Origin of the sequence: Idiomarina sp. 017G (genome assembly GCF_004362265.1) — a bacterium.
Lineage (GTDB): Bacteria > Pseudomonadota > Gammaproteobacteria > Enterobacterales > Alteromonadaceae > Idiomarina > Idiomarina loihiensis.
The window spans coordinates 113,779-167,301 of the sequence record NZ_SNWT01000005.1 but is presented as its reverse complement, the minus strand read 5'-3'; the positions used below and the strand labels follow the sequence as shown (position 1 = coordinate 167,301).

The 53,523-nt window shown below is 47.1% G+C and carries 53 protein-coding genes, 1 tRNA gene and 1 other RNA gene (1 of these 55 only partly in view); 37 read left to right on the top strand and 18 right to left on the bottom strand.

The window, feature by feature from the left end:
• Nucleotides 1-273: 273 nt before the first annotated feature.
• Complete coding sequence (locus tag DEU30_RS08760; RefSeq protein WP_114982023.1) at nt 274-3,654, bottom strand: translocation/assembly module TamB domain-containing protein; 3,381 nt, start codon at nt 3,652-3,654, stop codon at nt 274-276.
• Nucleotides 3,651-5,378, bottom strand: coding sequence for an autotransporter assembly complex family protein (locus tag DEU30_RS08755; protein ID WP_114982022.1), 1,728 nt, complete (start codon nt 5,376-5,378; stop codon nt 3,651-3,653). The genes DEU30_RS08760 and DEU30_RS08755 overlap by 4 nt, the downstream gene beginning before the upstream one ends.
• An 85-nt stretch (nt 5,379-5,463) precedes the next feature.
• Between DEU30_RS08755 and DEU30_RS08750 the strand changes: the two genes are divergently transcribed.
• The 7 genes from DEU30_RS08750 to DEU30_RS08720 all read left to right on the top strand — a co-directional run bounded on the left by DEU30_RS08750 (nt 5,464) and on the right by DEU30_RS08720 (nt 10,611).
• On the top strand, nt 5,464-6,321 hold the full coding sequence (locus DEU30_RS08750) for an HDOD domain-containing protein (protein WP_114982021.1): 858 nt from the start codon (nt 5,464-5,466) through the stop codon (nt 6,319-6,321).
• 95 nt (nt 6,322-6,416) lie between these two features.
• Nucleotides 6,417-6,493: transfer RNA gene (locus tag DEU30_RS08745), tRNA-Trp, on the top strand.
• A gap of 67 nt (nt 6,494-6,560) precedes the next feature.
• Nucleotides 6,561-6,881, top strand: coding sequence for a hypothetical protein (locus DEU30_RS08740; protein ID WP_114982020.1), 321 nt, complete (start codon nt 6,561-6,563; stop codon nt 6,879-6,881).
• Nucleotides 6,868-7,305 (top strand): ribosomal protein S18-alanine N-acetyltransferase, encoded by a 438-nt coding sequence (gene rimI / locus DEU30_RS08735; protein WP_011235116.1) that lies wholly within the window; start codon nt 6,868-6,870, stop codon nt 7,303-7,305. The genes DEU30_RS08740 and rimI overlap by 14 nt, the downstream gene beginning before the upstream one ends.
• 18 nt (nt 7,306-7,323) lie before the next feature.
• Nucleotides 7,324-8,070 (top strand): deoxyribose-phosphate aldolase, encoded by a 747-nt coding sequence (gene deoC, locus DEU30_RS08730; protein ID WP_114982019.1) that lies wholly within the window; start codon nt 7,324-7,326, stop codon nt 8,068-8,070.
• A gap of 4 nt (nt 8,071-8,074) precedes the next feature.
• Nucleotides 8,075-9,415: a thymidine phosphorylase gene (deoA, locus tag DEU30_RS08725; RefSeq protein WP_110014240.1), complete on the top strand. Its 1,341-nt coding sequence runs from the start codon at nt 8,075-8,077 to the stop codon at nt 9,413-9,415.
• Nucleotides 9,412-10,611 carry a phosphopentomutase gene (locus DEU30_RS08720; protein ID WP_114982018.1) on the top strand — a complete coding sequence of 400 codons (1,200 nt, stop codon included), beginning with the start codon at nt 9,412-9,414 and terminating at the stop codon, nt 10,609-10,611. The genes deoA and DEU30_RS08720 overlap by 4 nt, the downstream gene beginning before the upstream one ends.
• Here the strand turns inward: DEU30_RS08720 and DEU30_RS08715 are convergent.
• The gene (locus DEU30_RS08715) at nt 10,604-12,295 is read right to left on the bottom strand and encodes a methyl-accepting chemotaxis protein (protein ID WP_110014290.1); all 1,692 of its coding nucleotides are present in this window, start codon (nt 12,293-12,295) and stop codon (nt 10,604-10,606) included. The two genes, DEU30_RS08720 and DEU30_RS08715, sit on opposite strands and share 8 nt — an antisense overlap.
• A gap of 178 nt (nt 12,296-12,473) precedes the next feature.
• Between DEU30_RS08715 and prfC the strand changes: the two genes are divergently transcribed.
• Both prfC and DEU30_RS08705 read left to right on the top strand, forming a co-directional pair.
• Nucleotides 12,474-14,063, top strand: coding sequence for a peptide chain release factor 3 (gene prfC / locus DEU30_RS08710; RefSeq protein ID WP_110014242.1), 1,590 nt, complete (start codon nt 12,474-12,476; stop codon nt 14,061-14,063).
• 11 nt (nt 14,064-14,074) lie between these two features.
• Entirely contained in the window at nt 14,075-14,866 is a 792-nt protein-coding gene (locus DEU30_RS08705; protein WP_227016352.1) for a TatD family hydrolase, read from the top strand.
• Here the strand turns inward: DEU30_RS08705 and DEU30_RS08700 are convergent.
• A complete protein-coding gene (locus DEU30_RS08700) occupies nt 14,823-15,455 on the bottom strand; it encodes an AhpA/YtjB family protein (RefSeq protein ID WP_227016351.1) in 633 nt (210 codons plus the stop codon). The two genes, DEU30_RS08705 and DEU30_RS08700, sit on opposite strands and share 44 nt — an antisense overlap.
• A gap of 27 nt (nt 15,456-15,482) precedes the next feature.
• On the opposite strand from DEU30_RS08700, the gene serB reads away from it, so the two are divergent.
• Nucleotides 15,483-16,145, top strand: coding sequence for a phosphoserine phosphatase SerB (serB, locus tag DEU30_RS08695; RefSeq protein ID WP_114982015.1), 663 nt, complete (start codon nt 15,483-15,485; stop codon nt 16,143-16,145).
• On the opposite strand, the gene DEU30_RS08690 is transcribed toward serB, so the two are convergent.
• Nucleotides 16,119-18,623 (bottom strand): PilZ domain-containing protein, encoded by a 2,505-nt coding sequence (locus DEU30_RS08690; protein ID WP_114982014.1) that lies wholly within the window; start codon nt 18,621-18,623, stop codon nt 16,119-16,121. The two genes, serB and DEU30_RS08690, sit on opposite strands and share 27 nt — an antisense overlap.
• Before the next feature lie 65 nt (nt 18,624-18,688).
• Here DEU30_RS08690 and radA point away from each other — a divergent pair, with 65 nt between their 5' ends.
• Nucleotides 18,689-20,053, top strand: coding sequence for a DNA repair protein RadA (radA, locus tag DEU30_RS08685; RefSeq protein ID WP_114982013.1), 1,365 nt, complete (start codon nt 18,689-18,691; stop codon nt 20,051-20,053).
• Between the two features lie 52 nt (nt 20,054-20,105).
• On the opposite strand, the gene ettA is transcribed toward radA, so the two are convergent.
• Nucleotides 20,106-21,770, bottom strand: a complete 1,665-nt coding sequence (gene ettA / locus DEU30_RS08680) for an energy-dependent translational throttle protein EttA (protein WP_114982012.1) — start codon at nt 21,768-21,770, stop codon at nt 20,106-20,108.
• A 159-nt stretch (nt 21,771-21,929) separates the two neighbouring features.
• On the opposite strand from ettA, the gene glyA reads away from it, so the two are divergent.
• From glyA to ribBA, 4 genes are read left to right on the top strand one after another with little or no spacing between them, the layout of a single operon-like run.
• Nucleotides 21,930-23,186, top strand: coding sequence for a serine hydroxymethyltransferase (glyA, locus tag DEU30_RS08675; protein WP_110014248.1), 1,257 nt, complete (start codon nt 21,930-21,932; stop codon nt 23,184-23,186).
• 39 nt (nt 23,187-23,225) lie between these two features.
• Nucleotides 23,226-23,675 carry a transcriptional regulator NrdR gene (nrdR, locus tag DEU30_RS08670; protein ID WP_011235103.1) on the top strand — a complete coding sequence of 150 codons (450 nt, stop codon included), beginning with the start codon at nt 23,226-23,228 and terminating at the stop codon, nt 23,673-23,675.
• Nucleotides 23,668-24,795 carry a bifunctional diaminohydroxyphosphoribosylaminopyrimidine deaminase/5-amino-6-(5-phosphoribosylamino)uracil reductase RibD gene (gene ribD / locus DEU30_RS08665; protein ID WP_114982011.1) on the top strand — a complete coding sequence of 376 codons (1,128 nt, stop codon included), beginning with the start codon at nt 23,668-23,670 and terminating at the stop codon, nt 24,793-24,795. Before nrdR ends, ribD begins: the two co-directional genes overlap by 8 nt.
• Nucleotides 24,796-24,808: 13 nt before the next feature.
• Nucleotides 24,809-25,924: a bifunctional 3,4-dihydroxy-2-butanone-4-phosphate synthase/GTP cyclohydrolase II gene (gene ribBA, locus DEU30_RS08660; protein ID WP_011235101.1), complete on the top strand. Its 1,116-nt coding sequence runs from the start codon at nt 24,809-24,811 to the stop codon at nt 25,922-25,924.
• Here ribBA and DEU30_RS08655 read toward each other — a convergent pair.
• From DEU30_RS08655 to DEU30_RS08640, 4 genes are read right to left on the bottom strand one after another with little or no spacing between them, the layout of a single operon-like run.
• Nucleotides 25,921-26,838, bottom strand: coding sequence for a 2-dehydropantoate 2-reductase (locus DEU30_RS08655; protein ID WP_110014250.1), 918 nt, complete (start codon nt 26,836-26,838; stop codon nt 25,921-25,923). The genes ribBA and DEU30_RS08655 overlap by 4 nt on opposite strands.
• Nucleotides 26,825-28,168 carry an MFS transporter gene (locus tag DEU30_RS08650; protein WP_110014251.1) on the bottom strand — a complete coding sequence of 448 codons (1,344 nt, stop codon included), beginning with the start codon at nt 28,166-28,168 and terminating at the stop codon, nt 26,825-26,827. The genes DEU30_RS08655 and DEU30_RS08650 overlap by 14 nt, the downstream gene beginning before the upstream one ends.
• A complete protein-coding gene (locus DEU30_RS08645; RefSeq protein WP_114982010.1) occupies nt 28,168-28,758 on the bottom strand; it encodes a peptidylprolyl isomerase in 591 nt (196 codons plus the stop codon). The genes DEU30_RS08650 and DEU30_RS08645 overlap by 1 nt, the downstream gene beginning before the upstream one ends.
• A 2-nt stretch (nt 28,759-28,760) precedes the next feature.
• A complete protein-coding gene (locus tag DEU30_RS08640) occupies nt 28,761-29,306 on the bottom strand; it encodes a YajG family lipoprotein (protein ID WP_114982009.1) in 546 nt (181 codons plus the stop codon).
• Nucleotides 29,307-29,435: 129 nt separating this feature from the next.
• Between DEU30_RS08640 and DEU30_RS08635 the strand changes: the two genes are divergently transcribed.
• The 3 genes from DEU30_RS08635 (at nt 29,436) to ffs (ending at nt 31,474) form a co-directional block, all read left to right on the top strand.
• Nucleotides 29,436-30,524, top strand: coding sequence for a ketoacyl-ACP synthase III (locus DEU30_RS08635; protein ID WP_011235096.1), 1,089 nt, complete (start codon nt 29,436-29,438; stop codon nt 30,522-30,524).
• A gap of 20 nt (nt 30,525-30,544) precedes the next feature.
• Entirely contained in the window at nt 30,545-31,294 is a 750-nt protein-coding gene (locus DEU30_RS08630) for an enoyl-CoA hydratase (protein WP_011235095.1), read from the top strand.
• Nucleotides 31,295-31,377: 83 nt separating this feature from the next.
• Nucleotides 31,378-31,474, top strand: an RNA gene (gene ffs / locus DEU30_RS08625) — signal recognition particle sRNA small type.
• Between the two features lie 17 nt (nt 31,475-31,491).
• Here ffs and DEU30_RS08620 read toward each other — a convergent pair.
• From DEU30_RS08620 to priC, 3 genes are read right to left on the bottom strand one after another with little or no spacing between them, the layout of a single operon-like run.
• Complete coding sequence (locus DEU30_RS08620) at nt 31,492-31,767, bottom strand: late competence development ComFB family protein (RefSeq protein ID WP_011235094.1); 276 nt, start codon at nt 31,765-31,767, stop codon at nt 31,492-31,494.
• Between the two features lie 4 nt (nt 31,768-31,771).
• Entirely contained in the window at nt 31,772-32,707 is a 936-nt protein-coding gene (locus tag DEU30_RS08615; RefSeq protein ID WP_114982008.1) for a histone deacetylase, read from the bottom strand.
• Nucleotides 32,694-33,224: a primosomal replication protein PriC gene (gene priC, locus DEU30_RS08610; RefSeq protein WP_011235092.1), complete on the bottom strand. Its 531-nt coding sequence runs from the start codon at nt 33,222-33,224 to the stop codon at nt 32,694-32,696. Before priC ends, DEU30_RS08615 begins: the two co-directional genes overlap by 14 nt.
• Before the next feature lie 467 nt (nt 33,225-33,691).
• Between priC and DEU30_RS08605 the strand changes: the two genes are divergently transcribed.
• The 19 genes from DEU30_RS08605 (at nt 33,692) to DEU30_RS08520 (ending at nt 49,966) form a co-directional block, all read left to right on the top strand.
• Nucleotides 33,692-34,480, top strand: coding sequence for a DUF3450 domain-containing protein (locus tag DEU30_RS08605; protein WP_041291783.1), 789 nt, complete (start codon nt 33,692-33,694; stop codon nt 34,478-34,480).
• Nucleotides 34,477-35,844: a MotA/TolQ/ExbB proton channel family protein gene (locus DEU30_RS08600; RefSeq protein WP_011235090.1), complete on the top strand. Its 1,368-nt coding sequence runs from the start codon at nt 34,477-34,479 to the stop codon at nt 35,842-35,844. The genes DEU30_RS08605 and DEU30_RS08600 overlap by 4 nt, the downstream gene beginning before the upstream one ends.
• Nucleotides 35,845-35,847: 3 nt before the next feature.
• On the top strand, nt 35,848-36,372 hold the full coding sequence (locus DEU30_RS08595; RefSeq protein ID WP_011235089.1) for a MotA/TolQ/ExbB proton channel family protein: 525 nt from the start codon (nt 35,848-35,850) through the stop codon (nt 36,370-36,372).
• A 12-nt stretch (nt 36,373-36,384) separates the two neighbouring features.
• Entirely contained in the window at nt 36,385-36,786 is a 402-nt protein-coding gene (locus tag DEU30_RS08590) for a biopolymer transporter ExbD (protein WP_011235088.1), read from the top strand.
• Between the two features lies 1 nt (nt 36,787).
• Nucleotides 36,788-37,399 (top strand): energy transducer TonB, encoded by a 612-nt coding sequence (locus tag DEU30_RS08585; protein WP_114982007.1) that lies wholly within the window; start codon nt 36,788-36,790, stop codon nt 37,397-37,399.
• A gap of 3 nt (nt 37,400-37,402) precedes the next feature.
• Complete coding sequence (locus DEU30_RS08580; protein WP_114982006.1) at nt 37,403-38,701, top strand: hypothetical protein; 1,299 nt, start codon at nt 37,403-37,405, stop codon at nt 38,699-38,701.
• A 74-nt stretch (nt 38,702-38,775) separates the two neighbouring features.
• Nucleotides 38,776-39,585 carry a DUF692 domain-containing protein gene (locus DEU30_RS08575; RefSeq protein WP_114982005.1) on the top strand — a complete coding sequence of 270 codons (810 nt, stop codon included), beginning with the start codon at nt 38,776-38,778 and terminating at the stop codon, nt 39,583-39,585.
• Between the two features lies 1 nt (nt 39,586).
• A complete protein-coding gene (locus tag DEU30_RS08570) occupies nt 39,587-40,333 on the top strand; it encodes a putative DNA-binding domain-containing protein (RefSeq protein ID WP_227016350.1) in 747 nt (248 codons plus the stop codon).
• A 66-nt stretch (nt 40,334-40,399) separates the two neighbouring features.
• Entirely contained in the window at nt 40,400-40,522 is a 123-nt protein-coding gene (locus DEU30_RS13730; RefSeq protein ID WP_255801606.1) for a hypothetical protein, read from the top strand.
• Between the two features lie 35 nt (nt 40,523-40,557).
• Complete coding sequence (locus DEU30_RS08565) at nt 40,558-40,935, top strand: response regulator (RefSeq protein ID WP_114982003.1); 378 nt, start codon at nt 40,558-40,560, stop codon at nt 40,933-40,935.
• A 16-nt stretch (nt 40,936-40,951) separates the two neighbouring features.
• Nucleotides 40,952-41,485, top strand: coding sequence for an adenine phosphoribosyltransferase (locus DEU30_RS08560; RefSeq protein WP_011235082.1), 534 nt, complete (start codon nt 40,952-40,954; stop codon nt 41,483-41,485).
• Between the two features lie 25 nt (nt 41,486-41,510).
• Entirely contained in the window at nt 41,511-43,556 is a 2,046-nt protein-coding gene (dnaX, locus tag DEU30_RS08555; RefSeq protein ID WP_114982002.1) for a DNA polymerase III subunit gamma/tau, read from the top strand.
• A 31-nt stretch (nt 43,557-43,587) separates the two neighbouring features.
• Nucleotides 43,588-43,914, top strand: a complete 327-nt coding sequence (locus DEU30_RS08550) for a YbaB/EbfC family nucleoid-associated protein (RefSeq protein ID WP_034823014.1) — start codon at nt 43,588-43,590, stop codon at nt 43,912-43,914.
• Between the two features lie 16 nt (nt 43,915-43,930).
• Nucleotides 43,931-44,536 carry a recombination mediator RecR gene (gene recR / locus DEU30_RS08545; RefSeq protein ID WP_011235079.1) on the top strand — a complete coding sequence of 202 codons (606 nt, stop codon included), beginning with the start codon at nt 43,931-43,933 and terminating at the stop codon, nt 44,534-44,536.
• Nucleotides 44,537-44,601: 65 nt separating this feature from the next.
• Nucleotides 44,602-46,515: a molecular chaperone HtpG gene (gene htpG, locus DEU30_RS08540; RefSeq protein WP_114982001.1), complete on the top strand. Its 1,914-nt coding sequence runs from the start codon at nt 44,602-44,604 to the stop codon at nt 46,513-46,515.
• A gap of 117 nt (nt 46,516-46,632) precedes the next feature.
• A complete protein-coding gene (gene adk / locus DEU30_RS08535; protein ID WP_011235077.1) occupies nt 46,633-47,280 on the top strand; it encodes an adenylate kinase in 648 nt (215 codons plus the stop codon).
• Between the two features lie 75 nt (nt 47,281-47,355).
• Nucleotides 47,356-47,763, top strand: a complete 408-nt coding sequence (locus tag DEU30_RS08530; protein ID WP_034823011.1) for an MAPEG family protein — start codon at nt 47,356-47,358, stop codon at nt 47,761-47,763.
• Nucleotides 47,764-47,772: 9 nt separating this feature from the next.
• Nucleotides 47,773-48,561, top strand: a complete 789-nt coding sequence (locus DEU30_RS08525) for an alpha/beta hydrolase (protein WP_114982000.1) — start codon at nt 47,773-47,775, stop codon at nt 48,559-48,561.
• Nucleotides 48,562-48,577: 16 nt separating this feature from the next.
• Nucleotides 48,578-49,966: an MATE family efflux transporter gene (locus DEU30_RS08520; protein ID WP_114981999.1), complete on the top strand. Its 1,389-nt coding sequence runs from the start codon at nt 48,578-48,580 to the stop codon at nt 49,964-49,966.
• Here DEU30_RS08520 and hisIE read toward each other — a convergent pair.
• The 5 genes in view from hisIE to hisB are tightly spaced (each overlapping or abutting the next) and all read right to left on the bottom strand, a layout consistent with a single transcriptional unit that may run on beyond the window.
• Entirely contained in the window at nt 49,963-50,571 is a 609-nt protein-coding gene (gene hisIE, locus DEU30_RS08515) for a bifunctional phosphoribosyl-AMP cyclohydrolase/phosphoribosyl-ATP diphosphatase HisIE (RefSeq protein WP_114981998.1), read from the bottom strand. The genes DEU30_RS08520 and hisIE overlap by 4 nt on opposite strands.
• The gene (hisF, locus tag DEU30_RS08510; protein WP_114981997.1) at nt 50,568-51,365 is read right to left on the bottom strand and encodes an imidazole glycerol phosphate synthase subunit HisF; all 798 of its coding nucleotides are present in this window, start codon (nt 51,363-51,365) and stop codon (nt 50,568-50,570) included. Before hisF ends, hisIE begins: the two co-directional genes overlap by 4 nt.
• Nucleotides 51,347-52,084 (bottom strand): 1-(5-phosphoribosyl)-5-[(5-phosphoribosylamino)methylideneamino]imidazole-4-carboxamide isomerase, encoded by a 738-nt coding sequence (gene hisA, locus DEU30_RS08505; protein ID WP_114981996.1) that lies wholly within the window; start codon nt 52,082-52,084, stop codon nt 51,347-51,349. Before hisA ends, hisF begins: the two co-directional genes overlap by 19 nt.
• Nucleotides 52,078-52,668, bottom strand: coding sequence for an imidazole glycerol phosphate synthase subunit HisH (gene hisH, locus DEU30_RS08500; RefSeq protein WP_114981995.1), 591 nt, complete (start codon nt 52,666-52,668; stop codon nt 52,078-52,080). The genes hisA and hisH overlap by 7 nt, the downstream gene beginning before the upstream one ends.
• Nucleotides 52,665-53,523, bottom strand: partial view of a bifunctional histidinol-phosphatase/imidazoleglycerol-phosphate dehydratase HisB gene (gene hisB / locus DEU30_RS08495; protein ID WP_110014266.1) — the 3' portion only. Its footprint extends 218 nt past the window's final position; only the last 859 of its 1,077 coding nucleotides appear in the window; its start codon lies off the right edge, out of view; its stop codon occupies nt 52,665-52,667. The genes hisH and hisB overlap by 4 nt, the downstream gene beginning before the upstream one ends.

Below are 53,523 nucleotides of genomic sequence, written 5' to 3'. Positions count from 1 at the left end.
ACCATAAACAGGCCGTATATATGCGAGCGCCCCGACATTTACCACGAGTTGCCGTTGCAAAACGGGAGGGGACCATATATGACGTTCACGTCAGGTGAGATATCTTAGCTTCTCCCCGTACCTTAGTCTCCCTGCTCAGTTTATAGCTGCAGTGACGCGTGTCGGCCAAGATCCGCTCTCATAATATACCCCGGGTTTAACCCCCAACCTCCCCACCTGATGCAAGAGCATCAGGCTACTACAAAACAACCTTTGGTGATAAAGCGAGGTGAGTTACTTAGTTTCGATGGTATATATTAAATCGCCACCTTGACCTTCAGTGGTTGAGGTGGATTCAAAAAGTAGTCTTTCAGACAGTGTGTAGCGCAGTATGAAAGTAGAGGTTGGTTCTAGTAAGCCAATTCCATACTTAACGTACAGACGAGGAGAGAGGTATTTACCTATATACAAAGAGGTATCATTGACATCACTGGTTTCAGAATCCAAAGCCACTTCATCTAAATCAAAAGTGTCTTTTATGCCTTCAGTTAGAAACTTGGCGCTACGGCCACCAACTAATAGTGCAGCCTGTAGTTCGAGATTATTCGCATCTCCCTGGCTACCCGGCGGCTTTCCGAATAACAGGTACGAGAGGATAGTACTGTCCGGAAGAGGCGGTGTTGAAAAAAGGCTTAATTCAGGTCGGTTTATAGTACCGGTAACTCTGGCTCCTATCGTCTCAGGCGGCCGCTCGTCGATACCGGTTTTTTCAATATTACGGGTAACTCTAAGATTTAGGGATGGAGTATCTAAAGGCCCCCCATTGAAAAGCAAATCACCGCGTTCAATAGCTAATTTTTGTCCGTAAATCTCGTAATTACCGGATACGACCCCAATACTGCCGTTACCTCGTGCAACGGAATCGGGTTGCTGTGTAATTTGGAGTTTCCCTTTTAAGTTACCTGAAAAACCTAGAGCTTCGACGCGAACTTGTTCTCCTAGACTCACTGTTATATCTGTATTAGTAGAAAACAAAGGAGGATCTTTAGACTCATTTTTCAAAGTAACATCAGCTGACTCAGTGACAGCTTGATCTAAATTCACTGGTGTTATTCGAGCTTTAGGTAGATGTAAATCCCCTCTGACGAATACAAGATCTTTCTCAAGCTTTAGGGAGATATCAGGTGATGCAACAAGGAGAAGATCCGGGGTATCTAAAATCAATAGATCTTTACCCTTTATAACGAGGTTTCCGGTTCGTTTAAATGCATTGAGCTCCCCCTCAATAGCGACATCACCATCACCTATTTTGCCGTCTGCATTAACCGTAAATTCGCCAACATTTGCGTCTGCCGTTAGTTTTGCATTGAGCTCAGTAATTAATGTACCACTGGCTAATACAATGATTCTGTCTGCATTAAGGTTAACTTTTCCTGAAGCAGTTGGATCATTTAAATCACCTGCAATATTGAGTTCTGCGCTAGTACTCCCATTGCCGATATCCACTTGCGGTGCAAATAAATTCAGTAACTCTAAACTTTTAGAATTTAATGAAACCTTTCCGGAAAGAGGACTGTCGGGAGCTACTTTTTCGATAGTAAGCTGCCCTGACAGGTTAAAATCGAGTTCGTCAGCTATCGCTGTCATTCCAATATCAATGCCCTCGTCGTCGCGGTTTTTAGCGGTTAAGTTAAGCTGATTTAAAATAACTTTTTCTTCACCAGCCAGTACTTGACTGTTATCCGCGTTAATAGCGCCGTCAAGCTTCCTTAACGTCATATTTTCATAATCGAATGTACCGACAACCTCAGCCGATACCTCTCCAGTTAGCTTGTAAGCGACGTCGGGTAATACAAGAGCTTGCAGTAAATCCAGCGGAATCTCACTGGCATCTGCATCGAAACTTATTAACTTGTCCTGCTGTTCTAACTTAAGGCAGAAGGGATTATCTATCCCTTTGTAATTTAGACAAACTGGCGTTGTATTGAACGTGATGTCCTCATAGTTAAAAACGACCGTGATAGGTTGATTTAAACTAACAGTATTGTAGTCAGGGTGCTTCAGGTTAAATTTATTAAAACCTATTTTAAACTCTGGTTGGTTTAGTTGCCCACTAATATCACCGGTAGCTACAACCTCTCCTTTAACGTCAGAAAGCTCGCTTAAATCTTTAGACGTTACTTGCCAGGTGAGCTTTTTGCCAGGGCTAAGCGCCCCTTCAGCGATAAGTGACTGCGCTCCCCAGCTGGCATTAAACTGGTCAACAAATAAGTAGGGCTCTGACAAACGCAATTTCGCTTCTGCATTGACCGTCCGCTGTTGATATTCACCCGAAATATCCGTAGTTAAAGATAAATTGTCTTTCCAATTGATAGCAGCCTTGCCACTGACAGTTTCATCATTATGAGTAAGTTTCAGGCTTAAGATATTTAGGCTGTCAGACTTAAGTTTAGCTTCAGTAACAAGCTGTAAGTCTTCTTCAAGTACGCCAGACAGTTCGTTACTTAAATTAATTGCAAGCTCATCGAGTTCGCCTTTGGCCTGTAACCGGCCTTCGTGGCTGCTGATACCGTTCGGTTCGTAGGTTATTTTTTCCCAACTTACAGAAGCATCAATTACCGGAGTAGTCGATAGTGATGAAACATTTCCCTGCAAGGTTAGCTGTCCCTGGATATCGCCTCTAGAGTGCACATTGAGTGGTGCGAAGTTTATTATGTTGTCTTGATAGCTAACGGAGCCATCGATATCCATTGTCTGTTGATTAACTGTGACAGCTATGTCGGGCTCGATACTGGCTTGTGTTACTCCACCCTCTCCACGTATATCTCCGGCAAAACTCAATTCAACCTGGTCAGCTCCGACACTTGCCAACCACAGGCTCAGGTTATTCTGCTGCCAATTGCTGTCAAACTGCCAGGTAAGCTCGTTCAGCGGGTTATCGATTTTAGCGGTAACTTCACCGACAAGTCCTTCGGATAGTTCACTATTTGTCGTCAGAGATCGAATGTCGCCAGCTATCTCCGTTTTTACTTTAAGCGAAGGGAAGTCTGGTGAGTGAAAATGGGTGTTATTTTCGAGCTCACTTTTAAAAGGATAAGATAATTTAGTTTTTCCGGAAATCTCGGTGGTTAGGTATTGGTGCTCCAGACGAAACTGTCTGATATTAAGCTGGCCATCAGCGTTAGCTCTGGCTGATGCTTCAATCGTTAGTTCCTGAGAAGGAGTTTCTAAAATAAAAAAACGGCTTTCCTTAACCAGCAAGTTACGCAAGTTGACATCTAAAGGCAGCTCAATTTGAATGTCTTCAACAGAAGCTTCAGAATCCGCGTTTTGACTCGAATTCTGAGCTGCACGAAGACGGATCTCGCCACCAAGGCTTTCTATGTTATCTATTCGAATAACACCGGACAACAAAGCTAGCGGATCCCAGTTTATGATTAGCTTGTTTGGTGTATAGGAAAACGTTTCGCTTTCAAAACGAAAATCTTCAAACTCAAACTCATTCAGCAGAGTTCCATTAAATGCTTTGTACTGGATGTCTACCGATAGATATTTTTGTCCCTGAGTTAGTATCCAGCGGCTGCCAGTTTCACTGCCAACCAGGCTGATAGCCATTAGTGGGACTAAAACAACCAGAACAAGAACTGTAATGGCCAACCAACGATAAATGCTCATAAATCGGGGCCTAAGGTAAAGTGTAGGCGCCAGGGCTTATCTGGCTCATCTATTGCCTGAGCCAAATCCAGACGAACCGAACCAATAGGAGAAATCCAGCGAATTCCGAATCCAACACTTTGTTTCAGCTTTTCATTAGGTTCAATCATGGCATTACCAATATCCGTGAATAAAGCGACACGCCAATTTTCCTTAAAGCGATAATCAATTTCTGCGCTGGCAACAGCCAAATAACGGCCACCTAAAATGGTTCCTGTATCGTCTTCTGGTCCTAATTGCTCATAAGCGTAGCCGCGCACGCTGTTGTCCCCGCCAGCGAAAAAACGTAGCGAAGGAGGCAACTGATTAAAATCATCTATATAGGTAGCGCCGGCTTCGGCTCTGGCAAGAAAACGTATATTGTCTGTAACAGGGACAACGGCTTTAAAGCCAAGTTCCACGCTGGCTAAATCGGCATCAGACAAAACTGCTTCACTTGCTGCTTTTAGTGTTACATCAAAACGAAAGCCTTTGTCGATATTTAACCTTCCATCGGCTGTCACATAGTTCCAACTGGCTTGCGGAATTAAAAACTGACTGGTTCCCGAACTTTCGCCAATTTCGAAGTCATCGCGTTGCCAGTTTAACCCGTACTCGCGTTGCCATTTACCCATTGCAACAACGCTGGATGCGCCAAAGCGATATAGTCGGTTAGTTTGTCCTTCGTTATCTTTATCAGAGGCCTCGGCTCGAATCTGGTAATAATCTGACTGAGGGTTTTGACCCGGAATGATGTAGTTTGCACCAACGCGGCTTTCTACTTCTGATAACTGTGTCATCCCCCTGAGTTGGTGTCCCTGCGTATTGACCCAACGGCGGTTGAGGCTGGCACTAATACGAGCTCCGGTATCGGTTCCGTAACCAACACCGTATTGATACTGGTTTCTGAAGTTAGGCTCGGAGCTGACAGAGATAGGTACTGTGTGCTCTTCGGCATTTCCCCAGTCCGGACTGACCTGAACTTGAGAGAAATATCCGCTGTCACCTAATGCTACTTGTAATTGACTGAGTTCCTGTGTGTTGTAGCCTTCGCCGTGTTCAAAAGGAACAAAGCGATGGAGCAGTTCGTCGTCGAGTATATCCTGTTCGAATGTGACCTGCCCGTACTCGTAGCGTTTCCCGGAATCAAAAATCACTTCTATATCAGCGGTGTTTTCTGCAACATCAATTTCGACATTGTGTTTTATAAAGCGAGCATCGTGATAGCCGCGCTGACTCGCTAATGACAATAACCTGGACTTAACTTGTTCGTAAGTACTATGAATAAAACGTTGTTTTTCTTTGAGGCTATTATTCTCTATTATGTTCTCGAACGCCTCGTCTTCAGCCGCGTCGCCCCGAATTTCCCACATGTTTTTAGCAATTTTTACCGGGTCATTCAGCTCAATTTGGTAGGCAGCTGACCAACCTCCCTCAATGGTTTCTAGTTGAGCATTCACTTCAACCTGATAATATCCATATGGGCGGAGTGCTTTTTTAATGTCGTCAGGTGCTTGTCTATGTAGATACCGGACTCTATAGTCGGCGTAACTTTTGTCTTTATCCAGACGGGCTATTTGTAATAGCGCCATAACATTGGCGTACTCGTCTCCCTCAACACCGGAGACCGCAACTTCAACTGAAGCAAGAGCCAGCCCGTTGAAAAGTATACTAAAACTAAAAAGAATAAATCGAAAGTAACGCATTGAAGTGTTATACCAGACAAAAAGTTAAGACATAATCGCATGCTTTAAGATTTCATGTAAATCATTGGTTCAACCCGGAGACTCTATGGCGATAGAAATTACGACGGCAGAAAAACGATTGTTACAAAGAGTAAGTATTCCACCGCGCCCCGAAACTTTGCTAACTGTGAGTCGTGAAGCCAAAAAAAGTGAACCTGATGTCACCGTTATCGCTGAATCTATTTCGGCTGATATGAGTATAGCCGCCGCTGTTTTACAGGTTGTTAATTCTGCCGCTTACCGCAGAGCAAGAGAGGTCGATTCAATTCAGCAGGCCGTCATGACGCTTGGCTTTCGCCGGGTTTTTCCGATTGTAAGGGCGGTTGCTCTTAAGTCGGCTTTGACATCTGACTATGATCTCAGCGAGTTCTGGCGTTATAACGAGTGGGTTGCCGGGGCCTGTGTGATGATCGCTGAAGCCATCGGACGACCTGAATTGAGAGATCATGCTTATATGCTGGGTCTTTTTCAAAGCTCAGGAATACCGGTTATGTTGGCTGAGTTCGATGATTATGCTGACTTACTCAATGCTGCAGAAAGCACGCCGTGGCAGCAAGTTCAGGCCAAAGAGCTGGAGCTCTTCCAAACCACCCATACCACTATCGGTGCGCTGTTGGCACAACAATGGAAGTTGCCGAAAATTGTAGTTGAAGTCATTTATTATTTGTTTGAAGACAGTTCAATTTTCAATCACTCCAGCGAACTTGACAATTTAACCCTCGACTTATTGGGAATACTAAAGATATCGCGATACGCAATTGATTTGAGAACCCGCAGTTTGGCCGGAGAAGAAGAATGGCAGTATGTTCAGGATGGCGTACTTGAGCATTTTCAAATTGATGAGTTTAAGGTAGATGAGATGCTGCAGATTGTTCATGAGGAGCTTTTTGATACAGAAGCCTAGCCATAATTGTTTAATTTATCTGCAAACAGTAGGTTAAGCCGTAAATATCGCTTGTCTGAATACTGGGTGTCGGTATAATTCTCCGCTCAAGCGTTAGGGGCGTAGTTCCAATTGGTAGAACAGCGGTCTCCAAAACCGACGGTTGGGGGTTCGAATCCCTCCGCCCCTGCCAGTTTCTAACTGGCTATCCTTCCCAAGCTTGAGTAAACTGCATTTATCTGTTTTCAACGGTAATCGTCATGCTCCCAGAATGGACCAGTCAACAACGCGCCGCATTACAAGTTATGGGTATTCCCATTTGGGACAAGAAACGTGCGTCGGCACCGGTATTTTATTATCGTCTGGGCCCTCTCTATTTGCGTGGAGAGAGAGAATTGCCTGTTTCTTTGCCCGGTTGGCTTGATGATCTTTGTTTGTACTTCGAGCAACGCCCGGTTGCTATAAAAGCCCCCTCTAAAACTCCAGATCTTTGTTTCGATTATACTGACGGTCTTACTGGTTCCTTTCCGGTGGAAACAAAAAAATCTCTCTGGCAACAACTTAAACATGCAAAGCTTTAATATCGAGGATTTTCGACCCGGTGAGCTTGAGTTTTCGGTCGAAAAGAAAGCACATCGTACCCCCTGGCCCTGGTCTGTATTTAGTGAAAGCCATGGTGAACAATATCGTTGTCGGCGGCTATTGAGCGACTCAAGGGTTATTGGTTTTACTATTAGCCAGTTAGTTGCCGATGAGTTGACGTTGCACAATATTGCTGTGGATCCTGACTTTCAGGGGCAGGGCTTTGGTTACAAACTCATGCAGGACTTATTAGACTATGCTGAAAAGAAACACTGCGTTGTGTTTCTGGAAGTTCGTGCTTCCAATGCTGCCGCTATCCGCTTATATGAAGGCAATGGATTTGATACGGTAGGGCGCAGAGTCAATTATTATCCAGCCGCCGACGGGCGTGAAGACGCTTTAGTTATGCGTTGGGAAAGCTAATAACCAAATGGAGTAATTATGCCATCAACACAACAGGTACGGGCACTACAGGCCTTGTCCTTTATGGATTTAACCACGTTGAATAACGATGATACCCGAGAGGTTATTGAAGACTTATGCCAACGTGCCTCGATAAATAAAAAGAGTGTCGCTGCGGTTTGTGTGTTCCCTGAATGGGTGGCGTTGGCTCGCCAGTTTCTCAACGAGCAGGGGCTGGATACCAAAGTCGCTACGGTTACTAACTTTCCTGATGGCAGTACCAATGTCGCCCGCGCCGCAGCAGAAACCGAGCGAGCTATAGCGGCCGGAGCGCACGAGGTTGACGTGGTCCTGCCTTATGCTGCTTTATTGCAGGGTGATGAGAGCACCCCGGCTGAATTGGTAAGAGAGTGCAAGGATATTTGCGGCGATTCTGTTCAGCTAAAAGTCATTATTGAGTCAGGTGAGCTTCAGCAACACGATAAAATTGTTCTGGCTAGTGAGTTAGCTATTGCTAACGGCGCTGACTTTATTAAAACCTCAACCGGTAAAGTATCGATAAATGCCACCTTGAAAGCGGCGGATGCTATGCTGGGGGTCATTAAATCCAGTCAAACAGATTGTGGTTTTAAAGCCGCAGGCGGAATCCGGACTCTGGATGATGCGGTTCAGTATATTGAGTTAGCCGAGCGGATTATGGGTGAGGACTGGGTCACAGCTGATAATTTCCGCATCGGAGCCAGTAGCCTGTTGCAGGATCTCCAAAGCCTTTTGGTTAAGGTTTAAGTTTATGTTTTTGGCGCAAGAAGTTATTCGCAAAAAGCGTGACGCTGTAAGTTTATCCGACACCGATATTCAGCAGTTCGTTAACGGAATTTGTGATGACAGCGTCAGTGAGGGGCAAATAGCCGCGTTGGCTATGGCGATTTATTTTCGCGGTATGTCGGCGCAGGAAAAAACAGCTTTAACCGTTGCTATGAGAGATTCCGGCGATGTTCTTGACTGGCGACAGGACAATTTAAGTGGTCCGGTATTGGATAAGCACTCAACCGGCGGTGTCGGTGACGTCGTTAGTTTAATGCTGGGTCCTATTGTCGCAGCCTGTGGTGGCTATGTTCCGATGATTTCGGGGCGTGGTCTGGGACATACTGGCGGTACGCTGGATAAATTTGACGCAATTCCCGGCTATCAGACCGCTCCAGATAATCGGCGCTTTCGCGACACGGTTAAGCAGGCTGGTGTTGCCATTATTGGGCAAACAGGGCGTCTGGCACCAGCTGATAGCCGCTTTTACGCAACGCGCGATGTGACCGCGACAGTGGAGTCGATTCCGTTAATTACAGCTTCTATTCTGGCAAAAAAGCTGGCTGAAGGCCTTGATGGTTTGGTTATGGATGTTAAAGCCGGTAACGGTGCATTCATGCCAGGATACGATGAATCGAGAGAGTTAGCGCAGAGTCTGGTGAGTGTTGGCCGGAAACTGGGAGTAGAAACCACGGCGCTTATTACTGACATGAATCAGGCATTAGGTTCAGCTGCCGGTAATGCGGTTGAGGTTCAGTTAGCCGTTGATTATTTAACGGGAAAGCTCAGAGATAAACGCCTGCATGAGGTAACAAAAGCCTTATCTGCTGAGTTGCTGGTGTCGGGAAACTTGGCTAAAAGTACTGACCAAGCTGAGGTTATGGTTGAAAACGTACTGGGAAGCGGTTTGGCGGCCGAACGTTTCGCCAAAATGGTCGGTTCTTTGGGCGGACCTCACGACTTTCTGGAAAAAAGCGACCAGTACCTGCCCCAGGCAAACCTGAGAAAACCGTTAAAGCTTCCCGCCGAGTATCATGGGCTATATTTATCGGAAGTGAATACAAGAGAATTGGGAATGGCGGTTGTCTGTTTAGGTGGAGGCCGGCGCAAAGCTGATGATAAATTGGATTTAAGCGTTGGTATGACCGATATCCTGACAGTTGGATCGAAAGTGGACTCAGAGAGTGTCATTGCAACAGTGCATGCCAGTAACGAGTCGGACTGGCAAGAGGCTGCTGACAGCATACTGAAAGCTTTGAGTTTTTCCTCTACCCCGCCGGAGCCCGACTCTGTTATCTATGAGCGCATAGCCGGAGAGACTGAATGAGCAGAGCCATTGTTCTGGTATTAGATTCGTTTGGTATTGGTTCAGCCCCCGACGCTGATAAGTTTGGTGATGAAGGCGCTGATACTTTTGGCCATATCGCGGAATACAGGTATCAGCACGGACAACCCCTGCAGTTACCTAACCTTACCCGGCTGGGTTTAGCTAAAGCTCATAAAGAAGCGACAGGCACCTATGCCAAAGGTTTTCACGAAGTGGAAACTTATGGTGCTTATGCCTGTGCCGCAGAACTCTCGTCGGGAAAAGACACACCCTCTGGTCACTGGGAGTTAATGGGCGTTCCCGTACACTTCGAATGGGGGTATTTCCTCAATGAAGAGAACAGTTTTCCCAATGAATTGTTAACTCAAATTCTTAAGGCCTGCGAACTCGACGGTTATCTTGGTAATTGCCATGCTTCGGGCACTGAAATCCTAAAGCAGTTAGGTGAGCAGCACATTCGTAGCGGTTATCCTATTTTTTATACCTCTGCCGATTCCGTGTTTCAAATTGCCGCGCACGAAGAACATTTTGGTCTGGAGCGTTTATATCAGGTATGCGAGAAGGTTAGGGCCCTTATAGAGCCATATAATATTGGTCGCGTTATTGCACGTCCGTTTGTTGGCGATAAAGCGGACAACTTTGAGCGTACAGCCAATCGAAAAGACTACTCTGTTTTACCACCTAAGCCGACGGTGCTGGATAAGCTTCAAAATAAAGGCGGCAAGGTTATTGCTATCGGTAAAATCTCGGATATTTTTGCCGGGCAGGGCGTTTCCGAGTCGGTCAAAGCCTCGGGGCTGAACGGGCTTTTAACGGCCACATTAAACGCAATGGAGAAATCCCCGGAGAACACATTAATTTTTACCAATTTAGTGGATTTTGACACCTTATACGGACACCGGCGGGATATTGATGGCTATGCCCGGGAACTGGAAACGTTTGACCAATGGTTGCCTGTTATTGAATCGGCAATGAAACCGGATGATGTTTTGGTATTAACCGCCGATCATGGCTGTGATCCCACCTGGCAGGGAACCGATCATACCCGTGAATTTATTCCTTTATTACTGTCGGGTCAAAACGTGCAGGCGGGTAACCGGGGGAAACGACACAGTTTTGCCGATTTAGGGCAGACACTGTGTCGTCTATTTGACTTACCCGCGATGGAAGAAGGCAAGGCGATTAAGCTTAGCTAACACGATACCGCTTAACGTTGTTCTCAAGTTGTGCCGCAGTGTTACTAAGCTCTTTCATATGCTCTCCGGCCTGTTGAGTGCCATCGGCGGTTTGCTTCGCAATATCGACAATTGCGGTCATATTTTGGTTTATGGTTTCCGAAACCGATGTTTGCTCTTCCGCTGCAGTCGCAATTTGAGCGTTCTGCGTGTTAATGGTGTTTACCGCCTCCAGAACTTTCGCCAAAGCGTTTTCCACTTCAGCTGCTTCAGCGACACTGGTTTCACTACCTTCTTTTATTGAAGCCATGACGCTGGACACTTTTTTACTGCCTTGCTGCAGTTGCTCTATCATCGATTCAATTTCGTGAGTGCTGTCCTGAGTTCGTTTTGCCAGAGTGCGAACCTCGTCGGCAACAACGGCAAAACCTCTGCCAGCTTCACCTGCACGAGCCGACTCTATTGCCGCGTTAAGCGCCAGTAAGTTGGTCTGTTCAGCAATGCCTCGAATAACATCAAGCACGGAGCCAATTTTCGCTGAGTGCGCGTTAAGCTGTTCAACCTCTGATGCACCATTTTCCACTTTTTCTGCCAGACCGTGAATGACATTAACGGCTTTGGTCAGCAGGTGATTACTTGAATGAACCAATTCTTCTGCCTGTTCAGCTGCTGATGACGCTTCGCTGGCGCTACGGGCGACTTCATGAGAGGCCGTCGACATTTCGTTAATGGCGGTTGCCACCTGCTCACTTTCTGCCTGCTGCTCGGTTACTCCCTCGCGAGCGTCAATCAGAACTTTGTCGAGCTTTTGAGTGGAGCGGCTGACGGAGCTCGCAGAATGACGGATATTGGTTACCATATCGGAAACCTGGTCGGCAAAATCGTTAAAGGCCTGCCCAAGATCGGCCATTTCATCGTTGCTGGTCGTATCGAGGCGCTGGGTGAGATCACCGTCACCTTTTGCAATTCTTTCCATAGCGTTAAGGGCGTTACGCAGTGGTCGTGTAATTCCTTTGACCACAAACAACGCCAGCGCGGCGATAATCAGCAATGCAATAATTGACGCAACGATGGTTTCAACAACGGCGTCGGCTAGTGCTTCATCAACATTATTTTCAATTCTGGCGGCTTCCTGCTCCATTCCGGCTGTCCAAAAGCCAGTACCTATTACCCAGTTCCACTCGTTTAGTAGCTTGGCGTAACCGAGTTTAGGATTGACTTGCTGCTGAGTATTCTGCCAGTCATATTTGACGAAGCCGCCACCGCCTTCTGCTTCTTCAATAAGCTTTCTTATAAGGTAAACCCCATTAGGGTCCTGAAAGTCGAACAGGTTTTTACCTTCAAGGCTTTGATTAACGCCATGAGCAACACTGACACCCTGACGGTCATAAACAAAGAGGTAACCCACATCACCAGAGTCATCAAAACGTAGTTGCCGTAGTATTTGCTTTGCGCGTTCTTGTCTTTCCTGTAACGAGCCCAGAGAAGTGTCTTTTACAAGGTGCTGGATAGAAGTAAATGCTAACTCCAGATAGTTAGAAAGCTCCTCTCGACTGTCTTTTTCCATTTGCGCAGTGAACTCTTCAACCGCGTTTTGGCCGACGGTCGTCGACTGAGACAAGTTATACCAGGTTAAGAATACAGCGATGAGTACCGGAGGTATTAGAGCCAGGGAAAATACTTTAGCTTTTATCGTCAGTTGCATGGGCAGGTTACTCTGGTTGTTCATATCAATTGTGTAGTCTAGCGCAGACTCGGAATCCTATCTCTTAGACGTTAGTAACGTATCTATCGCAGATTATAACGATCCATGGTTTGTGTATCGGCAGCAGATCAGCGAAAATAAGCAATATCGTTAAATTTAACCAATAAGAGTCTTGTTGATGTCTGAATCCAGCTTGCAGAATGAAGTCGCGAAACGTCGTACCTTTGCCATTATCTCTCACCCGGATGCCGGTAAAACCACGATTACTGAAAAGGTCTTGCTGCATGGTCAGCAGATCCAAAAAGCGGGAACGATAAAAGGCAAGAAGTCTGGTCAGCATGCAAAGTCGGACTGGATGCAAATGGAGCAGGAGCGGGGCATATCTGTAACGACTTCGGTCATGCAGTTCCCTTATAATAATGCTCTGGTGAATCTATTAGATACTCCCGGACACGAAGACTTTTCAGAAGATACTTATCGTACCCTGACCGCCGTCGACTCCTGTTTAATGGTTATTGACGGGGCTAAGGGTGTCGAAGACCGAACCATTAAATTGATGGAAGTCACGCGTTTACGTGACACGCCTATTATCACCTTTATGAACAAACTTGACCGTGACATTCGCGACCCGCTGGAGTTGCTGGATGAAGTGGAAGATGTTTTGAAAATTATGTGCGCACCTATTACCTGGCCGATTGGTTCCGGCAAAAACTTTAAAGGGGTTTATCACCTTCTTAAAGATGAAACGATTTTATATAAAACCGGGCAGGGACACCGAATTCAGGAAGAAACCATTATAAAAGGTCTTGATAACCCTGAGTTGGATGAGAAGTTAGGCGTATGGGCAGATGAGCTACGTGAGCAAATTGAACTGGTGAATGGGGCATCAAACCCCTTTGATAAAGAATTGTTTCTTGCCGGAGAGTTGACCCCGGTGTTTTTCGGGACGGCGTTAGGTAACTTTGGTGTGGATCATATGCTGGATGGCCTGGTCGACTGGGCGCCAAGACCTCAGCCTCGCGAAACCGATCAGCAAGATAGTGTTAGTGCAGACAACAAAGACTTTTCTGGCTTCATCTTTAAAATTCAGGCGAATATGGATCCGCGTCACCGGGACAGGGTCGCATTTTTGCGAATTGTATCGGGCAAATATGAAAAAGGCATGAAAATGCGCCAGGTGCGTACAGGGAAAGACGTGCGTATCAGTGATGCATTAACCTTTTTAGCCGGCGACCGTTCGCACGTGGAAGAAGCATATCCAGGCGATATCATTGGTCTTCATAACCATGGTACCATCCAGATTGGCGATACCTTTACCGCAGGCGAAGACTTCAAGTTTAGTGGTATTCCGAACTTTGCGCCTGAGCTTTTCCGTCGTATCCGTTTGAAAGATCCGCTTAAGCAGAAGCAATTATTAAAAGGCTTAGTGCAGTTATCTGAAGAGGGCGCCGTGCAGGTGTTTCGTCCGCTTATCAGTAATGATTTGATTGTTGGCGCTGTTGGGGTTCTGCAGTTTGATGTGGTTGTTCATCGCCTGAGAACAGAATACAAAGTCGATGCCATGTACGAAAATATTAACGTCGCGACAGCGCGCTGGGTGAGCAGCAAAGACGAGAAGAAACTGGATGAGTTTCGTCGTAAAGCAGAAGCGAATCTGGCATTAGATGGTGGTGATAATCTGACTTACATCGCCCCGACTATGGTGAATTTGAGCCTGGCAGAAGAGCGTTACCCTGATATTGAGTTTACTCACACACGCGAACACTAAAGCTTATGAATATGCTTTACGACACTCATTGCCATATTGATTTTCAGGCATTTGATGAGGACCGGGAGCAAGTTTTAGAAGCGGCCGCCGAAGCCGGAGTTGAGCGCTTTTTGGTGCCGGGTGTTAGTGCTGAGCAATGGCCCCGGCTGCAGCAGTTAGTTAATCAGTTTTCAAGCTGGCGCTTTGCTTTAGGCTTGCATCCCTGGTTTATTCAACAACATAATCTGAACCACCTGCAAGAGCTTGAGCAAGCCTTAGATACTCCGCATGAGCGGTTACGGGCAGTGGGCGAGGTGGGGCTGGATGCTACCTGCGATAATTCCGAACTGCAGCGCGAGCTCTTTATTGAACAGCTGAAATTAGCGACGAGCTATCGCCTGCCTGTCATTATACATCATCGTAAAACTCTGGAGACAACTCATCCTTTAGTCAAACAATATGGCCCTGAGCAAGGCGTTATACACGCTTTTAGCGGCAGCTATGAGCAGGCTATGAAGTTTGTTGATTGTGGTTATAAGCTGGGTGTTGGCGGAGTAATTACTTACACTCGTGCACAAAAAACACGACAGGCAATAGCCAAAGTACCGCTATCGGCTTTGGTGCTTGAGACGGATTCACCGGATATGCCTATTTGCGGACATCAGGGAGAACGTAATGAACCGGCAAGGATTGCAAAGGTTCTGGGCGTTTTAGCCGAGTTGAGAGAGGTTGATAAAGACTCACTTAGCGAAGCTTTATGGAAGAACAGTTGTGAGCTGTTTAATGATGCTCAACCTGCCAGTAACGATCACGTATCCGGTTAAAGCCAAGCATAATAAACACACCGGCCAGCATCGCCAGAAGAAGTAACAGTTTACCTTGTTGCATCAGGCCGTTATGGGCGGTCTGGCTTTGCTTCAATAATAAATCTTTATCGAAAATGACCTGTAAATAACCACTCACATTGTCTTCCAGGTTAATTTCTTCAACCAGTACCCATGGCTCAGAAGTGTCTTCGCTAGTGGGCCAGTCAATAATGGATGAATTAACACCACTGTGCACGAGCAGTTCACCAAAGCGGTTACGAATAGTTGCCGCCATAATTTCGGGGTGGCTGGCGATATTGTCGGTCAGAGCCGTTAAGCGCTCGGTATTTTGATGTTCAAGCCAATAATGTGCTTCGTGCTCGGCCTGATCCATCATAAGCCGAGTTACCGACTGAGTTTGCGAGAAAATTTGCTGTTGCGACTGGACACTGGCAATATTCCAGACATTAATAATGATTAGCAGTAATCCACCGGCAGCGGCTAAGCGCAGAGCACGTTTCGTCATAATACGAATAATGGCTTTGGTTTTGTTGTTAAGCAAAGTACTTTTTACTCTTTGCCATTGCCTGGATTCTGTTAGTCGCATGAGTTCAGCTCAGGAGTTTCCCGTTAAATGAAACACAGTTCTGGTTTAATTGTTTTCGACATGGATTCTACCTTAATTCATATTGAGTGTATCGACGAAATTGCACGATTAAACAACCGTTATACTAAAGTCTCGGCCATAACGGAAGCCGCTATGAGGGGAGAAATTGATTTCGCAGAGAGCTTAACCCAGCGTGTGGCCTGCCTTGAAGGCATTAAAGAGTCTGCTCTGGAAAGTTTATTTTCACCTATTCCATTTAACCCCGGCGCTAAAGAACTTATTCAGGCGCTGCAAGCCGCGGGCTGGAAAACTGCACTGGTTTCCGGTGGTTTCACCTGGTTTGCAAACCGGGTTCAGGCGGCTCTGAATCTGGATGCGGTTATCGCTAACCAGTTGGAAGTAGCCGATGGCTGTCTGACCGGGAAGGTATTAGGTGACATTGTTGACGCTAAAGTTAAAGCTGAACAGCTTCAGCAACTGGCCGGGCACTGGAATATTCCGTCTGACCGAACTGTAGCGGTAGGAGACGGCGCTAACGACGCCGTAATGCTTAAAGCCGCCGCTGTTGGTATAGCCTTTAATGCAAAACCGGCATTACAGGCTATTGCGGATTATTCTGTCAATTCCAATAACTTACTCGAGATACTAGGCTGCCTTAAACAGTCAGAACTTATTGAGCCAGTTATTTAAGCGCTCCTGTTGTTCCTTAATGGCATCGGAGCCCGATAAGGCAAACTCCAGTAAGCTTTCGGTCACATCAACTGTGTCTGCAATGGCGTATACCTGCCATAAGTCTTCTTCTATTTCCTGCGCCCGGTAAGCGGCATAGCGGCTAATGTAATTCAGTTCGGCCTGAATAAATTGAGTATCAGGGCGTCCTGTTCTGGAAAGAGTCACAGTGACAGCCCGAAAGATAGAATTGGGTATACTTTGCTCAATAAATGATTCAATGGCCTGGTTGTCATTACCCTCCAGCCATTGGGTCTGAACAATGTCCTCGCCATTTTGACGATATAACCGTAGTAACAGCAATAAAGTGACAGGTTCTGACGTACGGTCCATCTCATTTAACCTGGGGAGAAGTTCTTCTGTTAACGAAGAGCCTCGCAGCAGCGGTTGTAAATTAATTGCACTTGGCTGACTGCCGGGAAATTTAGCTGATAACTTAGCCCATCCGGATGGCCAGTTAGAGAGACCGGCCCGGCGCACAGAGGTTTTACGTTTTTTGTTTCTGTACAGGAAAACCGGCAATGAGCCCGGAGCGTCACAGTACAAATTGCGCAGACAAAGTTCGAGCCCATTTATTGAGGTGTTTTCCACTTGCAGCTTAAGCAGGTCGCGCTGTTCACGAATTAAAAAGCGTATGAACTCCGAGCCCATGTGTTGTTCGTGGTCACCTTCAATTTTCAAACGTAACGTGGTGCGGGCGTCGTCAATAGAAGCTATGGTGTAAGCTAAATGGTCTAGCTTGGCTTTTTTATACAGCTTCTTAAAGCCGGTCAGAGAAATGTCGACGTTGTCACCTTTCTCTGCCGGTAACGGCGTATCAATTTGTACTTGCAGACCGCTGACGGAAAGGTCAATGATCATGCCGTCACGAACCAGTTTGCCAACTTTAACCCGGCAGCGGCTACGGTAGCTGAAGCGTTTCTCACTGCGTAAGTTAATAAACTCAAGGCGTGCTTCTTTAGTACGAATAGGTGTGGACGGTGGGTGAGCGAAAGCTTTTAATGATGATAACTGCTCTTTTTCGATACCGGTATTGAAAAAGCCCTGCAAACTTTCCGTTATATCGTTGACCACTCCCATATATCGCAAAGGTGCTATCGCTCTTTTAACTTGTGCTGTAGGTGGGTTGATGCGAAACGGAACATTAATGTTTTTCGGTACGCTCTGAGGTTGCCATGCCTGATTCAAATCTACCCGACGTAAATCGATTTGATAAACTCGCCAGGAGGCTTTTTTACTGCCGAAGGCAATATAAGTGTCCCATAACCCGGTTTTTTGAAGTTCTTCTGCGGTGGCTGAGTAGTTGTATATTTTTCCACGTGCGGTAATAGAAAAGGTCATAACCAGTAAACGAGCATGCTCTTTTTGAGCTAAGTCCTGCAGTAACCAGCGGCTGCGGCGTAGGTTAAAAATAGAGCCGAAACTGATTTGATTCAGTTCATTAATCCAGTTACTTAAAATAAAGCGGTTGTTGTCGGTGGTTAATACGTAATCGGCTACCAGTTGTTTGTTTGCCTCCGAAAAGAACACCGGTAACTGCTGCATTCTGGGCAACAGGAATTGCTCGTGTCCTTTATTGAGTATTGTGTTGTAAGTATTGTCGACATTGACGCGGTAGCGTTTCTTATAACCATTAATGAATCGATGAAAAAACTTATCCAGTTCGGCTGACTGATAATCCGGATCTCGATTCAAACTTAAGTAATGTTTGCCGTCTACTTCCTGAACTCCGACAACGTGATAGGGAATTCGGGTTTCGGGGTTTACCGTGAACTCTTTAGCCAACCCGGTAAAATAAAGCGAAAGTGAATCGCCGTATTGCAGATTATGTTCGTCGTTAACACGCACGCGCATACCTGTAATGGAAATATCAGCCGTTAACGCCTGATAATTTTTTCCTTTACTGTCTTCAAGCCCGACTTCGATGGTAAAATTCATTCGTTCTTCGGCGCGGTAAGGGTACTGGCCAAAGTGGAATGTCTCTAAAAGGTAAGATTCAGCCTCGTTGTCGTTGTTTAAAAATGGTGACTGGCCACTTAAGGGCTCGGCGTTGTGGTTCGCTAAACTTTGTGCGAAGGCTCTTTCTTCTTCGCGAGCCTGGCGTAAATGATTGTCTGCATCCAGTATTTGTTCAAAAGTATCCTGGGTGAAAACGCCTTTATAGGTTTCCAGACCCTGCTCAAAAATTTCAATAGCAACATCGTCAAGCTGATGCCTGCGCCCATTGTATTCGTAAGGACGGCACTCGCCATCGACCTGATTACGCAAATCAACAGTGCGATGACAGGGAGCAGCTAAACGTCTAAGCTCCATTTTAAGCTTGAACTTTGTGGGACCATCTTCGTTTTCAGTTAACGACTGAAATAAGGTGTCAAAGTCAGTATCGTAAACGACGGGTTTTAACTGATCGATAAGTTGGTCAAAATAATGGTTCGGCATCGAAGTCTAATATTTTTTATAGTTATTCTTGAATAATACCTCATCATAAAACGAGAAGCAGACGAATGGCAAAAGCAAAAAGTGCGTATGTGTGTAATGACTGTGGCGCCGACTTCCCGCGCTGGCTTGGGCAATGCCCGGAATGCAAGGCCTGGAACACGCTAACTGAAATTCGTTTAACATCAAAAACAACCCCTACTTCATCGGAACGGCGGGGTTTCAGCGGTATTACCGAAGGCCGGGTGCAAACCCTGAACGAGGTAGACTTACAGGAAGTTCCGCGTTTTAGCTCGGGCTTTCAGGAGTTTGACCGCGTTTTAGGCGGCGGAGTTGTGCCCGGATCGGCCATACTCATCGGCGGTTCACCGGGGGCGGGGAAAAGTACCTTATTACTTCAGGCCTTATGCAAATTGGCAGAACGTATGCCGGCATTATACGTTACCGGCGAGGAATCTCTGCAGCAGGTGGCAATGCGGGCTCAGCGGCTTAACCTGCCGACGAATAAGCTGCGTATGCTGTCTGAAACCTCAGTGGAAAGCATTTGTCAGCTTGCTGATAAAGAAAAACCCGCCATTATGGTCATTGATTCCATTCAGGTGATGCATATGGCGGATATTCAGTCGGCACCGGGCAGTGTCTCTCAGGTGCGTGAATCAGCCGCGTTTTTAACGCGTTACGCCAAACAAAAAAATGTCGCCATTATTATGGTCGGACACGTCACCAAAGAAGGGCATCTGGCCGGGCCAAAAGTGCTGGAACATTGCATTGACTGCTCTGTACTTCTGGATGGCTCATCAGATTCCCGTTATCGCACCCTGCGTGGCACCAAGAACCGTTTTGGTGCGGTAAATGAACTCGGTGTATTTGCGATGACAGGTGGCGGACTGAAAGAGGTCTCGAATCCATCGGCTATCTTTCTGCAGCGCGCCGAAGATCAGGGCAATGGCTCTGTGGTGATGGTGATATGGGAAGGTACCCGACCCTTGCTGGTTGAAATTCAGGCCTTGGTCGATTACTCGGCTCTTGCGAATCCTCGGCGCGTTGCGGTGGGGCTTGAAGCTACACGGCTTGCGCTGTTGCTGGCGGTTCTGCATCGGCATGGCGGTTTACAGGTTTCGGATCAGGACGTTTTTGTGAACGTTGTTGGCGGGGTTAAGGTATCCGAAACGTCGGCAGATTTAGCGTTGTTGCTTGCTATTGTCTCCAGCTTTAAAGGAGAACCCTTAGCACGTGAGTTAATCGTGTTTGGAGAAGTCGGGTTGGCCGGTGAAATACGCCCGGTACCTAATGGTCTGGAGCGTTTAAACGAAGCGGCTAAGCATGGTTTTAAAAAAGCTATTGTACCTATTGGTAATACGCCCAAAACCTCACCCAAGGGTATGGAAGTTATTGGGGTGAAAAACCTTCAGCAAGCGCTGGATGTCATGTAATTCGGAAATAAAAAAGGGGAGCGATAAAGCTCCCCTTTTGCTATTCAGCCTATTAACCAATAGGTTTGTATTTAATGCGGTGCGGCTCCATAGCCTGTTCACCGAATTTTTCTTTCATATAAGCTTCGTAATCGCTGTAGTTACCTTCGTAGAATACCACTTCACCTTCGTCGCGGTAGTCCAGAATGTGAGTAGCAATACGGTCAAGGAACCAACGGTCGTGCGAAATAACCATCACAGAGCCCGGGAATTCCAGAATCGCTTCTTCCAGTGCCCGCAGGGTTTCCACGTCTAAATCGTTGGTGGGCTCATCGAGTAACAAGGTGTTGCCACCGGCTTTTAGCAGCTTGGCTAAATGCACACGGTTACGCTCACCACCAGACAGCTCGCCAATACGTTTTTGCTGGTCGGTACCACGGAAGTTAAAGCGACCAACATAAGCCCGTCCGTTAACTTCAAAGTTACCAATTTTCAGAATGTCGTTGCCGTCAGTAATTTCTTCAAAGACGGTTTTGCTGTCATCCATGTTGTCGCGGAACTGATCAACACTGGCTAACTGCACGGTTTCGCCCAATTCAACTGAACCACTGTCAGGTTGTTCCTGCCCGCTAATCATGCGGAATAAAGTAGATTTACCGGCACCGTTTGGACCAATAATACCAACGATAGCGCCTTTGGGGACGCTAAAGCTTAAGTTATCAATTAACTGGCGCTTGCCGTAAGCCTTGCTTATAGCGTTAACCTCAATAACTTTGTCGCCTAAGCGAGGGCCCGGTGGAATAAACAGTTCGTTGGTTTCGTTACGTTTTTGGTAATCGCCACTTTGTAGTTCTTCAAAGCGGTTAAGACGAGCTTTGCTTTTCGCCTGACGGCCTTTCGGGTTAGTACGTACCCACTCCAGCTCTTGCTTAATGGTGCGCTGGCGTGCTTTTTCAGAACGCTCTTCCTGCTCCAGACGTTTCTCTTTTTGCTCCAGCCAGGAGGAGTAGTTGCCTTCCCACGGAATGCCGTAACCACGGTCCAGTTCAAGGATCCAGCCCGCAACGTTATCAAGGAAATAGCGGTCGTGGGTAATCGCAACCACAGTACCATTGTAGTCGTGCAGGAAGCGTTCAAGCCAGGCCACCGATTCCGCATCCAGGTGGTTGGTGGGCTCATCTAGTAACAGCATGTCAGGCTTCGACAGCAACAGGCGGCAAATGGCCACACGGCGTCTTTCACCACCTGACAAGTTACCGATTTTTGCATCCCATTCTGGCAGGCGCAGCGCGTCTGCAGCACGTTCAAGAATGTTGTCAATATTATGCCCGTCTTTTGCCTGCAACAAGGCTTCAAGCTCACCTTGCTCTTTTGCTAAGGCGTCAAAGTCTGCATTTTCGTCGGCATAAGCGGCATAAATTTCGTCAAGCTTAGCGAAAGCCTCTTTTACGTCGGCCACAGCCTCTTCAACGGTTTCTTTCACCGTTTTATTTTCATCTAACTGAGGTTCCTGAGGTAGGTAACCGATTTGGATACCTGCTAACGGACGGGCTTCGCCTTCGTATTCATTATCAACACCCGCCATAATGCGCAGTAAGGTCGACTTACCAGCACCGTTAACGCCTAAAACACCAATTTTGGCGCCGGGATAAAACGACAGAGAAATGTCTTTTAAAATCGTTTTCTTGGGGGGAACAACTTTGCTCACCCGCGACATTGAATAGATATATTGCGCCATAGCGACGTAAAATCCTTCTTATCAACAAAAAAGTTACTGCATAGTTTACTGTTATTTACGGACATCCCCAAACTTTGTTGTGCTGAACTAGGCACTCATTTGTGTTTTAAGGTAAAATAGCGGGCAAATTAAGACCATTTAATGATTTGGAGAGCTGTAATGCTGAAATCTGAGATGAACATTGCCGACTTTGACGCGGACTTATGGCAGGCGATGCAGGGTGAAGTTGAACGTCAGGAACAACACATTGAGTTGATAGCATCGGAAAACTACACCAGTCCGCGGGTAATGCAGGCTCAGGGGTCACAACTGACCAACAAATACGCAGAAGGCTATCCGCACAAGCGTTACTACGGCGGCTGTGAGTTTGTTGATAAAGTAGAAGACTTGGCTATTGAGCGGGCAAAAGAATTGTTCGGCGCCAAGTACGCAAACGTACAACCGCATTCCGGTTCTCAAGCCAACACCGCTGCCTTTATGGCAATGATGGAAGCCGGCGATACCTTTCTTGGTATGAGCCTGGCTCACGGCGGTCACTTAACACACGGCTCTGGTGTGAACTTTTCGGGCAAACTTTACAATGCGGTTTCATACGGTCTGGATGAATCCACCGGTGAAATTGACTATGCCGAAGTTGAAAAGCTGGCGCTGGAACATAAACCGAAAGTTATCGTCGCAGGTTTCTCTGCGTACTCAGGCATTGTTGACTGGGCAAAATTCCGTGAAATTGCCGATAAAGTTGATGCTTATTTAATGGTTGATATGGCGCACGTAGCGGGTCTGGTTGCTGCCGGCGTTTATCCGAATCCTGTACCTTATGCTCATGTTGTCACTACCACTACGCACAAAACTCTGGCGGGTCCTCGTGGCGGTTTGATTATTTCCGGCAGCGATGATGAAAAGTTACACAAGAAGTTAAATAGTGCGGTATTCCCGGGTAATCAGGGTGGGCCGCTGTGTCACGTAATCGCGGGTAAAGCGGTGGCTTTTCAGGAGGCGCTGCAGCCAGAATTTAAAGACTACCAAAAGCAGGTGTTAGTGAACGCCAATGCCATGGTAAAAACCATGCAGGCGCGCGGTTACAAAATTGTGTCGAACGGCACTCAGAATCATTTATTCCTGGTCGACCTTATCGACAAAGATATTACTGGCAAAGACGCTGATGCGGCTTTAGGTAACGCGTTCATTACCGTAAACAAAAATGCGGTTCCTAATGACCCGCGCTCACCTTTTGTCACTTCAGGTCTGCGTTTAGGCACGCCGGCAATTACTCGCCGCGGCTTTAAAGAAGCTGAGGCTGAGCAGGTCGCCAACTGGATTTGCGACGTGCTGGATGACATTGCTGACGAAAGCAAAATTAATGAAGTTCGCGAGCAAGTAAAAGCGTTATGCGCTAAGTTTCCGGTTTACGGTTAATTGCGATCAGTTGTAGAGCGCACATAAAGGAGTCAGGCAATGCATTGTCCATTTTGCGGCACACAGGATACTAAGGTTATCGATTCGCGATTGGTTGCGGATGGTGCCTCGGTTCGTCGCCGGCGTGAATGTAATCATTGCAAGGAACGCTTTACAACCTTTGAGACCGCTGAGCTGGTCATGCCGCGGGTTATCAAAACTGATGGTTCCCGCGAACCATTTAACGAAGATAAACTCCGAAATGGATTGCTGAGAGCGCTGGAAAAGCGGCCTGTGAGTCTCGAGTTGATGGAGCAGGCTATTAACAAGATTAAATCCAGTATCCGGGCAACCGGTGAGCGTGAAATAAGCAGTAACTTCGTCGGCAGTCTGGTAATGGAAAATCTCAAGCAGATAGACAAGGTTGCTTACGTTCGTTTTGCTTCTGTTTATCGCTCGTTTGAGGACATTCGCGAATTTGGTGAAGAAATAGCGCGCCTTAATGACTGAGTTAAACCCGCAGTACTTTGACCATCAAATGATGCACCGTGCGTTAATGCTGGCACGGCGTGGGCTGATGACGACCCGGCCAAACCCTGCGGTGGGTTGCGTAATTACTTCTGATAATAAGGTTGTCGGCGAAGGCTGGCACCATCAGGCTGGCGAGCCTCACGCTGAAGTACATGCTTTGCGCTCGGCCGGGCAAAAAGCCAGGGGCGCAACGGCCTACGTCACGTTGGAGCCATGCAGTCATATAGGCCGTACGCCTCCTTGTTGCGATGCGTTAATTGAGGCCGGAGTAAAACGTGTTGTGGTTGCAATGCAGGATCCAAACCCACGGGTTAGCGGTAATGGTATTCAGCGTCTAAAAGCTGCTGGTATTTCTGTGGACGTCGGTGTACTGCAATCGGCTGCAGAGAGTCTGAATCCGGGGTTTATTTCCCGAATGACACGGCAACGCCCGTGGGTAACCCTAAAAATGGCAACCTCGCTAGACGCAAAAACGGCGTTGTCAGATGGCCGCAGTCAATGGATAACGTCCTCTGCCGCCCGCAGTGACGTGCAGTTTTTTCGGGCACAGGCCGATGCCATACTGAGTGGTGCTGCAACGATTCTGGCTGACGATCCTAAATTGACAGTGCGTGTTGACCAGTGGCCAAAATCAAGACCGCTGCCTGAGCCTTTAAAACAGCCGGTACGTATTATTATTGACAGTCAGCACAGGGTGAATGATGAGGCCAGAGTTTTTGACTCTCCGGCGCCGGTGTGGTTAGTGCGAACAACTCCTGGTAAACCCAGTTGGCATCCACATTGTCATGAATTAATTATTGCCGCAGACCCTAACGGTAAAGTGAGTCTGCCGGCGCTTATGGTTGAATTGGCTAACCGCGAAATTAACCAGTTATGGACTGAGTGTGGGGCGAATTTGGCGGGCGCTCTTATTCAGCAGCAATTATGCGACAGATTGATGATTTACAGTTCGGGTCAGTTATTGGGCCATCATGGACGTTCGGTTATCGACATGAACGAGCCGTTGAATTTAGCTTCAGCACCAAGGTTTAAAATTATTGATCGTCGGCAGGTAGGCCCTGATCAACGCTTGGTAGCAGTACCTCATACACAAGATTAAAAGGTAAAGCGTTATGTCACTGCATAGCACAGAAGAGATTATCGAAGATATTCGTCAGGGTAAAATGGTTATCCTTATGGATGACGAAGATCGCGAAAACGAAGGTGATATCATTATTGCAGCCGAGTGTGTGACGCCGGAAACTATCAATTTTATGGCGCGTTATGGTCGCGGACTGATTTGTCTGACGTTAACGGAAGAACGCTGTGAGCAACTGAATTTGCCGTTAATGGTAGATAAGAACAACGCCCCATACGCAACAAGCTTTACTGTTTCGATTGAGGCCGCTGAGGGGGTAACCACAGGTATTTCCGCGGCGGACAGAGCGAAAACGGTGCTGGATGCTGTGAAAAAAGACGCCAAGCCCGAAGATTTAGTCATGCCGGGACATATTTTCCCGTTAAAGGCTAAGTCGGGCGGGGTGTTGAACCGTGCGGGACACACCGAAGCGGGTTGTGATCTTGCGCGTTTAGCCGGGTTTGAACCTGCGGCGGTTATCGTTGAAGTGCTGAACGAAGATGGCACCATGGCGCGCCGCGCTGATCTTGAAGCTTTTTCTGAAGAGCATGGTATTAAAGTCGGCACCATTGCCGATTTAATCGAATATCGCTCGATACAGGAAAAAACCATAGAGCGGGTGGCTGAATGTAATTTGCCTACGGCATTTGGCAAGTTCCGGTTAATCACTTATCAGGACACTATTGATGAACAGGTACATTATGCTCTTGTTCACGGTGACCTCTCGCAAGATAAAGTGACTAACGTACGAGTTCATTTGCAGGACACCTTCCACGATACCTTTTTAACCGAGCGCGCAGCAAAACGCAGCTGGCCAATTCAGAAAGCTATGTCCTATATTGCTGAGCACGATGGTGTGCTGGTTATTATTGGTCGTCAGCAAACCCCTGAAAGCATCATTGCTCAGGTGTGTGAATTTGAAGCGCAGGATAAAGGAGAGCAAAAACCAACAACATCGGCGTCAAATGCGTCCCGGAACGTCGGTTTAGGCTCACAGATTCTGGCAGACCTGAACATTCATAAAATGCACTTAATGAGCTCGCCAAAACGTTACTCTGCACTGTCAGGCTTTGGCCTGGAAGTGGTCGACTTTATTGAAGATAAAGACTAGCCGCTATAACGTTGTTGGAACTCATTGAGTAGTTGCTGGTGAGTCGGTGTGGCAACACCCGCCGTCTTACCAGCGTTAATTAAATAACCGGTTAACTGCTGTATCTCGGTACGCCGTTGTTGTTGAATATCCTGCAGCATGGAAGAGTGGTTTAAGGCCGTCTCCTTTGCTACTAAAAGCACCTCTTTATAGCATTCCTCAGTTGTCAAAGACGCATTTTGACTGTTCGCTACAGCTACGGCTTCTGCTACGAGGCTGTATACTTGCGCCTGCCAGCTTTCCTTCAGCAATTCGCCATTAGCGCACTGATGAACTGCAGTCAGCGGATTAATAACGCAATTAATAACGAACTTTAACCAGCGCCTCTGACTTAGATCTTGTTCCAGAGTAAGCGGAGGAAAAGCCTGTTGCAGGACCAGGCCTGGGTCAAAGTCCGTCGGCTGATTCCGGACTGCAGGGTCGACTTCCAGCCAGCTTCGGCCTGCCCCCCTGTGTTCAATACAAAGGTCGGCATTTTCATTCCTGCTTCGTACCGCACCGTGAGTTGTCACCAATGGGTATAAATTAAGCTCTTTTAACGCTTCCGGAAGTTCCACCATGCCGTTGTGACTTATTATTATGGGCATGGCTTTATTAAATCCGCGCAATGTCGTTATGCGTTGCAAGGCTTGAATCACATCAAAGGCTTTAACCGCAATAACGAACACCGTATTCTCGGCCAGAGGTTGTGTAATAACAGGAGCACTGTAGTCAGCTTTAAACTGCTTATGAGTGACTTGCCAGTTTATTTCTCGAGTTCGGTTCTTACGCGGTAAAACCGATACAGACTGCCCATGTTCCAGCAGAGCGCCGGCAATAAGCCCACCAATGGCTCCGGGGCCAAGCACGACCCAATTTAGGTTAGCCTTCGTCACGTTTTCGCTCCAGCTCGGCTATGGGTTTACGAATAAACCAGAGGAAGATAAGACTGGGAATAACCATTAAAGCAGTTAAAACAAAGAATAAAGCCCAGTTGCCATCCATATAATCGACAATTTGTCCGCTGGAGGACGACAGTACGGTTTTTCCTAAAGCTCCCAACGATGCCATAAGCGCATACTGGGTTGCGGTAAAGGTTCGGTTACAAAGTAAACTGATAAAGGCAACAAAAGCCACGGTGGACCAGGCGCTGGTAAAGCCATCAATTAAAACCGCGCTTAGAAATAGGTCTGTATCCGGGCCTACCAGAGCAATCCACGAGAACATCAGGTTAGAGGAGGCCATGGCTACGCCGCCTATGAGCAGGCCTTTAATTATGCCCAGTCGTAAGTTGACGGCACTGCCTAGTAGCGCAAAAACAATAGTTACCCACCAGGTAACCAATTTTGAATAGGTGCCGATTTCGGCATTAGTAAAGCCAACTTCTTTATAGAAAACAATCGACATTCGTCCCAGAAAAGCTTCGCCAATTTTAAACAAAAAGATAAAGGCCAGAATTGAAAACGCCAGCTTGACGCCGTTGCGGGAAAAAAACTCACCAATGGGCTGAATAACAACAAGATTGACTCTTTCTTTCATTGCAGGCCAAAAGTGGGTCAATTTCGTCTTTACCGTGGGCTCTTGATGATAAGTGGTGCGGCGCACAACAAGTACGACAGCTGCAAGGACTAACATGATGCAGCCCAGTCCGAAATAAGCGTGTTGCCATTGCCAGGTTATACCATCGACAAAAAAGAACGGCAGGGCACCTAAACCACTGTAGCCGGTCCACCATCCGGCGGTTGTCATTGCTGCACCGGCGCTTTGCAGTCGGCCTTCGTTTTCCGCAAAAGATTCAATTCGGTAGGCGTCAATGGCTATATCCTGAGTCGCTGAACTGACAGCAATGCCAAGTGCAATTAGCCCGACGAGATGAAGGTGGTCGATAATATCCAGACTCGCTAATGCGAAACAACCTCCGGCAATGAGCATCTGGCAGAAAAAAATCCAGCTTCTTCGTTGACCCAGCCAGCGAGTGAGTATCGGGATTTTTAGGTTGTCGATAATAGGCGCCCATAAAAAATTTATAGAGTAGGCGCCAAAAACCGCACCGAAATAGCCAATGACTGAGCGGGTTAGTCCAACCTCCTGCAGCCACGCTGAAAGTGCAGAGCCAATCATCACCCACGGAAAACCACTGGCTAGGCCCAGAACAAAAATAACTAATACGCGAGGCTGTTTGTAGACTTTCAAATCTTGCCAGAAAGTCGGTTTTGTTAAAGCCATTAGTTTTGAGGTACAACCTCTATACGTTTCAGAATAGGCGGGTCGACAGGTACATCAGACCAGCCAATTTCATCGCTATAGGCCTGTGATTCAAGTTTAGCCATGGCTTCAAGGACATCTAAGCCTTCAACGATACGACCAAATACAGCGTAGCCCCAGTCACCATTGTCTGGATTAAGTGAAGTATTGTCATTTAAGTTAAAGAAAAACTGGCGGGTACCTGAGTGAGGTTCACGTTCGCGAGCCATAGCAATTGTGCCATATTCGTTCTTCAAGCCGTTACCGGATTCATTCGCAATTTTTTCAAATGAGGGTTTGTCCTGAAAATCTTCGTCATAGCCGCCGCCCTGGATAACAAAGCCGGGAACTAAACGATGAAATATCGTACCGTTGTATTGTACTTTTTTCACATAACGGAAAAAGTTCTTAACGGTTAACGGAGCTGCATCGCGATTGAGCTCTACAGTGATGTTACCCATAGAAGTTATCATTTTTACCCGCGGGAAGGGGTTATCTGGCTGAATTTCAGCATGACTGACGCTGATAAAAATAGCTGCGGTGAGGCCAATAAAATATTTAAGGAAAGTCATGACTAAAAGTCCTCTTGTTCACGCATACGCAGCTTAGGATCATTAGCGATTTCCGTAAGCACCGAATTCAGTAATTGTTTGAATTGACGTTCTAAAGTTGCCTGGGCTGGTTTCAGACCACCTGTGGAGTTATAGGTTCCAGAATAAAAGTTGCTATAGCGACGATTTCCCCGGGTGGCCTCAACACGAATGGTAATACTATGCTCGAGTTCGTATTTTACGGTATGAAGAGTTGCGTCAATTAGTGCTTTTTCGATGGTGACGTACCATGTCAGACCGTTTTCATCATAAGCCCCTGTAACAGGCTGTAAAGCCTCTTCAACAACTAAGGTTAAGGGCCTTAGAGTGGGCGCGAATGCTGCTTTGTCCTGTTCTTTTTTATGACGGTATAAATAAGAATAAGAGCGTTTATCCGTGACTTTTAATTGGTTTACCTTGGTGTTTAGTTTATCAACAACAGTGTCAGCGCTAATAATTAATGGGTCAGGCTGGCTCTGGCAAGCACTGATAATAAGCAAAAAACTGGCGGCAAATAGTGTTCGGAACATAGGAGTTATCCTTTTTTATGGCGGTCATTCACCTGACGTCGATTCGTGCTATCATACGGTGAAACCGTATTGTCATAAAATACCTTACCATTATGACGATACTAGCCGACAGAAGTAAAAGGTTTTGCCGTGACTAAATTTGCTGAAATTACCGGTTGGGGAAAATGTCTGCCACCGGCTGTAATGACCAATGATGATCTTGCCACTTTCCTGGAAACCTCCGACGAGTGGATTGTTTCACGAACGGGTATTTCCGAACGTCGAGTAAGCCATGTTGGTACGTCTGAGTTGGCGACGGTTGCTGCGCGTAATGCTCTGGCCGCTGCCGATTTAGATCCCAATGAACTGGACCTCATCATTGTCGGTACTTGTACTGCAGATGAACTTATCCCCAATGTCGCTTCTAAAGTACAGCAAAATATCGGTTCAAAACATGCTGCAGCCTTTGATCTAAACGCAGCTTGCAGCAGTTTTTTATACGCGATGCATGTTGCGACTCAAGGCATAAAAACCGGCGCACATAAAAAGGTCTTACTCATAGGTGCTGAACGTTTAACCCGCATTCTGGACTGGACCAAGCGCGAAAGCGCCGTTTTATTTGGCGATGGCGCGGGCGCTATGGTACTTGAAGCCTCAGATGAAGAAGTTGGTTTGCTAGCTAGCCACATCAGTTGTGACGCAGATGCCCGCGACGTGTTAAGCCTCGATTTTGGCTCTAGCTTTGACCGCTTTAACTTTGACGGCATTATGCAATTTGATTTTGTTGGCCAGGAAATATTTAAACGTGCAGTGAAAGGCATGAGTGCGGCTGTCGACAAGGTTTTTCAGGAAACCGGCATGACCACCGACGATATCGACGCCCTTATTCCGCATCAGGCGAATAAACGGTTAATCGATTTCTTAGGTAAAATGTGCAAAGTGCCGAGCGAGAAAACCGTTATTAATATTCAGAATTACGGGAATACATCCTCAGCGACACTACCTATTGCCTTTGCTGAAGCTGCTGACAACGGTATTATCAAGCCTGGCGACAGCATTATGTCAGCCGTGTTTGGTGGTGGACTCACTTGCGGTGCCGGATTGATTAAATGGGGGCAGAGAGTCACGCCCAAACGTCCTAATCAAATGGAGCTACCGGCCGGAGATAAAAGCGCATTGGAGCTTATTGTTCCCATGCACGAAGCGACTAAAAAGGCCTGGAAAAATCGCGGTCAGTAATAATTGACGGGAGACAGATTTTGAGTACTGAAGAGCTCGTACAAGTTTCGCAAGATAACGGTGTTGTTCGCATACGTCTGAACCGACCAGCAAAGAAGAATGCCTTCACTCAGGACATGTACACTACATGTAATGAAGCGTTGAAGGCTGCAGACAACGACAGCTCGGTTCATGCAGTACTTTTTGAGTCCAGCGGTGACAGTTTTTCTGCCGGTAACGATTTAAATGACTTTTTATCAACTGAAAACTTAGATGAATCGGCTCCAGCGTTTCAGTTTTTGCATACTCTGGCCCGTGCCGAGGTACCTATAGTTGCCGCAGTAAATGGATTAGCTATAGGCATAGGCACAACGCTCTTACTGCATTGCGATATTGTTTACAGCAGTGACGACGCAGTATTTGCGTTGCCATTTGTGCAGCTCGGGTTATTGCCTGAAGCTGCCTCAAGTTTGTTGTTACCGCAAATTTGTGGTTACCAAAAAGCGGCAGAATTGTTGTTGCTCGGCGAAAGTTTTGACGCGCAGTCGGCTCAGCAAGCCGGGTTTGTTAACCATGTGGTTTCGCTTGAGCGGTTGCCTGTTGTGGTTGAAGAAACTCTGGATAAACTGCGTAAGCAATCCAGCAAGTCATTACGAATTTCCAAGCATTTATTAAAGCAGCCGACGGAGTCAGTAGCTGATCGCATCAGTCGTGAAGCGACGTTTTTTGCAAAAGCGTTAAGCTCAGATGAAGCTCGTCAGGCAATTGCTGCAAAGCTGCAGAAAAAGTAAGCAAAAGGTAAACTGTGGGTTGTTTCAGCCGGGCAACTGGTTCATAATGCAGCCCGCTTTGAACAAAGCGTTTATGGTGACTCTGCGGGTCCCCTCGCAACGCTAACTGGTGAACCCGGTCAGGCCCGGAAGGGAGCAGCCGTAGTCAGGGATGTGTGTGCCGAGGTGTGGCTGGTAGAGTCGCCACCCAATCTTTATTAATCGCCGTCAGGGCGTTTTCTTCCTTTCAAAAATTCCAGTGCTTCCGCTATTGCTTTGTGTACCTGCATTTCCATGTCCAGCCGCTTTGACGGTGGTAAAAAGAAAGCCATATCAACTTCGTGTCGAATGTAACGCGGCGGCAACTGATTAAGTACCAGGCAACTGAGATCAGCCAGAAACTCCTGACTGTGTTGCTTTTCCAGTTCCAGTTCTTCTATCCGGTCTGCAACTAAACGCTCGTAATAATTGTGAATGTCATCGTCAAATTTCATACTTTTATCCTTCTGTTAGCTCATTCTCAGTATAGACATAATAACTGGCTCTTAGTAGTTGAGCATGGGCTCTGACTAAACGTGGTAAATTACGTTGATACCCTCCGCCGATGACAGCAGCCAAAGGAATCTCATGTCGTTTAGCAAAGCCTAGTACAGCAAGGTCTCTTTGAAAAATACCCGCCAGACTAATATTTAGATGACCCAACTCGTCCCGCTGATAAATGTCGACACCGGCATCGTAAAGAATAAGATCGGGTTTAATTTCGCGGTTGATGCGTTCGAGGGTATTTTCGAGAGCCGCTAAGTATTCTTTGTCAGAGGTATGTTTAGCTAAAGGAATGTCCAGATTAGAGCTAGCTTTGGAAAATGGAAAATTACGTTCCCCGTGTATTGAGCAGGTAAAAACCCTATTATCTTTTTCAAAGAGTGTGGCGGTTCCGTCGCCTTGATGAACATCGGTATCCAGTACCACTATTTTTAGTTTTGGATGGCGAACTAGTATTTCATTGCAGGCTATTGCTAAATCGTTGAGTAGACAAAAACCACTGCCCCAGTCTTTGTGAGCATGATGGTAGCCGCCGGAAAAGTGTATGGCAACTCCCTTCGTGAGTGCCAGTTCGGTCGTCAGCAGTGTGCCCCCAGCGGAGGTTAGGGTGCGGTACAATAGCTGTTCTGACCAGGGAAAGCCTATGCGTCGCCAGCTGCTTTTATCCATGCTGTTCTGCCGTAACTGAGACAGATAGCCCGGACAGTGTGTTCGTGCTGCCTGTTCCCAGCTAAGTGGCTCAGGTTGATGCCATTGATTATTGGTTGCTCCGTGTTTAACCGCCCAGTCTTTTAGTAGGCGGTATTTCTCTATTGGGTAACGGTGTCTGGGCGGTAAATCTAATTCACTGTATAAAGGTGAGTAGATAAAAGGAACGTCAACCTTCTTCATAACGGCTAATCTTTTTCTCCAGAGAATCAATGGCCATTTGGCAGCGGTTAAGGCGTTGCTGCGCGCTTTGAATCATGGTTGGGTTATTACCCGCAGCAGCCGTATCCAGGTTTTCTGTCAGTCGTCTTTCGTAGTCACGATAAGTCACTAATTGTTGATGCATCTGCTGCAGTTGATTTTGCGCAGTAATGCGATGATCTTGCTGTTGTTTAGGTGGTCTATTAGCCCGGAAAGCTGTATTTAATGCTTCTAGCTGCAGACTGAGCTTTTCCGCAAGGTAACGTTGAGCATGATGGTTGTCGCTTTTCTGAAGCTGTCGAAAAAGGTTTTGGGTCTCTGCAACGTAATCTACAGCCAGGTTAGAACTTTGGCTGAACAGCGACGAACTAAACCAATTTTCGCTAAGCTGGCGATGTTTCTTTCTATTTTCCCCATCAATTTGCTCAGCTCGCCCCTGTAAAGTGTTGAGCAGCTGTTCAATATGTTGTATTGAGGTTACATTTAATATCTCTCTCATCCCTCTATATTAAAGGATTTTGAAACTTAGGTCACGAAATTGGGTCTACCATTGAATATAGGCTAATAAATTAATTGTTTAAAAAACGTTGAAATTGAAATGTCAGTGTTGTTCGTCGATCAAAAAGTGATACTATTCAGGAAGGAGTAATATTCCAAGTTAGGTATACATGTACCAAAACTGGGGGTATGAAATGAGTTGACGACAGGATGTCGTCCGAGAAAATATCTGGAAATTACGAGAGTCCAGAACCGTGTTCTGCACCGGATACAAAGCGACAGCTATAGCGCGGTTGACTCAGTTTACTTGGTTGACAGCGTATAGCCATCGTGGGAGTATCTTTTAGTATTGCTGCTTTCTTTGGCAATAATAATAAAGTGTAGAACGAGATCTTTTCGTCATTCAAACAACTGGTGTTTCACGCCTTAGGCGTTGAAGCGGAAGTTAAGTCAAATTGGTTGGGAACTATGACCAAAGTAATCAAAAGAACCAAACTCGCTGCAACCCTTATGGGTGTGATGGCGTTTGCTGGCACTGGCGTTGCCGCTGCACAGCAAGTAGATGTAGCTAAGCTACAAAACGAAGAGCAGAAGGTTTTGAAAGCCGGCGAACAGTCGCAAAATAAAATCGACTCTTTGTTCGAGCAAAGTCAGGACCTTCTTATCGAGTATCGTTCAGTGGTTGCTGAGTACGAGAACTTGAAAGTCTATAATGACCATGTACAACGTTTGGTTAATGACCAAAACGCAACGCTTGAGTCTCTTCAAAAGCAGATCGACGGAATCGAGCGCACCAAACAGGGCGTTGTTCCTTTGATGTATGAAATGATCGACTCTCTTGAACAGTTTGTGAAATTGGACATTCCAATTCACCGTGAAAAGCGTATGGCTCGTGTTGAGCGTTTACGCGACATCATGGACAGCTCAAGCGTCTCTACATCAGAGCAGTTTCGTCAAATCATCGAAGCTTATCAAACCGAAATGGACTACGGTTCAGGTTTGATTTCGTATCAGGGCAACCTGGAAATTGACGGCGAACAAATTGCTGTTGATTACTTCCACATGGGTCGTGTTGCATTCTTAGCTCAGTCTCTGGACTTGAAAAATGCTTGGATCTACAACAATGAAACCGATGAGTGGACTGCTTTGGAAGACGAGTTTATCCGTCCTCTGACCCAAGCGATTCGTATGTCACGTAAGCAACTTGCTTACGATCTGGTGAAACTTCCAGTATTCGCAGCGGAGAGTGCAGAATGAATAAATTAGTTAAATCATTAATGATTGCAGCAGCAGTCACCCTTTCTGCAGGTACGACTCTCGCTGCCCAGGCTCAGGATCAATCTGAAGCTAAAAGTTTAGATGAGCTGTTACAGCTTGTTGAAAAAAACCGTGTTTCTTCTCGTGAACTGAACGCTGAACGTGAGCGTGAATTCACCGCTGCTCGTGCCGATAAGCAAGCATTGCTGAATCGTGCAGAGAAGCAATTAGAAGAAGAAAAAGCTCGCGGTAAACGTTTGCAGGAAGAGTTTTCTGAAAACGAAGTTGAACTGGCGAACAAAGAACAAGAACTTGAGAATGCTAAAGGTACCTTAGGTGAAATGTTCGGTGTGGTTCGTGGTGCTGCGACAGAAACTATCGGTCGTATCGCGACTTCTATCATCAGTGCACAGTATCCAGGTCGTGAAGACGTTCTGGAAAGCTTGTCAGAAGCGAAAGAACTTCCAACTCTGGAAGAGCTGGAAGAGCTCTGGAAAGCCTTGTTAACTGAAATGGTAGAGTCAGGCAAAGTTGTTAAATTTAATACTGATGTAACCTTACTTGACGGCGGTAGTGAAAACCGTGAAGTATTGCGTGTTGGGGTTTTCAACTTGATTCAGGGTGACAACTACTTAGTCTACAACGACACGACTGAACAGGTACAACCATTAGGTCGTCAACCTGAAGGTGGCGCAACTGGACAAGCACAAGAGTTTTACAACACAGAAAGTGGTTATGAAGGTATTTTCTTAGATCCTTCTAAAGGTCAGATTCTTAGCTTGTTAACTAACAAAGCGACGTTGTCTGAACGTTATCACCAAGGTGGTACTGTTGGTTATGTAATTACTGCAGTATTAATTCTTGGTCTGTTAATTTCTGTATTCAAACTGGTTACCTTGACAACTGCTGCAGGAAAAATCCGCTCTCAGTTGAAGAACCCAGAGCAACCTAAAGACAACAACGCATTAGGCCGTATTCTTAAGGTTTATCAAGAGAATAAGAATGCAGACGTTGAAAACTTAGAGTTGAAACTGGACGAAGCAATTTTACGTGAAACCCCGAGAGTCGAAAGTGGCATTAACGTCATTAAGATCCTTGCGGCTATTGCTCCATTGCTTGGTCTGTTAGGTACAGTTGTTGGTATGATTGGTACGTTCCAGTCTATTACACTGTTTGGTACCGGTGATCCGAAGATCATGGCAGGCGATATCTCTATGGCGTTGGTAACAACAGCTATGGGTCTGATTGCAGCTATTCCATTGATTTTGGCTCACAGTATTGTGGCTTCTCGCGGCAAGTCTATTGTTCATATTCTGGACGAGCAAGCAGCGGGTATCGTAGCTGCGCATTCGGAGAAGGAGTAACCCATGCTTTACCTGATGGAACTTTGGGAATCTATCAGGGATTTTCTGGCTACCGGTGGCGATGTCCTGTACATCGTCATGGGGGTGCTCTTTCTAATGTGGGTACTGATGATTGAGCGTTATTGGTACCTTACAGGTGCTTTCCCTAAACTTCGCAATGACATTATAGCGAAATGGGATGCCCGTAAGGACACCACCTCATGGTACGCCCATAGAATCCGTGAAGCATGGATTTCCGAAGCGAACGATAAACTGAATGCACGTATTCTGTTGATAAAAACTTGTGTTGCCTTATGTCCACTAGTTGGGCTGCTGGGTACCGTAACAGGTATGATTGCGGTGTTTGAAATCATGGCAGTACAAGGGACGGGTAACCCTCGTCTAATGGCATCGGGTATTTCGATGGCAACAATCCCTACTATGGCGGGAATGGTTGCTGCGTTATCCGGTATGTTTTTCGCGACACGCCTGGAAAGTAAAGTGCGTAGAGCGAAAGAAGGCCTTGTTGACAGTTTGCCACATCACTAAGAGAGTAAAACTATGGCACGTAATCGTAATCGAGAAGAGGAAGATGCGTCGATCGACATGACGCCGATGCTCGACATCGTCTTCATTATGTTGATCTTCTTTATCGTAACGACCTCATTCGTCAAAGAAGCGGGTATTCAGGTTAATAAGCCTGAAGCCAGTAATACGACAAAGGAGCCTTCAGCTAACATCTTTATCGCTATTCGTGATACTGGTGAAGTCTGGATGGATAAACGTCAAGTGGATGTTGAGCGTGTAGGCGCTAACATTGAACGTATGCTTGCCGAACAACCAACTGATGTTGTTGTTATCCAGGCCGACAAGAAAGCTGAACATGGTGTCGTTGTAGAAGTCATGGATCAGGTTAAGGAAGCGGGTATCGATAAGATATCCATAGCTGCGGAGAATAACTAATATGGTGCGCTTTTTAGTATCTTTACTACTAGGTGCCGCCGTTACGTTTGCTCTGTTTGCTTTCATGGCTTACTTAATCGGCGGAGGAGCACAGCGCAACGAAGCGCCGGCTCCAACGCCCGTTATTGACATCGTAACGTCGCCACCTGAGTCTGACGTTCAGGAGCGTCGGCGTACACCGCCGCCGCCACCGCCGCCGCCGGAGCAGCCACCAGAAACACCACAGTCTGAGCCTGATACATCAGACAGTGGCATGAACATGAACATGGGTTTTGATGTTGATGTTGGTGGTGCTGATACAGGTCTTTCAGGGCCAGGCGGAGGACTAAACTCTGACGGAGACGCAACACCTATTGTTCGTATCGAACCGCGTTATCCGCCTTCAGCTGCAAGAAACGGCACCGAAGGTTGGGTACAGCTGCGCTTCACTATCGACCAGCAAGGTGGTGTAACTGACGTTGAAGTCATCGATTCTGAACCTCGTCGAGTTTTCGACCGTGAGGCACGGCGCGCGCTATTGCGTTGGAAGTATAAGCCCAAGGTCATTGATGGTAAGCCTGTTCGTCAGGAAGGCATGACCGTCCAGCTCGACTTCACAATGGATGGGAACTAAGAAATGAAATATACAGTTAAAACATTTGTTAGTGCCCTGGCTTTTGCTTCGGTTATGTCGATGACAACGGTTCCGGCTTCGGCGCAGGACCTTGGCTTCAACATCCCGGACAAAGAGACCGTTGAGGCGCAGAAGAAGGCTCGTGACAATAAGGCTGCTTCGCAGAGTATTGGTCGGGCAATCATGGATGCGTTTGAACTGTATGAAGAAGAAAAAATCAAAGAAGCGATAGCGGTTCTTGAAGATCAAGATCCTGACCCTGGGTACGACTCTGCGTATCTGGATCGTTTTCTTGGTAATCTTTATGCAGCAGATGAGCGCATGGCTGATGCTTTAAAAGTTTTGAAAAACGCAGTGGATCAGGACGTGCTCGGTTGGAATGACCAAGCGGCGGCTATGAAGCTGGTTGGGCAAATTAGTCTGCAAGAAGAGAAGTACGAGCAGAGCCTTGAATACCTTAGAAAATGGGTTCAATTTACAGGCGAACGTGACTCTCAGGTCTTCTTGTACATGGCTAATGCGCATTACCAGATGAAAAATTTCGCTGAAATCATTCCGTTAGCCGAGGCGTCTTTAGAAGCAGCTGAAAAACCTGATAAGAATGTCTACACGTTAATGATGGCGTCTTACTACGAGCGTAAGATGTACCCTCAGGCGATAGGAGTTCTTGAAGAAGGTTTGAATAAGTTGCCCGAAGTCACCCAATGGTGGCCGCAGTTAGCGCAGTTTTATATGTTAGAAGAAAACTTAGCTAAGTCTCTTCAAACTATGGAAATCGCGTATTTGGCTGGATATCTTGATAAGGAGAGTCAGTATAAAATGCTGGTGCAACTTTATGATAATGAAGGTATTCCGTACAAAGCTGCTGCGACTATGGAAAAGCACGTAGAAGCGGGTGATATCGAAAAGACTGCGAAGAACTTTGCGACTATCGCTAATAGTTATCATCGCGCTAAAGAACTTGAGAAAGCTGTTTCCTGGTATGAGCGCGCAGCTGAGTCAGCTGAAGAACGTGATGATAAAGGTGAGTACTACCGCAAGCAAGGTAACTTGATGCTGTTAAATGAACAGTATATTGCGGCAGCAACTCCCCTAAAAAAGGCTCTGGATTATTTGGAGCGTAATGAAGAAGGTCGTGTCTACATGTCATTAGCGGAAGCGTATTTCTATGGTGGTGACTATCGCCAGGCTATGCGTTATGTTGATGAAGCTGCAACCTTCGATGGTCAACGTCGCAGTGCTCGTAGCTGGAAGGGTTATATTAAGTCTACAGCTAAACGAAAAGGTATCGATCTCGATTAACCACTTTTCGTTTTTATAACTGCATAGTAAAACCCGGCCACAGTGTCGGGTTTTTGTTTTCTGGGGAGAGAAACATGAGGTCTCATTCGGTCGGTCTTGGCTTAAGAAACGAGTTGCTTGACGCTGCTTTAGCTGGAGATATTGATGCGGATTTTCTTGAGATAGCCCCGGAGAACTGGATACCTTTTAAAGGTTCCCGTCTGGAAAAACTCGCCCAAATAGCCGGAAAATATCAACTGACCTGCCATGGCTTATCGCTTTCTATTGGCAGCCAGGACTCGTTGAATCAAAGCTTTCTGAAAGATGTGAAGCGCTTTTTGAATGACTTTGATATTGAAATTTACAGTGAGCATTTAAGCTATTGCTCTCATAACGGCCAGTTATACGATTTACTGCCTATTCCTTTTACAGTCGATGCCGTTGCCTATGTTGGCGAACGAATTAAGCAAGTTCAGGATAGGTTAGGACAAGCTTTAATATTGGAAAACGTCTCTTATTACGCGAGTCCCTCTCCGGAATTTACCGAATTAGAATTCATTAATCAGGTTCTTGAGGCAGGTGATTGCAAACTTTTACTCGATGTAAATAACGTTTTTGTGAACAGTGTAAACCACAGCTATGACCCTTATGAATTCATCGATGGCCTGCCTTCTGAGCGAATTGTCTACGGACACATAGCCGGACATCACGAAGAATACGAAGATCTTTATATTGATACTCATGGTGCCAGCGTAAAAGACGAAGTTTTCCAGCTTCTGGATTATGCTTATGGGCGGCACGGCGTTTACCCTACTTTGTTGGAAAGAGATTTCAACTTCCCTTCGCTGGAAGAGTTAAACCAGGAGTTGAACAGGATAAAAGCGATACAGGCTCGCCATGAGTAAAATGACTTTTAAAGAAATTCAAAATCGCTTTGTGGAACAGTTAAAAGCGCCGGAAAAGTTCGTAGACGAAGCTTGGCTGGATGAGATAGAAGCGCGGCGGCTGGCTGTTTATCAGCGATTACTGCGGAATAATATCTTTCGTTTTATTGATAGTGCATTTCCTGTACTCAAAAAGCTGGCAGCGGAAAAAGAATGGGCAGAAACCAAAGAGCGGTTTTTTCGTACCTTTTCTTCTCAGTCACCATATTTTACTGGTATTGCGGCAAGCTTTGTTGAGTACCTGCAATCTCATGACGAGTTGTTTATCTTTGCGGCTGAACTGGCTCACTATGAATGGGCAGAGCTGGCGGTAGAGCAAAAGCCGTGGCCTGAAAATTATATTCACTCGGAAGAGGCGCTCAAGACGGACTCTCTTATTGTACTTAACCCTACGGCTATGGTTTCGTCATATCAGTACCCGGTTGATGAAATAAGCACTGAGTTTCAGCCTCAGGAATCCTTGCCCGAACCGCGTTTTTTGATCGTGTTTCGCGATAACAACGATAAGGTTCGCTTTATTCGCATTAATGCGATGACTTTTTTACTGTTAACAGAGCTACAAAATAGAGAGAGTATTCAACTGAATAGCTTACTCGAGCTTTTGCCTGAATTACTCCCTCAATGGCCCAAAGATCAGCTACAGCAAGGGGCCGAACAGACTTTAAACAGACTAGCCGGGCAACAATTGATATTGAAGGTAAAGAATTGAATTCAACTTTTATCGTTGTCGAGGATCGAGTATGATCAGCCCCGATTTCATCAAGAGGTAAAAGTTATGTCATCAGAAACCTTTAAAGAACCGGCAGGCAAACGATTTTTGCTTATTACGGCAGTGTTGTTCTTATTCTGGGCCTGTTTACCGCTGGTTCTGCGTTTAACACAAATTCTTTCTTCTTAAATACATCCTCATTAACTATCAGGTAAACGACATTTATGTCAGTCACTTTGCTCGTTGTCGAGGATAAAGACAAAACTCTGGAGTCTATTTGTAGCTTGATAAAGCCACTTGGCTTTGAGGTTACTGTAGCCCGGGATGGTTTAGATGGCTTAAGCAAAGCGAAACAGAGCTACTTCGATATTGTTTTGCTTGACCACAAAATGCCGGTTATGGACGGTTTGTCTTTACTGAAAAACCTGCGCGATTTAGACGCTTATCACCGTACTCCATTGTTGTTTATGTCAACTCAGGATTTGGTAGAGATAGAGCCAAAGGCATTAAAGGCCGGTGCGACTCAATGTCTGGCTAAACCTTTGAACGAGGATTTTCTGCTGGATACGCTAAAATCCTGGGCGGTGCGCTTTGTCGCATAATGATGAGACTAAGATTATGGAATCAGCCACGACTGATATAAGGGACTCTATTGGTTCCATTCCGGACTACCCTAAGCCAGGTATTATTTTCCGGGATATAACGCCTTTACTACAAAACCCGGATGCGTTCAGATTAACCATTAATACGTTAAAGCAACGCTATGCAGGGCAGGGCATAACACAAATTGCTGCTGTTGAAGCCCGTGGCTTTATTTTTGGTTCCGCATTAGCCTATGCCATGGGGTGTGGAGTTACTTTGTTAAGAAAGCCGGGGAAGTTACCCGGTAAAGTGACACGTCAGAATTATGAGTTAGAGTACGGTTCAGATGAATTGCAAATGCATGAAAACGCTTTGACTGAAAACGACAGAGTGCTAATTGTCGACGATTTACTGGCTACCGGCGGAACCGTGGTAGCTGCAAGTCAGTTGATTAAGTCTTCCGGCGCAGACGTTGTAGAAGCCGCTTTTGTGGTCTCTTTACCTGAGCTCGGCGGTGAAGATAAATTGCAGCAGGCCGGCGTTGCGTGCTATACCTTATGTCAGTTTTAATGAAACAGAGTTAATAATCCATCCTATGAGTTATCAGGTACTGGCAAGAAAATGGCGACCTTCGCAGTTTGCAGAAGTTGTCGGCCAACAACATGTTTTGAAGCCGCTTGAGCACGCGTTAGACAAGCAGCGGCTTCATCATGCTTATCTGTTTACCGGTACCCGCGGGGTTGGTAAAACCACCATTGCACGAATCCTGGCTAAAGCACTGAATTGCGAAGAAGGTATTACGGCAACGCCGTGTGGCAAATGCAGTGCCTGTCTTGAAATAGAGCAGGGACGGTTTGTTGACTTGCTGGAAATTGATGCAGCATCAAGAACCAAAGTTGAAGACACCCGCGAGTTACTTGATAACGTCCAGTATCGGCCCACCCGCGGCCGCTATAAAGTGTACTTAATTGATGAAGTGCACATGCTGTCACGGCACAGTTTTAATGCTCTGCTGAAAACACTGGAAGAACCACCGGAGCACGTAAAGTTCCTGCTGGCGACCACCGATCCGCAGAAGCTACCGGTTACCATTTTATCGCGTTGTCTGCAGTTTAATTTAAAAGCCTTGTCGAACGACGATATTACGCAGCAGCTTAGCTATGTTTTATCGCAGGAACAGGTTCAGGCTGATTCCGAAGCGCTGCCACTGTTGGCTCGTTCTGCCCGTGGCAGTATGCGCGATGCGCTTAGCTTAACCGACCAGGCTATTGCCCAGGGTGGCGGTTCGGTTAGTATCGACAGTGTCAGACGTATGCTCGGCAACGTGCCCGTGGCCGATATTGCCGCATTACTGGAATCTGTTCTCGAAGGGGATGCAGAAGCTGTAATGCAACGTGTGGACAGTATGGTATCCATGGTACCGGACTTGAGTTCGGTGCTGGTCGAGCTACAAAGCTTATTGCATCAGCTGGCGTTGGTTCAGCAAGTACCCAGTGCCGCTAATGTGTTCGAAAACAGTGATGTCCTGAAACCATTATTGCGACGCATGCCGGCTGAACTTATTCAGGTTTTTTATCGCACGGTTCTGGAAGGTCGCCGCGAGCAGGCTTACGCTATAGACGCACGTAGCGGACTCGAAATGACTTTATTGCGGCTGCTGTGTTTCCGCCCGGCAGAAAAGGGCGATTACAACATTACTGAACCAGACTCGTCTGCTGTTGATATGCCTGAGTCGAAGCTAACGGCTCCTGCTCAGGAAGTGACTGAGACTGAAGCCGGGTCTGTAGCAGAAGTAACACCGCAGGCAGGACCAGAGCCGCAGCCTGAAGCGGAATTATCGGAGCCTATGCAACCGTCTTATAGTGAGCATGAAGAGCCTCCTGAATTTAATTACTCTGAACCGGATGATGATGCGGGCTTCTATCATAATGATGCGCCTCCGTATCATATGGAAGAGGCCGCTAAGTCGGAGCCAGTACCTGAGCCAACAGCAGATCAAACAGCAGAGCCAACGCCTGAGCCAGCGGCGCAGAGCAGTTCTGGCGTAGCCGATCTTTTACGCGTGCGAGAGCAACTGGCTGAAAAAAAAAATCCCGACAATAGCAACAAAACATTAAACAGCCAGACAGAAAACAGCTCGCCGGTGGCGTTAACTGTTCCGGCAGAAGCCGAACCAGAAGCTCACCCCGAGCATCAGCCGGAATCAAAAGACGAATTAAACGAAGAACTGCCAGAATTAAATGACGATATCCGCGAAGCCGCCGAAGTTGATAAATGGAGTGCCATGATAGCAGGCATGGACATTTCCGGGCTGGCTCGTCAGGTGTTGTTAAACTCCGAACTGCAAAAGCTTGGCGATGACGACTGGTTGATTCTGGTGGCTGAAGAACAAAAAAGTTTATTGAACGAATCGACCAGTCAGGCCGTCAGAGAGTCTTTGGCCGGGTTATTAGGGGCGACTGCAAGGGTAGAGTTTAAAGTTGGCGTGCCGAGCCAGCCAACACCTTTAATGGTGCAACAGCATATCAATGAATACCGTCACCAGCGCGCGTGTGAAATATTACACGGAGACGCCGGCGTACAAGACTTACAACAAAGGTTTCAAGCGCAAATTGATGAGTCATCAATTCAGGCGCGTTAATTTTTTAAAAGCTTAAACGAGGAATAAAATTATGTTTAAAGGTGGAATGGGTAACATGATGAAGCAGGCGCAACAAATGCAGGAGCGCATGCAAAAAGCCCAGGAAGAAGTCGCCAATATGGAAGTTACCGGTGAAGCCGGTGCAGGCCTGGTTAAAATTACCATGCTGGGTAACCACAACGTAAAGCGCGTAAGCATTGACCCAAGCCTAATGGAAGACGATCAGGAAATGCTGGAAGACTTAATTGCTGCAGCTACCAACGATGCTGTGCGTCGCGTTGAAGAAACCAGCAAAGAGCGCATGTCTGAAATAACCGGCGGTATGGGTTTACCTCCGGGCTTTAAAATGCCTTTCTAAGTAGTAAGGTCAGTTAATGAGTATTAGTCCGGCAATCGATCAACTGGTCGAGAATTTAAAACGCCTACCGGGTGTTGGCCAAAAGTCAGCACAGCGTATGGCGTTTCATTTGCTTGAGCGCGATCGCGGTGGAGCCTCAAGGCTTGCCGAGTCTTTGCAGTCTGCGGTGGAAAAAGTAGGCCACTGCGAGTGTTGCCGGACCTTAACCGAAGAACCCTTGTGTCGCATTTGCAGCAACCCGATGCGGCGCGAAAATGGTGTGCTTTGTATTGTTGAAACACCCGCCGACGTATTAGCCATTGAACAGACCTCTCAATTTCAGGGGCGTTATTTTGTGCTGATGGGACATTTGTCGCCGCTGGATGGTATTGGGCCGGCAGACATTGGTCTGGATGAACTGGAGCGGCAACTGCAGAGCGAGCCGGTGGAGGAAATTGTGCTGGCGACTAACCCGACTGTGGAAGGGGATGCTACCGCGCACTATATTGCCGACATTGCCGCGCAATTGAATATCAACACCACCCGAATTGCTCACGGGGTGCCAGTAGGCGGTGAGCTGGGTTATGTTGATCAAACCACACTGGGTCACGCCTTCAGTGGTCGAAAACAATTTTCCCGATGACTTGAAAATGTCTCCTGCGCCCCCATTGTTATTGCCATAGGTAATAACAGTAGGAGAAATATACTATGGCGGAAGCCGGTCAAATGGAAAAACATGGATTTCAGACAGAAGTAAAACAATTGCTTCACCTGATGATTCATTCTTTGTATTCCAATAAAGAAATTTTCTTACGCGAATTGGTCTCTAATGCGTCCGACGCAGCAGATAAATTGCGCTTTAAAGCCTTAAGCGACAACTCTCTGTACGGTGACGACAGTGACCTGCACGTTCGTGTTTCTGTTGATAAAGACAGCCGCACTATTACCATCAGCGACAATGGCGTTGGTATGACGCGCGACGACGTGATGAATAATCTGGGAACCATTGCCAAGTCAGGCACTGCGGAGTTCTTTGGTCAGCTGTCCGGCGACGAAGCAAAAGACAGTAAGCTTATCGGTCAGTTTGGTGTTGGCTTCTATTCAGCCTTTATTGTTGCTGATGAAGTTACCGTAAGAACCCGTTCAGCATTAGATAAAGACGCTCGCGGAGTCGAATGGCGCTCGCAAGGTGAAGGCGATTTCGAAATTGCTGACATTGATAAAGCCCGTCGCGGCACGGATATTATTTTGCACCTGAAAGACGATGCCGATGAATTCTTAGATGAAAATCGTCTGCGCGGCATTATCAATAAGTATTCAGAACACCTGAGTATCCCGGTTCAAATGTGGAAAGAACCGGTACCTGAGTCAGAAGACGACGAAGGCAACAAAGTGGAAGGGCAGCCCGGCGAATGGGAGACCGTAAACTCAGGTCAGGCACTCTGGACTCGTGAAAAGTCAGACATTACGGACGAAGAATACAAAGAGTTCTATAAGACCGTAGCGCACGACTTTGATGAACCACTGCTGTGGAGCCACAACAAAGTTGAAGGCACAACCGAATACACTAATTTGCTGTACATTCCAAAACGCGCTCCGTGGGACTTATGGAACCGCGAACAACAGCACGGCGTTAAGCTTTATGTGAAGCGTGTTTTTATTATGGACGACGCTGAGCAGTTAATGCCGACTTACCTGCGTTTTGTGCGTGGTTTGGTTGACTCAAACGACTTACCGCTGAACGTTTCGCGTGAAATTTTGCAGGATAATAAAATCACCCGTGCAATGCGTAATGGCAGTACCAAAAAAGTACTGCAAATGCTGAAGAAGCTGGCAAAAGACGACAAAGAACAGTATCAACAATTCTGGGATACCTTCGGGAATGTGCTGAAAGAAGGTCCGGCGGAAGATCACACTAACCGTGAGCGTATTGCCGAGCTGCTGCGTTTTGCTTCAACGCATAACGAAGGCGCAGTGCAGTCAGTCAGCCTGGACGACTACATTGAGCGAATGAAAGAAGGCCAGGATAAAATCTTCTACATTGTTGCTGACAGCTACGAAGCCGCCAGAAATAACCCTGCACTGGAAATCTTCAACAAGAAAGGCATTGAAGTGTTGCTGCTTTCAGAGCGCATTGATGAATGGTTGATGAGCCACCTGACTGAATTTAAAGAGAAACAGTTGCAGTCAGTGACTCGTGGTGACCTTGATTTAGGCGAACTGGACGACGAAGAAGACAAGGCCGAGCAGGAAAAAGCCGAAGAAGCCTTTAAAGAAAACCTGGAACGCTTTGAAAAAGCCTTAGGTGATAAAGTTAAGAAGGTTCGTGTGACTAACCGCTTAACCAACTCGCCGGCCTGTATCATTACCGATGACAATGATATGAGTACGCAAATGGCTAAGTTGATGGAAGCCGCCGGTCAGGCGGTTCCTGAAACTAAGTACATCTTTGAAGTAAATCCAGAACATCCGTTGGTTCAGCGCATGCTGACCAAAGAAGATGATACCTTTAAAGAATGGGCTGAAGTGTTATTAGATCAGGCCACTTTAGCGGAGCGGGGCAACCTGAAAGATCCAGCCTCCTTCGTTACCCGCCTTAACAAATTAATGCTTAACGCTTAATTTCGTATCAACCGCTGTGGGTAAGTCATTGCCTGCAGCGGCTTTCTGCGCTTGTAATAGCCCGCCTGTCAGGGTAAAGTTCGGGGCAGACTTTTGAATCATGCAAAGAGGTTTTCTATGCGCATTATTTTGTTAGGCGCCCCGGGAGCTGGAAAAGGAACTCAGGCACAATTCCTGATGAATACTTTTGGGATCCCTCAAATTTCCACCGGTGATATGCTGCGTTCAGCAATAAAATCCGGATCAGAACTGGGTAAAAAGGCCAAACAAGTTATGGATGCCGGACAGTTAGTGTCGGACGACATCATTATCGAGTTGGTCAAAGAACGAATTGCAGAGCCAGACTGCCAGAATGGTTTTTTACTCGACGGTTTTCCAAGAACCATTCCGCAAGCCGACGCGATGCGTGATAACGGTATTGAAATTGATTACGTGCTGGAATTTGATGTTCCGGACGAAATTATTGTTGATCGCATGAGTGGTCGCCGTGTCCACCCTGGTTCCGGCCGTGTTTATCATGTTGAGCACAATCCACCGAAAGTGGAAGGCAAAGACGATGAAACGGGTGAAGATTTGGTTGTTCGCCCGGATGATCAGGAACAGACGGTTCGTAAACGTCTTTCGGTTTACCACGAACAGACCGAGCCTCTGGTAGAGTATTATCAAAAGCTGTCTGAAGAAGGTAAGACGGAGTATCACAAAATTGATGGTACACAACCCGTTGAAAGAGTCAGTGAGCAACTGGGCGATTTGCTCAGAAAGTAATTTTTTACTAAAAGGCTCACATGGTGAGCCTTTTTTAATGAAGCAAGGCCCCAACGAATAACAAGAGGCATTCCAATGACATCTCAACTAACAATCACCGGCTTTTATGCGGGCATTTTAACGCTTATTTATCTTGTTCTGGCTGTGAACATTATCCGCTTGCGCTGGAAACATCGGGTAGGCCTTGGTACAGGTGAAGCCGAAGAACTCAACGTTGCAGTACGCATCCATGGGAATTTTATTGAGTACGTGCCTCTGGCGCTTATTCTGTTTGCTATGATGGAAGTACAAAACGCTCCGCTTGCTCTGCTCCATGGGTTGGGTATTGCGTTAGTCGTTGCTCGCTTATGTCATGCTATAGGATTAACCCGCAGTGTCGGCGTGAGTTTGCCTCGCACCATTGGGGTATTAACGACTTTTGCCGTTTTATTGTTAGCTGCTGGCTTTGGTATCGGTCAGTTTGTTGGTGTCAGTTTATTATAAAGTGAAGCTATGTCTGAATTAGAATCAGGTATCCATTTGTACGGCGAACAACAAAACCCTCCGGTTGTTTTGTTGCACAGCTCGCAGAGCGCGAGTAGCCAGTGGCGGGCGTTAATAAAAGAATTAACCAGCACTCACTTTGTTATTGCGGTTGATTTGCTGGGCTATGGGCAGGCGCCTAACGTCGAGTTTACGGCAAACTTTCGACTGGAGCAGGAACTGCCCCGTATTATTAACGCGGTTGAGCAACTTGCGTTATCCAGGCCTGTGCAACTGGTTGGTCACTCCTATGGCGGTGCTGTTGCATTAAAGCTGGCACTGGAAAAGCCATTTAAAATTGCCGATGTGGTTGTCTACGAACCTGTTGCCTTTCACGTGTTACCGGATGATTCTCCCGGAATGCTGGAAATACAGGAGATCAGTCACGCTATGAACGGTAAAGACGCAGTCGAATGCACTCGCACCTTTGTCGATTACTGGAATGACGCCGGATATTTTGATGCTTTGCCTGAACGCATTCAGCAAATCATGGTCAGTCAGGCTGCCAAAGTGGCGCTGGACTTCGACGCCTTGCTTAACGAACCCCGACGCCTGGAAGACTACCGCGGGGTAGGGCAAAGCGTTCTGCTGCTGCAGGGCGAACACACTCGTCGCAGTGCAAAAGCTGTCGCAGAGGCTTTATCGACGATACTTCCTGATGTTCAACGAGACTCCGTTGGAGCAGGGCATATGGGGCCTTTGACTCATCCGGCTGATGTGAATCAGCGTATCCTGCAATTTTTGCGTAAGCAATCCTAACCCAGAGAAAACGCGCGTGAACTGGTGGACGAATAATAAAGGCGAATTTAATAAGCTGGCTAAACTGACCGGCCCTATTCTGGTGGCTCAGTTAACTCAAATGTTAATGAGTGTCGTGGATACGGTCATGGCCGGGCGTAAAGGCGCGGTTGATTTGGCCGCTGTGTCTGTCGGCGGCAGTATTTTTGTGCCGGCAACTTTATTGGTGTTTGGTCTGGCGCTGGCATTAGCGCCCATTATCTCTCACCTGGACGGGTCAAATTCGCACCGGCGTGTCGCTAACATATTGCAGCAGGGGTTCTATGCTTGCGCCATTGTTGGTGTTATCACGTTACTGGGTATGTCATCAGCGCCATGGTTGCTGGACATCATGGAAGTTGAAGACGACTTTCGCGCCATTACTCTGGATTATTTGTTTTACATCTCCTGGGGCATACCGGGCTTTGTTATTTACGCGGTACTGAGAAACTTTTGTGAGGGCTTGTCGAACACAATGCCGTCGCTGATCATTGGTTTTATCGGGCTATTGATAAATATTCCGGCAAACTACATTTTTGTTTACGGCAAGTTTGGCATGCCGGAGCTGGGTGGCGCTGGCTGTGGCCTGGCGACAGCCATTGTGTTGTGGGGTATGGCGCTTTCAATGGTTGTTTATACCTTTACCGCCAAACGTTACAAGCGGTTACGTCTGCTCCGGCGCTGGTATCGACCTAACTGGGACGACGTTACCTACGTTATCCGTATCGGTTTCCCTATTTCGATGTCGCTCTTTTTCGAGGTCAGTCTGTTTGCTGCTGTGGCGTTATTAATTGCGCCGCTGGGGCCGACTGTGGTTTCTGCTCATCAAATTGCACTGAACATAAGTTCGTTAGTGTATATGGTGCCGCTGAGTATCTCTATGGCGGTGACTTTACGGGTTGGCTTTGCGCTGGGTGCGGGTAATCCGAAAAACGCCATGTTGAGCTTTAAACTCGCGATGCTGTTTGGTGGTGTGTTTGCGGGCGTTAACGGTTTAATTATGTATCTGGGTGGTGGTTGGTTAGCCAGCCTTTACACTCCTGATAAGGATATTATTAATCTGGCAGCGACGCTGATGGGACTGGCGGCTATTTTCACTGTGTCGGACACCTTCCAGGCCATTTCTATTGGCACTCTGCGTGGCTACAAAGACACTAAATACCCAATGATATTGGCCTTTATTTCGTACTGGCCATTTGGCTTAACCGTTGGTTATATTCTGGGGCTGACCGACTGGGTTGTGCCAGCCATGGGCGCGGCAGGTTTCTGGATTGGCTTTATTAGTGGCCTAAGTGTCGCAGCGGTACTCTTGTCATTGCGCCTACGCCGCGTATCCCGCCGATACGAGCGTAAGCATTTTCGTGAGCAGTTAAACAGCGCCGCTTAACCGCGGCGCTTCGCTAATACCTCCAGCACATCGTCCAGGCTAAGCTCATTGGCCCGTAGCGCAACCAGCAAGTGGTAGAGTAAGTCGGCGCTTTCATTAGCCAGCTCGTCTTTATCGGCAGTTGCCGCTGCCAGAGCGACTTCCACGCCTTCTTCCCCAACTTTTTGAGCCACACGTTTTAATCCCTTAGAAAATAGGCTGGCAGTGTAACTTTCGTTGGTATCTGCGCCTTTACGGCTGGCAATGAGCGAGTCAAGCTCATGCAGCAAGGGTTTAGGTGCCTCGGCAAAACAACTGCGGTTACCTAAATGGCAGGTAGGGCCATCGGGTATAGCCTGAACCAGTAATGCGTCATAATCACAGTCCGAATAGATGCCCTCAAGCCGGAGGTAGTTGTTTGAGCTTTCGCCTTTAGTCCATAAACGTTCTTTACTGCGGCTATAAAAAGTGGTTTTACCGCTTGCTAAGCTTTCCTTAATGGCTTCTGTACTCATATAGGCCTGCATTAACACTTCACCGGTTAGAGCGTGTTGTACTGTGCAGGGCAGTAAACCTGACATTTTCTCCCAGGCCAACTGGTTTATGTTATTCAAATCAATTTTCATGTCGTCTCCTGAAGCGCTTCAATGGGGCGAACTGCAATATTATTGGCTGCCATTGCGGCTTTCACTTCGCTGATACTGAATAGGTTTTTGTGAAACACCGAAGCCGCAAGTGCACCATCCACCTGCGCCTTTTGAAAGGCATCAACAAAATGCTGAATTTCACCGGCACCACCGGACGCAATTAAAGGCACAGAGCAATGTTCGCGCAATGCCGACAGTTGTGCAATATCGTAACCTTGACGCACGCCGTCCTGATTCATGCAATTCAACACAATTTCACCGGCCCCACGGGAAATGACTTCCTGCAACCAGTCTTTGGTCTGCCATGTTGATTTCTGCGACTTGCTCTCGTCGCCGGTAAACTGATGCACTTCGTATTCACCGGACTGTTCGTTATAGAAACTGTCGATACCAATAACAATGCACTGCTGGCCAAATTCCTCCACCAGGGTATTAATTAAATTGGGATTAAGCAGGGCAGGCGAGTTAATGGAGATTTTGTCTGCGCCCATAGAAAGCATGGTCTGTGCGTGCTCAACCGAACGAATACCGCCGGCAACGGTAAAAGGAATGTTGATTTCCCGGGCAACCCGCTCAACCCAGGACTTATCCACCGTACGGCCGTCTGCCGATGCGGTAATGTCGTAAAACACCAACTCGTCAGCGCCACTTTCTGCATAGCGTTTTGCCAGAGGCAGAATATCACCAATAATTTCATGGTTACGGAACTTAACCCCTTTTACTACTTGCCCGTCGCGAACGTCCAGGCAGGGTATTACGCGTTTTGCCAGCATGCTAATGCCTCCTGCATAGTGAAAGCACCGGTAAGTAACGACTTACCCAATATAACCGAGTCACAGTTTACGGCTTTTAAATCTTTAAGATCGTCTAAGCAACTGACGCCACCGGACGCCTGCCAGATCACTTGCGGATAAAGTGCTTTGTAGCGCTTATAAAGCTCAACATTGGTGCCGGTCATGGTGCCATCTTTACTGATATCGGTGCACAGTACATGACGGCAGCCTAAATCCAGGTAACGGTTGAGAATGTCATCCAGTGTATGCGTGCTGGCCTGTTGCCAGCCGTGGGTAGCGACCATGGCATTGCCACTCTGATCAATATTCACATCCAGCGCCAGTACAATTTTTTCGCCGCCGTAGGTCTGCAACCATTGTTTTACTCTGTCCGGGTTATTAACCGCGGTGGAACCAATGACGGCACGCTCAATACCGGCGTCAAACAAGGCTTCCAAATCCTCGGTTGTACGAATTCCGCCGCCAGCCTGACACTTCATACCGGAATCTGAGGCTAGTTTAGCCAGCAGTTGTTGCTGGCGCTTGTCCGGGTCTTTAGCGCCATCCAAATCAACCAGGTGCAGCCACTCGGCGCCTGCTTCTGCATAGAGCTGAGCCTGCCCCAGCGGGGTTAAATCAAACTCGGTTTTTTGCGCGAAGTCGCCCTGATACAGGCGTACCACTTTGCCGTCAATTAAATCCAGGGCAGGTATCAGCATAATGTTAACTCCAAAAAACGTTTCAGCAGAGCTTCGCCAGTCTTACCTGAACGCTCAGGGTGAAACTGCGCACCGAAATAGTTGTTGTGGCGTATCATAGAGGCAAAGCGCTCACCGTACTCGCTGCTGGCAATAGTGTATTCGTCCACTGCTACGGCGAAACTGTGCACGAAATAGCAGTAACTGTCGCTGCGTTCGACCAGCGGGTTGTCTGCGGTTGGCTGCAGTGTATTCCAGCCCATATGCGGCAAAGGAAGGCCATAGTCGCGAAGGCGTTTGGTTTTAGCCGGAATTAGGTTAAGGCAGCCCACATTGCCCTCTTCTGAGTGCGAGGTTAGCAACTGCATTCCCAGACAAATGCCTAACACGGGTTGCGTTAACTCACACAGTGGCTGAACCAGCTGCTTGCGCTTCAGGTTACGCATTGCCGCCACAGCTGTACCGACGCCGGGCAGGATCACACGGTCAGCTCCGCGTATTTGCTCCGCGTCATCGGTAATAAGCACTGAGTAGCCCAAACGTTCAACCGCAAAGCGGACAGATGTCAGGTTGGCACACTCGGTATCGACAATCACCACATTCATGCCAGCATCCCCTTACTTGAAGGCAACTGTTGGTCTCCGGTTTTGGTAATGGCCTGACGCAGTGCCCGGCCAAATACCTTAAACAGGCTTTCGACCTGGTGGTGGGTATTACCCTCGGTGGTCGATAAGTGCAAGCTCATTGCCATGGCGTCGGTTAACGAGCGGAAGAAGTGCTCGACCATTTCGGTGGATAACTCGCCGACTTTGTCGCGGGTGAAATCTGCTTCCCATTTCAAATAGGGGCGTCCGGATAAATCGATGAGACATTCCGCCCGGCATTCATCCATAGGCAGAGCAAAACCAAAGCGACCAATGCCGCGCTTGTCGCCCAGTGCTGAGCGTAATGCCTGACCCAACGCCAGAGCCGTGTCTTCAATGGTGTGGTGATCGTCAATGTGCAAGTCACCCTTAACCTTAACCGAAAGCGAGAAACCGGCGTGTGTGGCTATCTGCTCAAGCATGTGGTCAAAGAAGCCAATGCCGGTATCAAATTCGCGCGGAGCCTGACTGTCTAAATCCACCTTAATATTGATGTCCGTTTCCCGTGTGGTGCGGGTAACCGACGCTGTACGCGGGTTGTCCAGTAATTGGTGAACAATGGCATCCCAGTTGAGTTCGCTACGACTGTAACGCAGACCTTCAATACCCATATTTTCTGCCAGTTGCAGGTCGGTTTCACGGTCGCCAATAACGTAGGAGTTGGTAAAGTCGACACGGCCTTCTTTCAGATACGACTTTACCAGCCCAAGCGCAGGCTTACGGCAGCTGCAGTTATCACTGTCAAAGTGAGGACAGATCAAAACATCGTCAAAACGAATGCCTTGTGACTCAAACACCGCCATCATCAAATTATGT

Bases quoted from the DNA above. Each gene is read 5' to 3' on its own strand.
- prfC (WP_110014242.1), top strand. From the start codon at position 12,474: ATGTCTGAATCCAGCTTGCAGAATGAAGTCGCGAAACGTCGTACCTTT.
- DEU30_RS08700 (WP_227016351.1), bottom strand. From the start codon at position 15,455: ATGCGACTAACAGAATCCAGGCAATGGCAAAGAGTAAAAAGTACTTTG.
- DEU30_RS08740 (WP_114982020.1), top strand. From the start codon at position 6,561: ATGCTCCCAGAATGGACCAGTCAACAACGCGCCGCATTACAAGTTATG.
- recR (WP_011235079.1), top strand. From the start codon at position 43,931: ATGAGTATTAGTCCGGCAATCGATCAACTGGTCGAGAATTTAAAACGC.
- deoC (WP_114982019.1), top strand. From the start codon at position 7,324: ATGCCATCAACACAACAGGTACGGGCACTACAGGCCTTGTCCTTTATG.
- DEU30_RS08565 (WP_114982003.1), top strand. From the start codon at position 40,558: ATGTCAGTCACTTTGCTCGTTGTCGAGGATAAAGACAAAACTCTGGAG.
- DEU30_RS08640 (WP_114982009.1), bottom strand. From the start codon at position 29,306: ATGTTCCGAACACTATTTGCCGCCAGTTTTTTGCTTATTATCAGTGCT.
- DEU30_RS08620 (WP_011235094.1), bottom strand. From the start codon at position 31,767: ATGAAATTTGACGATGACATTCACAATTATTACGAGCGTTTAGTTGCA.
- ribBA (WP_011235101.1), top strand. From the start codon at position 24,809: ATGTCACTGCATAGCACAGAAGAGATTATCGAAGATATTCGTCAGGGT.
- DEU30_RS08575 (WP_114982005.1), top strand. From the start codon at position 38,776: ATGAGGTCTCATTCGGTCGGTCTTGGCTTAAGAAACGAGTTGCTTGAC.
- hisA (WP_114981996.1), bottom strand. From the start codon at position 52,084: ATGCTGATACCTGCCCTGGATTTAATTGACGGCAAAGTGGTACGCCTG.
- deoA (WP_110014240.1), top strand. From the start codon at position 8,075: ATGTTTTTGGCGCAAGAAGTTATTCGCAAAAAGCGTGACGCTGTAAGT.
- adk (WP_011235077.1), top strand. From the start codon at position 46,633: ATGCGCATTATTTTGTTAGGCGCCCCGGGAGCTGGAAAAGGAACTCAG.
- DEU30_RS08590 (WP_011235088.1), top strand. From the start codon at position 36,385: ATGGCACGTAATCGTAATCGAGAAGAGGAAGATGCGTCGATCGACATG.
- htpG (WP_114982001.1), top strand. From the start codon at position 44,602: ATGGCGGAAGCCGGTCAAATGGAAAAACATGGATTTCAGACAGAAGTA.
- DEU30_RS08750 (WP_114982021.1), top strand. From the start codon at position 5,464: ATGGCGATAGAAATTACGACGGCAGAAAAACGATTGTTACAAAGAGTA.
- ribD (WP_114982011.1), top strand. From the start codon at position 23,668: ATGACTGAGTTAAACCCGCAGTACTTTGACCATCAAATGATGCACCGT.
- priC (WP_011235092.1), bottom strand. From the start codon at position 33,224: ATGAGAGAGATATTAAATGTAACCTCAATACAACATATTGAACAGCTG.
- DEU30_RS08755 (WP_114982022.1), bottom strand. From the start codon at position 5,378: ATGCGTTACTTTCGATTTATTCTTTTTAGTTTTAGTATACTTTTCAAC.
- DEU30_RS08650 (WP_110014251.1), bottom strand. From the start codon at position 28,168: ATGGCTTTAACAAAACCGACTTTCTGGCAAGATTTGAAAGTCTACAAA.
- DEU30_RS08585 (WP_114982007.1), top strand. From the start codon at position 36,788: ATGGTGCGCTTTTTAGTATCTTTACTACTAGGTGCCGCCGTTACGTTT.
- DEU30_RS08605 (WP_041291783.1), top strand. From the start codon at position 33,692: ATGACCAAAGTAATCAAAAGAACCAAACTCGCTGCAACCCTTATGGGT.
- hisF (WP_114981997.1), bottom strand. From the start codon at position 51,365: ATGCTGGCAAAACGCGTAATACCCTGCCTGGACGTTCGCGACGGGCAA.
- DEU30_RS08705 (WP_227016352.1), top strand. From the start codon at position 14,075: ATGCTTTACGACACTCATTGCCATATTGATTTTCAGGCATTTGATGAG.
- DEU30_RS08530 (WP_034823011.1), top strand. From the start codon at position 47,356: ATGACATCTCAACTAACAATCACCGGCTTTTATGCGGGCATTTTAACG.
- DEU30_RS08560 (WP_011235082.1), top strand. From the start codon at position 40,952: ATGGAATCAGCCACGACTGATATAAGGGACTCTATTGGTTCCATTCCG.
- DEU30_RS08550 (WP_034823014.1), top strand. From the start codon at position 43,588: ATGTTTAAAGGTGGAATGGGTAACATGATGAAGCAGGCGCAACAAATG.
- DEU30_RS13730 (WP_255801606.1), top strand. From the start codon at position 40,400: ATGTCATCAGAAACCTTTAAAGAACCGGCAGGCAAACGATTTTTGCTT.
- DEU30_RS08720 (WP_114982018.1), top strand. From the start codon at position 9,412: ATGAGCAGAGCCATTGTTCTGGTATTAGATTCGTTTGGTATTGGTTCA.
- radA (WP_114982013.1), top strand. From the start codon at position 18,689: ATGGCAAAAGCAAAAAGTGCGTATGTGTGTAATGACTGTGGCGCCGAC.
- DEU30_RS08595 (WP_011235089.1), top strand. From the start codon at position 35,848: ATGCTTTACCTGATGGAACTTTGGGAATCTATCAGGGATTTTCTGGCT.
- dnaX (WP_114982002.1), top strand. From the start codon at position 41,511: ATGAGTTATCAGGTACTGGCAAGAAAATGGCGACCTTCGCAGTTTGCA.
- DEU30_RS08580 (WP_114982006.1), top strand. From the start codon at position 37,403: ATGAAATATACAGTTAAAACATTTGTTAGTGCCCTGGCTTTTGCTTCG.
- DEU30_RS08690 (WP_114982014.1), bottom strand. From the start codon at position 18,623: ATGCCGAACCATTATTTTGACCAACTTATCGATCAGTTAAAACCCGTC.
- ettA (WP_114982012.1), bottom strand. From the start codon at position 21,770: ATGGCGCAATATATCTATTCAATGTCGCGGGTGAGCAAAGTTGTTCCC.
- DEU30_RS08615 (WP_114982008.1), bottom strand. From the start codon at position 32,707: ATGAAGAAGGTTGACGTTCCTTTTATCTACTCACCTTTATACAGTGAA.
- hisH (WP_114981995.1), bottom strand. From the start codon at position 52,668: ATGAATGTGGTGATTGTCGATACCGAGTGTGCCAACCTGACATCTGTC.
- serB (WP_114982015.1), top strand. From the start codon at position 15,483: ATGAAACACAGTTCTGGTTTAATTGTTTTCGACATGGATTCTACCTTA.
- DEU30_RS08645 (WP_114982010.1), bottom strand. From the start codon at position 28,758: ATGACTTTCCTTAAATATTTTATTGGCCTCACCGCAGCTATTTTTATC.
- nrdR (WP_011235103.1), top strand. From the start codon at position 23,226: ATGCATTGTCCATTTTGCGGCACACAGGATACTAAGGTTATCGATTCG.
- DEU30_RS08600 (WP_011235090.1), top strand. From the start codon at position 34,477: ATGAATAAATTAGTTAAATCATTAATGATTGCAGCAGCAGTCACCCTT.
- DEU30_RS08570 (WP_227016350.1), top strand. From the start codon at position 39,587: ATGACTTTTAAAGAAATTCAAAATCGCTTTGTGGAACAGTTAAAAGCG.
- DEU30_RS08760 (WP_114982023.1), bottom strand. From the start codon at position 3,654: ATGAGCATTTATCGTTGGTTGGCCATTACAGTTCTTGTTCTGGTTGTT.
- DEU30_RS08715 (WP_110014290.1), bottom strand. From the start codon at position 12,295: ATGCAACTGACGATAAAAGCTAAAGTATTTTCCCTGGCTCTAATACCT.
- glyA (WP_110014248.1), top strand. From the start codon at position 21,930: ATGCTGAAATCTGAGATGAACATTGCCGACTTTGACGCGGACTTATGG.
- DEU30_RS08525 (WP_114982000.1), top strand. From the start codon at position 47,773: ATGTCTGAATTAGAATCAGGTATCCATTTGTACGGCGAACAACAAAAC.
- hisIE (WP_114981998.1), bottom strand. From the start codon at position 50,571: ATGAAAATTGATTTGAATAACATAAACCAGTTGGCCTGGGAGAAAATG.
- rimI (WP_011235116.1), top strand. From the start codon at position 6,868: ATGCAAAGCTTTAATATCGAGGATTTTCGACCCGGTGAGCTTGAGTTT.